The organism is Maricaulis sp. (genome assembly GCF_030149515.1).
Lineage (GTDB): Bacteria > Pseudomonadota > Alphaproteobacteria > Caulobacterales > Maricaulaceae > Maricaulis.
In genome coordinates, this window is record NZ_JASBRI010000015.1 from 112,406 (window position 1) to 161,058 (window position 48,653).

A 48,653-nucleotide genomic window follows, 5' to 3' on the forward strand; every position below is an offset into this window, starting at 1 on the left:
CCGGCGCCGGTGATCAGCACGTCCTCGCCGATCATGTCGAATTGCAATGCCGTGTGCACCGCATTGCCCAGCGGATCGAGGATGGCCCCCATCTCGTCGCTGACTTCTCCGGGCAGCGGCACCACGTTGAACGCGGGCAGTTTCATGTATTCGGCGAAGGCGCCCGGGATATTCACCCCGACGCCGCGCGTATCGGGATCGAGGTGGAAACGCCCGGCCCGCGCCGCCCGCGAGGTCGCGCCCACGACATGACCCTCGCCGGAGACGCGCTGGCCCGCCTTCACGCGGGTGACATTGGCGCCGACATCGACGATCTCGCCGGAATATTCATGCCCGACGACCATCGGCGTGGGCACATTCTTGGCGGCCCAGTCGTCCCAGTTGAAGATATGGATATCGGTCCCGCAGATGGCGGTCTTGCGGATGCGGATCAGGACCTCGTCCGGGCCGATCTTCGGCTCGGGCACGTCCTCCATCCAGATCCCTTCCTCCGGCTTGGCCTTGACCAGCGCTTTCATGGGTTTCCCTCGACCTGTGGCTTGCGGGCGCGCGTCTTGCGGCGGCCCTTGGGTGTGACGAGAAAATACATCACAGCCGCCACGGGAAAAGTGAGCATGAAGGGAATGAGCAGCAGCGCCATGATTTCCGCGGCCAAGCCGTTCGAACCGCTGACCCGGAGCGCCAGCAGCGACAGGGTGGCCAGGGCCGGCGGGATGGCCAGGAAACGCCAGCGGCCGAACCACATCAACAGCGCCATCAGGCTCGCATAACCCCCGATCAGCCCCCATTTGATCCAGGTGTCCTCGCGCAGGAATTCCACCTTCACCGGGATAAAACTGTCCAGCGCGTAGGAGGCGAGATCCAGTGCGGGCGAAGCATTGGCGAAGGCGCTCTCGGGCAGGCAGTCGCGCAGCACGACATCGCCGTCCTCCCGCGCCGGCCGGACATCCGCGGAGCAATAGGGCGTGTCCATTTCCGCCAGGATCGCATTCATGGTCGTGTTTTCCTGCCAGTCCGCGAGGATCGTCCCGAGCGCAAGCGGAATACCGATCAGGGCAAGGAAATTTCCCCGCAGGGCAAGGCCCAGGAAAAACGCCACGGCCATGCCGGCATAGGCGGCGGGGAAGAACCAGTCGAGAAACTGGACATGGTGCATGTGCGCCCGCATCTCTGCGCCCGCCTCGCCCTCCAGGAAGGCGAGATGCTCGGCCCGGGTAGCGAATTCGAAGGCCAGGATGGGCGTGCGGAAACCGTCATGCAGCGGCGCCGCCGGTTCGGGCGGCTGACCGAACAGGGCCAGCGGGAAGGCCATGGTCACCAGGGCGAGAAGCACACTCAGGGCAAAGGCCCAGCGCGACGGTGTCATGGTCATGTCCGGCTCCCCGTACCGCGGCCCGATCCCCTGCCGGGATCAGGCCGCAAGCGGCAGGGCGCGTCAAGCCGTCAGCCGACCAGGCCGTTGGCCGGCGGGAAAATCCGTGCCAGCGGGCCGCCCGACGGCAGCGGCGCCAGCAGGATGCGCCGCACCGGGTTCCAGGCTGCGCCCAGCAAAACGACGGCCCCGCCCAGAAGCAGCAGGGTCAGGGCGATGACCGCGCCGGTATCCAGCCCCACGGAATTGACGATCACGCCGATCGAGATACCCGCCGTCAGCAGGCCCGACACGATCAGCGCCCGCCGGTTGATCAGCAGCGAGAGCAGGGCAAAGATCCCGATCACCACCAGTGCGGTGGCCGCCAGGCGCGTGGCATTGCCGTCATCCGCGCCCAGCGCCATCAGCAGATTGGTCTGTTCGGGATTGGCGAAATCCGCCTCGCTCAGCGTCCAGCCGATCTGGGTGACGTTGAGCACGGCGGTCAGCAGCACCGGGGCGGCAAAGAAATGCAGCCAGAACGCCGTGCCCGACAGCCGGGTCTGGCGCTCCGGATCGCGCATGTCGAAAACGATCCCCGCGAACAGAAGCGCCGCACCGGCCGCGACGCTCACCGACGGCATGTAGACGATCGTCGTATAGGGATCGAGCGTGAAGAGCGTGGCCACAGCCAGTCCGACAAGGCCCACACCGGCCAGCCCGCCGGCAAAGGGCAGGCGGAAATTGAGGTAATAGGCCGCCACGGGCAGAAGGCAGGCCAGCGCGAAGACCACCGGCAGGACGCGCACCGGCAGCGGCAGTCCGCCGGCCACCTGCATCACGGCATCGCGGCCGAATTCCATATTGTCTTCCAGCGCATCGAACGGTGTCTCGATCATGGTCTCGTCGACACCGATGCCGTGGATCAGGAATTGGGCATAGCCCCAGATCAGCACGACCGCCGCAGCCACAGCAAAGGCGCCGCTCAGCACGATGCCCGGCAGGATGCGCCTTTGCCGCCCGACCAGAAGGCTCGAGAGCAGCCAGACGATCACGGCGATCCCGCCGATCAGGCCCATCAGCACGGCCTGCCAGCCCTGCTCGCCCTCGGCGAGATCGAGCATGGCCATCACCTGCCCTGTTCCGACGGCCAGGCCGCCCAGCAGGATCAACACGCCGATCGTGGTGAAAATGTCGTGGAAGTTGTTGAGAAACGGCAGCATTTCGTCCTGTGGACGCGCTGCGCCAATGCTCTGGGATGTGTCCGTCATAGCTCCCCTCCGCTCGGGTTACCGTTGTGATGCCCCCAAACGATCAAACGGATGCAATTTCGCCCGGCAGACGAAACCCCTTCTCGTGAGAAGCGTACGGGATTCCGGCGCGAAGGTCACCGGAAAAGGCCCCGGCCGCGTCCCTCATCGGGCCGGCGGCGAGGCCTTACCGGCCGTCCGCCAGCATGCCGGCCACATGCTCGCCGATGGCCAGCGAGCCGGTCAGGCCGGGGCTTTCGATGCCGAAGAGGGTGACCAGGCCTTTCAGCCCGTGCCGGTCGGCACCGTCGATACGCCAGTCCGGGTGCGGCTCGCCGGGACCGTGCAGCTTGGGACGGATGCCGGCATAGTCCGGCACCAGCGCGCCGGCGGGCAGGTCCGGCCAGAAGCGGCGGATGGTGGCGTAGAAAGCCTCCCCTCGCGCCGGATCGACGCTGTAGTCCTCTGCATCGACGAATTCCAGGTCCGGGCCGAAGCGGGCCTGCCCGCCCAGATCGCGGCGGTAATGCGTGCCCAGCGCGCCGGGAATGGGCAGCGGATAGACAAGGCGGGAAAACGGCGCCCGGCCCGTCATGGTGAAATAGACGCCCTTGCCCAGATGCAGAGGCGGGATCGCCTCGGCCGGATAGGTCCCGATCGTGCCGGCCACTGCCTGCGCGCCCAGCCCTGCAGCGATCACCAGATGGCGCGCCGTCACCTCGGTGGCGTGGTCTCCGCCCGTTCGGATGGCGAACCCGCCGCCCTTGAGCGGCCTTGCTCCGGCGAACGGGGTGTTGACGGCAATCGCCCCGCCGTGCGCGGAAATCTCGCCGGCCAGCGCGTCCATATAGCCGTGGGCGTCCATCACCCCGCTTTCCGGCGAGAGCAGCGCCGCCTCGGCCCGCAGGCCCGGCTCCAGCGACCGCGCCTCGGCGCCGGAAAGGCGCTGCATGCCCTCCACGCCATTGGCCCGGGCCCGGTCGAGGATAGCGTCCAGCCGCTCGATCTCGTGCGGCTCGGTCGCCACGACCAGCTTGCCGCATTTGGCGTGCCCGATATTGCGGCGTTCCAGAAAGGCGTAGAGCTGGCGCCGCCCCTCCACGCACAGCCGGGCCTTCAGCGAGCCCGTGGGATAGTAGAGCCCGCCATGGATCACCTCGGAATTGCGCGAGGAGACGCCCTGCCCGATCGCTTTTTCCTTTTCCAGCACGATGGTCTCGAACCCGCGCTGGACGAGGGCAAAGGCGCAAGCGAGACCGACAGCGCCTGCGCCGATGACGATGGCGTCGGTGTCGTGGGTCATGTCACCGCGTCTCCTTTCTTCCCCGCGCAAGTGGGGAAGTGGGCCGATGCGCAGCAACGGGTCGAAGGGGCCTCCGGAGCCGAAGGCGGAGGAGGAAGGCGGCGGAGCCTGGCTCGGACATTCCGCCGCTGACTCGGCGGCCCCTCCCCGCTTCGCGGGTCCCCCTCCCCCCTATCGTGGGGAGGAAACTCACACCACGCCCATTTCCTTGCCCACCTTGGTGAAGGCCGCCACGGCGCGGTCGATCATGTCCGGCGTGTGGGCGGCGGACATCTGGGTGCGGATGCGCGCCTTGCCCTTGGGCACGACGGGATAGAAGAAGCCGATCACATAGACGCCCTCATCCATCAGTTTCGACGCCATTTCCTGGGCCAGTTTCGCATCGCCCAGCATGACCGGGATGATCGGATGCTCGCCGGGCAGAAGGTCGAACCCGGCCTCGCTCATGCCCTTGCGGAAGCGCCGCGCATTGTCGAACAGGCGGGCGCGCAGATCGTCGCCCGCGGCCACCATGTCCAGCGCCTTGAGCGAGGCGCCGACGATGGACGGCGCCAGCGAGTTGGAGAAGAGATAGGGCCGCGAACGCTGGCGCAGCATGTCGACGATTTCCCTGCGCGCGGCGGTGAACCCGCCCATCGCGCCGCCCAGCGCCTTGCCCAGCGTGCCGGTGATGATGTCGATCTCGCCGAGCACACCGCAATGCTCCGGTGTGCCGCGGCCTTTCGCGCCCATGAAGCCGTGGGCGTGGCAATCGTCCACCATGGTCAGCGCGTCATACTGTTTCGCCAGCCGCACGATCTCCGGCAGGTTGGCGATATAGCCGTCCATGGAGAAGACACCGTCGGTGACCACGATGATGTGGCGCGCGCCGTCGGCGCGGGCCTGTTTCAGCTGGGTCTCCAGATCGTCCATGTCCGAATTGGCGTAGCGATAGCGCTTCGCCTTGCACAATCGCACCCCGTCGATGATGGAGGCATGGTTGAGCGCGTCGGAAACGATCGCATCCTTGGGCCCCAGCAGCGGTTCGAACACGCCGCCATTGGCGTCGAAGGCGGCGGCATAGAGGATGGCATCCTCGCAGCCGGTGAAAGCCGCGATCTTCGCTTCCAGCGCTTTATGCAGGTCCTGGGTGCCGCAGATGAAACGCACCGAGGCGACGCCGAAACCGTGGCTGTCCAGTGTCTCCTTCGCCGCCTCGATCAGTTCGGGCCGGTTGGCCAGGCCGAGATAGTTGTTGGCGCAGAAATTGATGACGTGACCGGAATGCCCGTCCGTCTTCACGTCGATCTCGGAAAACTGCTGCGAGGTGATGATCCGCTCGCGCTTGTAGAGCCCGTCGGCCTCGATCTGGGCGAGCTCGGACTTGAGATCGGCGAAAAAGGCGTCGGACATGGCGGGGGCTCCTGATGGGGATTCGTCCCGCCACTTCTATTAAGCCGGCAAGCGCTTGTCATCCCGGCCCCACCTCTCCCCGGCCGGGGAGAGGTCCGAGCGCAGCGAGGGGTGAGGGGCGCGTCCGGCACGGACGCCAGCAAAGACACTTTGCCTGGCCGCTGACGCGGCCGCCCCTCATCCGGCCCTACGGGCCACCTTCTCCCCGGTCGGGGAGAAGGAGTTACACGCTTGGCAGATCCAGGCCCTGCTCGCGCGCGCAGTCCTTGGCGATCTCGTACCCCGCGTCGGCATGACGCATCACGCCGGTGCCCGGATCGTTCCAGAGCACACGCTCCACGCGCCGGGCCGCCTCCGGCGTGCCGTCAGCCATCACCACCTGACCGGAATGCATGGAATAGCCCATGCCCACGCCACCGCCATGGTGCAGGGACACCCAGGTGGCGCCGGAGGCGGTGTTCAGCAAGGCGTTCAAAAGCGGCCAGTCGGCGACGGCGTCGGATCCGTCCATCATACCCTCGGTCTCGCGGTTGGGGCTGGCGACGGAGCCTGAGTCGAGGTGATCGCGGCCGATCACGACGGGGGCTTTCAGCTCGCCCTTCGCCACCATCTCGTTGAAGGCCAGGCCCAGCCTGTGGCGTTCGCCCAGGCCGACCCAGCAGATGCGTGCGGGCAGGCCCTGGAACTGTATCCGCTCGCGCGCCATGTCGAGCCAGCGGTGCAGGTGCGGATTGTCCGGGATGAGTTCCTTCACCTTGGCGTCGGTCCTGTAGATATCCTCCGGATCGCCCGACAGCGCCGCCCAGCGGAAGGGGCCGATGCCCTTGCAGAACAAGGGACGGATATAGGCCGGCACGAAGCCGGGGAAGTCGAAGGCGTTCTCCACACCCTCGTCGAAGGCGACCTGGCGGATATTGTTGCCGTAGTCGACCGTGGGAATGCCCTGCGCATGGAAGTCGAGCATGGCCTTCACATGCACCGCCATGGATTTTTTCGCGGCGGCGGCGACGGCGTCGGGATCGCTTTCGCGCCGGGTTTCCCAGTCCTCCAGGGACCAGCCGGCGGGCAGATAGCCATTGACCGGATCGTGCGCCGAGGTCTGGTCGGTGACGAGATCGGGCTTCACGCCACGGCGCACCAGTTCGGGCAGCACTTCCGCCGCATTGCCCAGCAAGCCGACAGAGACCGCCTCGCCCCTGGCGCAGGCCTCCCCGATAACCGCCAGCGCCTCGTCGAGATCGCCGGCCTGCCGGTCGAGATAGCCCGTGCGCAAACGCATCTCGATGCGGCTGGGCTGGCATTCCACGGCGAGCATCGAGGCGCCGGCCATCGTCGCGGCCAGCGGCTGGGCCCCGCCCATGCCGCCCAGTCCGGCGGTGAGGATCCACCTGCCGGAAAGGTCGCCGCCGAAATGCTGGCGGCCCGCCTCGACAAAGGTCTCGTACGTGCCCTGCACGATGCCCTGGGAGCCGATATAGATCCACGAGCCGGCCGTCATCTGGCCGTACATCATCAGCCCCTTCTTATCGAGCTCGCGGAAATGCTCCCAGGTGGCCCAATGGGGCACGAGATTGGAATTGGCGATCAGCACGCGCGGGGCGTCGGCATGGGTGCGGAACACCCCGACCGGCTTGCCGGACTGGACCAGCAGGGTCTCGTCCTCATTCAGGCGTTTCAGGGTCGCCACGATGCGGTCGAAACTCTCCCAGTCGCGCGCGGCCCGGCCGATCCCGCCATAGACGACCAGCTCTTCCGGTTTTTCGGCAACTTCGGGATCGAGATTGTTCATCAGCATGCGCAGCGGTGCCTCGGCGGCCCAGTGGGTGGCATCGAGTTCGCTGCCGTGCCTGGCGCGGATGGTGCGGGAATTGTCGCGGCGGGTCTGGGTCACTTACTTCACCTCTCCGGAATATAGCATGGCGGCGGCATCCAGCGCTGCCTTGATCGTGTCCTTCAGGGCGGCGCGCAGGGCCTCCGCCCGGGTCTCGTCGAAGGCCCAGGGCGGGCCTTCATGCATGTAGGCGGACTGGGCGAGTTCCATCTGCAGGGCGTGGACATTCTGGCCGGGCCGGCCATAGGCGCGGGTGATCCAGCCACCCCTGAACCGGCCATTGACGATGGCGGCGTAGTCATCGTGGTCCATCATCGCCTTCACCGCCCAGCGCTCGATCGAGCGGTCGCAGCTCTCCCCGCCATTCGTGCCCAGATTGAGGTCGGGCAGCGTGCCCTCGAACAGGCGCGGGACCTGGCTGGCGATGGAATGGGCATCCCACAACAGGGCATAGCCGTGCTCCATGCGTGTCTGCACGATCAGCTCGGTGAGCGCACGGTGATAGGGATCGTAATACTCGGTGCGGCGCTGTTCGGTCTCCTCGTCGTCCGGCGCCTCGCCCTCGCGATAGATCGGCGTGCCGTCGAACAGCGTGGTCGGAACCAGCTCCGTGGTCGCCTGCCCGGGATAGAGCGAGGTGCCGGTGGGATCGCGATTGAGGTCGATTACATAGCGCGAGTAGTTCGCCCTGATGATCGAGGCCTTGAACCCGCCCAGGAAATCGTAGAGCTGCGGCACGTGCCAGTCCGTATCCGGCAGGCCGCGCGCCGGATCGCTCAGCCGCGTTTCCAGGCCCGGGCTCAGCGCCGTGCCCGAATGCGGCATGGAGACAATCAGCGGCGATGTACCGCGATGCAGCTGGTAGATATCCATCAGGCGATTCCCGGCAGATCACCCGCCGCCACGGCCAGCGCCCCGCCCGCGACCAGGCGGCGGGCCTGGTCGATATCGGCAGCAAAATAGCGGTCGTCGGACAGGGCGGGAACCTTGTCGCGCAGGGTTTTCCGTGCCCGTTCCAGGCGCACCGACGAGGTCAGCCCGTCATGGAAATCCATGCCCTGCACCGCACTCATCGCCTCGATCCCGACCACGCAATGCAGGTTCTCCGCCATTTTCAGCAGCCGGAAGGCGCCGTGCGTGGCCATGGAGACATGGTCTTCCTGGTTGGCACTGGTGGGGATGCTGTCGACCGAGGCGGGCCAGGCCTTCTGCTTGTTCTCCGAGACCAGGGCCGCAGCGGTGACATGGGCGATCATGAAGCCGGAATTGATGCCGGGATTGGGAGTCAGGAAGGCCGGAAGGCCGGAGACAGCCGGATCCGTCAGCAACGCCACCCGGCGCTCGCAGATCGAGCCGATCTCGCAGGCCGCCATGGCGATCTGGTCGGCGGCGAAGGCGACCGGTTCGGCGTGGAAATTGCCGCCGGAGATCGCCTCGCCCGTATCGGTGAAGACCAGCGGATTGTCGGTGACGGCGTTGGCCTCGCGTTCCAGCACCGTGCCGGCCTGGTCCAGAAGGTCCATCACCGCGCCCATCACCTGGGGCTGGCAGCGCAGGCAGTAGGGATCCTGGATCTTTTCGCAATCGGCATGACTGGCCAGGATGGCCGAACCGTCCAGCAGGTCGCGCAGCGCGGCGGCCACGGCAATCTGGCCGGGATGGCCGCGCAGGGCGTGGATGCGCTTGTCGAAGGGCGCCACGGAGCCCTTGGCCGCTTCCACCGAGAAGGCGCCGGAGACCAGCGCCGTCTTGAACCCGGCCTCGACTTCGAACAGGCCGGCCAGCGCCAGCGCGGTGGAGGTCTGCGTGCCGTTAAGAAGGGCCAGACCTTCCTTGGGACCCAGCCGGACCGGCTCCAGGCCGGCCTTTGCCAGCGCATCGGCGGCCGGCATGCGCTCGCCCTTCCATGTCGCCTCGCCGGCCCCGATCAGGGCGGCGGACATGTGGGCCAGCGGCGCGAGATCGCCGGAGGCACCGACCGAGCCCTGCGACGGGATCACCGGCAGGACATCCCCGTCCAGCATCGCCTGGATCGCCTCGATCGTGGTCCAGCGTACGCCGGAGGCGCCGCGCCCGAGCGACGCCATTTTCAGCGCCAGGATCAGCCGCACGATCCGTTCGGGCAGCGCCTCGCCGACGCCGGCGGCATGGGAGAGCACCAGACGCTCCTGAAGCGTCGCCAGTTCGTCGTCGGCGATGCGCGTCTGGGCCAGCTTGCCGAACCCGGTATTGAGCCCGTAGACCGCCCGGCCCGAGGCGATGAGATCGTCCACCGTCTGTGCGGCGGCATCGACCGCCGCCTTCGCCCCGGCCCCGATCTTCGGCGCACCGCCGCGATAGATCGCGGCCCAGTCGGCCAGGCGCATGGCGCCGGGTGTCACGGTGATGGCACTCACAACCATTCTCCTCCCAGGACGCGGCCATGCAGGGGCCGCCGTCCGATCCACTGAACCAGTTCCGCGGGACGTTCGATGTCCCAGATCGCCAGATCCGCCCTCTTGCCCGCCTCCAGCGTGCCGATCTCGCCGCTCAGGCCCAGGGCGCGGGCGCCCTCCCGGGTGATACCGGCAAAGGCCTCCTCGACGGTGAGATGAAAGAGGGTGCAGGCCATGTTCGCCGCGGTCAGCAGCGAGACCAGGGGCGACGTGCCCGGATTGGCATCGGTCGCCACGGCCATGGGAACGCCCGCATCGCGCATCAACCCGATCGGCGGCAGGCGTTTTTCGCGCAGTGCATAGAAGGCGCCGGGCAGGAGCACGCCGACCGTGCCCGCCTTCGCCATCGCCGCCACGCCGTCGGCACGGGTGTACTCGATATGGTCCGCCGAGAGTCCGCCGAATTCCGCCACCAGTTTCGCACCGCCCGTATCGGACAACTGGTCGGCATGCAGCTTCACCGGCAGGCCTGCCGCCTTGGCAGCAATAAAGAGACGCCGCGTCTCCTCGGGCGAAAAGGCGATGGTCTCGCAATAGGCGTCCACGGCCTCGGCCAGGCCCGATTTCGCCACCTCCCGGACCAGCGGGATGCAGACTTCATCGATATAGGCGCCCGAACGCCCCTCATACTCCACCGGTATGGTGTGCGCGGCCAGCAGGGTGGGCACGATGCGCATGCCCGAGGCGAGGCCGACGCCGCGCGCCGCCTTGAGCTGGGTCAGCTCGCTCTCACGGGTCAGGCCATAGCCCGACTTGATCTCGATCGTGCCCACACCCTCGCTGGCAAAGGCATCCAGGCGGGAGAGCGCTCCGGCAGCCAGTTCCGCCGCCCCCGCCTTGCGGGTGGCCTCGACGGTCTTGCGGATGCCGCCGCCTTCCTTCGCGATGGCCTGATAGCTCTCGCCAGCCAGCTTGCGCTCATACTCGTCCGACCGGTCCCCGGCGAAGACGAGATGGGTATGGCAATCGACCAGCGCCGGCGTGACCCAGCGGCCTTCCAGGTTGTCGGTGATATCGGCCTCGCCCGGCAGGTCGGCCGCCGGCCCGACCCAGGCGATGCGCTCACCGGAAATCCCGATCGCCCCTGCCTCGATCGTACCGTAGGGCGTCTCGCCCGGCACCATCGTGGCCAGGCGGGCATCTGTCAGCACTCGGTCGAAACGCATCGGTGGGCCCTTTGCAAGCGGCTAATTGTCTATACAATAAAAGCGCGATTTTGAGTCTGTCCAGACGGGACGCGCCGCGATGACTGAATTTCATGCCGAGACCTGCCTTCTGCCAGCCGGATGGGCCAGCCGGGTCTCGATCCGTGTGGATGAGACCGGCAGCCTAGCGCAGATAACACCGGACAGCGATCCGGCACCCGGCGCGATCCGGCTGGGTACGGTGGTGCCGGGCATGGCCAATCTCCACTCGCACAGCTTCCAGCGCGCCATGGCCGGGCTGACGGAAGTCCGCGGCGCCGGAGAGGACAGTTTCTGGTCCTGGCGCCAGCTGATGTACGCCTTCAACGAGCGTCTCAGCCCCGACCATGTCGAGGTGATCGCCTCCATGGTGCAGATCGAGATGCTGGAGGCGGGCTTCACCAGTGTCGGCGAGTTCCACTATCTCCACCACGCGCCTGACGGTTCGGCCTATGACGATCCGGCGGAAATGGCCGGACGCATCTGCGCCGCCGCCGGCCGGACGGGGATCGCCCTCACCCTCCTGCCCGTCTTCTACCGCTGGTCCGGCTTCGGCCGGCAACAGCCCGGCGACGGCCAGCGCCGCTTTCTCAACGATCCCGACAGCTATGCCCGTCTGCTCGAGGCCGCGCTTGGGCACACGCGGCGGCTGCGGCATGCCCGGACCGGCATCGCCCCGCATTCGCTTCGCGCAGCGGACATGGACGACATCGCCGCGATTTTGCCGCTTGCCGACGGCGGGCCGGTCCATATTCACATCGCCGAACAGACCGCGGAAGTGGATGACTGCCTCGCCGCGACGGGCGTGCGGCCGGTGCGCCATCTCTTCAACCATCAGCCCGTGGACGATCGCTGGTGCCTGATCCACGCCACCCACATGGATGCCGGCGAGACACGCGATCTGGCCGTGTCAGGCGCCGTGGCCGGCCTGTGCCCCCTGACCGAAGCCAATCTGGGCGACGGCCTGTTTCCGGCCGCCGACTATCTCGCGGCGGGCGGACGGATCGGCATCGGCTCGGACAGTCATATCCGCATCGACCTGGCCGAAGAGCTGCGGCTTCTGGAATACGGCGCCCGTCTCACCGCACGCCGGCGCAATGTCCTTGCAGCACCCCGTGCCAGCACCGGACGCACCCTGTTCGACGCGGCCCTGGCCGGCGGCGCCCGGGCGCTGGGGCAGGCTTCCGGCGCGATTGCTCCCGGACAGCGCGCCGACCTTGTCGAGCTGGACACCGATCATCCCGTCCTGTCCGGGCGCAGGGGCGACAAGCTGCTGGACAGCTGGCTGTTCAGCGGCGACAGCCGCCTGGTGCGCTCGGTCCATGTCGGCGGCCGGGCCTGTGTGCACGGGGGACGTGCTCTTGCGCGCGACCCTGTGGTATCGGCCTGGCATCGCGTCCTGGCAGACATTCTGGAGCCGGCCTGATGAACCGCCAATGTGACGATATCCGGCTGGACGGACAGGGTCCGGTCTATGACCAGATCAAGCGCGCGATTTCGGGCCTGATCCGGTCGGGCAGCTGGAAGCCCGGCGACCGGCTGCCGTCGGAAGCCCAGCTGAGCGACTATCTTGAAACGGCCCGCATGACGATCAACCGCGCACTCAAGGAACTCACCGAAGAGGGTCTGCTGGTGCGCAAACGCCGGGCCGGCACATTCGTGGCGCAACCCGAGTCGCCCTCGGCCATTCTCAAGATCGTCGACATGGCCAGCGCCATCCCGGCCCGCGGCCAGGTCTATGGCTATCGCTGCGAGGTCAACGAGACCGTGCCGGCGCCCGACACCATCGCCAAGCGCATGCGCCTGGCACACGGGGCGCGACTGCAGCACGTACAGTGCCTGCACACGGCCGACGGCGAGATCGTCGAATACGAGGAACGCTGGATCAACCTGGCCCTGTTGCCGCAAGCCGGCAGGGCCGACTTTTCCGGGCAGAGCCCGAGCGGCTGGCTGCAGCGCGCCACACCCTGGACCGAGGCCGAACACACAGTCTCGGCCGTCAACGCCACACCCGAACAGGCCCGGCGCCTGGGCGTCGCACCGGGCGCGGCGCTCCTGGTGCTGGAAAGGCGCACCTTCCACAATGAAGACGTCGTCACCTATGCCCGTCTCACCCATCCCGGCACCCGCCATTCCATGACGGAACGCTTCGGGCCCGGTTAGCGCTGCCGCGCGTCCGGAGAACCGGGAAAATCTCCCTTATTCCACGGCCGCCATCAGGCGCCGGATGAATTCGCCGCGCTGGCCCGACTCGATCCAGCGGACCACGGCGACGATGCGGTTTTCGCGGTCGACATAGATCATGTTCGCCCCCGCACCCAGCCAGGCGAAACTGCCCGCCGGTGCCTCGTCCACGGAGATCGCGGCGCGTTCATCGCCCGGCGTGTTGAGGAAGAAATTCATGTAGCCGTAGGAGGGCATCACGCCGGTCGGTGTCTCGGCCGCGTCGTAGAAGCTTTCCGGCACCAATTGCTCGCCGCCCCAATCGCCGCGGCGCAGGCCCAGAAGGCCGAAACGTGCCTGGTCGTAGGCGGAAATCATCATCCCGCCACCCCAATGCCCGCCACCCGAGACCGACCACATATCCTCACCGCCGATCCGCACACGGCTGTTTTCATAGCCATGCCATTCCCACGTGCCGGACGACCCGATCGGATCCATGATGCGTTCGGCCAGCACGTCGGGCAGTTCCCGCTGCCAGACATGCAGCCCCGCCAGGGCCAGCGCATTCACGCGGACATCATTGTATTCCCAGGCCGACCCCGGTGCGGGCGGGCCGGCCACAAGGTCCCGCGCCGGATTGTCGCGCGCGGGCCGGTCGGCCCAGGCCGGCTTTCCGAACAGCGTGCCCCACCAGCCCGAGGTCTGGCGCAGCATCTGGTCCCAGGTGATCGGCGCATTGTGACCGGTGTGGAAGAGCGGATCGGCGACATCGCCGGACACGGTGTCGTGCACATCGCCGATCAGCCCGTCGGCGACGGCGAGGCCGATCGTGTGCGACAGGAATGTCTTGGAGATGGAGAACGTCATGTCGACCCGCTCCAGATCGCCCCATTCGGCCACGATATAACCGTCGCGCAGGATGATGCCGGCCGGGGCTCCGCGCGGGCGCAGCTCGCCCAACGGGCTGGAATGCGGTTCGAAGGCCCAGGTCAGCGGCACCATGAGCGAAAGATCGCGCGCATCGACCCCCTCCCAGCCCTCGGGCGGAGCGGTCTCATTGGCGATGGCGAAATCGACGGCATCCTGCAGGGCGGCCGGGTCCAGCCCCAGCTCGGCCGGATCGCGGCGTTCCCAGGCCGCATCGCCGCGCGGCGGGACATAATCCTGGGCGCAGGCCGCCGAGGCCAGCGCCACGGCAGCCATGGCCGTCAAGAACCGTGTCATGATCTGTCTCCCCAATTCAATCGCGCCAGCCTAGCAGGCCCGCGCTCACCGCGTCACGCGCACACCCAGCGACACGCCGCGCGGCTCGCCGGGGAAGTAGCGCGCATTGCCGAAAGCGTAATCGGCGCGTTCGGCATAGGTCTCGTCCGTCAGATTGCGTACAATCACATAGGCCTGCGCATTGTCGCCCAGGCGATAGCGGGCGCGCAGGTGCAGGAGATCATGGCCCTCATAGGCGTGATCGTTCGCCGCGTCGGTATAGTAGTCACCGACATGCTGCCATTCCAGATCCAGCGCGGCACGGCCGGCCGGAGTCCAGCCCAGACGCCCCGACCACAGCCAGCGCGGCGCCGTGTCGATGTCGTCGCCATCGGCAATACCCTCCGAGGCCGTGCCCACCGGCCGGTCGAAATCATAGGTGTGACGGGCATGCGTTCCGGTCAGGCCCAGTTCCAGCGTTTCGGTGACGGGCCAGGCGAAGTCGAACTCGATCCCGGCATGGCGGGTGGCGCCGTCGGTGACGTTGAAACCGTCGGCATCGCGAAAGAAGACATGGCGCTTGCGCATCGCGTAGGCGACAAGCTCGAGGCTGGCCCCGCCGACCGCGCGGCGCCAGCCCAGCTCGGCGCTGTCGAGGGTTTCCGGCTGGATGCCGGCGATCGTCTGACCGGGCTGGAGACGATAGAGTTCGGCGGTTTGCGGGGCCCTTGCCCCGCGTGCGATACGACCGAAAACATCCGCATTTTCTGCAACTTGCCAGACAAATCCGATGTTCGGCGTGAAGGTCTCGAAATCGTCGGACCGGTCGGGCAGGCGCAAATACCGCCCCGCCACACCGTCCGGCAGGCGGTTGTCGTAGTCGAACCGGGTCTGTTCCCAGCGCGCGCCAGCCTGCAGGTTCAGCACCGGAAGCAGCTGCCAGCGCGCCTGGGCGTAAAGCGCCGCCACCGCGGCATCGACCGTGTAGTCGTAGTGGTCGCCCTGGACGAAGGAGAATACCGTTGGCGCCTCCTGGGTCTCGCGCAGCCAGCCCTGTGTCGCTTCGGCATCCGCGCCGAGGGTCACGCGCACCGCTCCGGTGTCGCGCACCAGCGCGGCGTTCAGCCCGGCCGAGGAGTGCCCGCTTTCCTCCAGTGGATCGCCGGGGAAGAAATGCATGCGGAAATCCATTGCGTTGGATCGCCAATAGGGCGTCAGCGACCATGACCAGTGCGCCGCCGCCTCGCCTTCCAGGCGCAGGCTCATGCGGGCAGCAACGGCATCGCGGAAGGCTTCCGGATCGCCATTGGCGCGCGCCACGGCACGATCGCGATAGTCCGGGACATAGCCGGCGGTTTCCTGGCCAAGCTGAACCAGGCTGGCCGTGAAACGCCAGTCCACGCCCGCTGACGCCCCGTCGGCGCGCACCAGCGCCCGGACATGGTCGAGCCCGGCATCCTCGCGCCAGCCATCCTCGTGGCGGCCGGACAGGGCCATCAGGGCCGCAACATCCTCGCCGGCCCGCGCGTGCAGGATCTCGCCGCGATAGCGTCCGAAACTGCCGGCCTCGGCGACCAGGCGCGACGGCGTTGCGGCCGGATCGGGCGTGCGCGTATTGACCAGCCCGTGCAGGGCGTTCGATCCGTAGAGCGCCGGTCCGGGACCGCGCAGCACTTCCACCGCGCCGGCCAGCGGGCCGATATCCTCGAACAGTCCGTTCACATTGGCAAAGCCGGCCGCACGCAGCGGAATACCGTCCTCCAGATAGAGGAAGGAGCCGGCGCCCGCCCCGCCGGTGAGGACCGGCGAGCGAATGGCCGTGAGGTGTTCCGCGCCATTGCCGCGATTGAGGAAGACGCCGGGTTCGCGATTGAGGAGTTCGGCGGGATGCTGGGGTGCGACGGCTGCGATTTCCGCGGCATCGATGACGGAGACCGGCAGGGCGGTCCCGGCCCGCGCCTCGCCCGCCCGGTCGCCGGTGATCACGATCACATCCTGGGCTGCGGCACCTGCGGCCGACAGGACCACACCAAGCACTGCCCACGGAAACCGCATAGACCTTCCCCTAAACGCCTTCACTCCAAGTCCTGTCCCTGCGCGGAGAGGCGGCCCGTCCGGAACCGTCAGCTCCGCGCGCTCTTGGCCGCGCGCACCGCATGGCGCCGGCGCAGAACCGTGACGACATCGTCCAGGCTCAAATCACGCGATTCCAGAAGCACCATCAGATGGAAGAGCAGATCGGCCGCCTCTGTCTTCAGCGCCGCCTTCGATTCGGAGACGGCGGCCATGGCAACCTCGACCCCCTCCTCGCCAACCTTCTGGGCCGGACGCTTCGGTGCCCGCGCCATCAGTCCGCCGACATAGGACCCCTTGGGCTTGTCCTTCTTGCGCTTGCGGATAATCGTGCGCAGATGCGCCAGAAAGCCGAGGCCGGGGCCCGGATCGTCGCCGAAACAGCTCACCGTCTCCTTGTGGCAGGCCGGCCCCTTCGGCTTGACCTCCACCAGAAGCGCATCGCTGTCACAGTCGGCCGCAATATTCACCAGCTTGAAGGTGTTGCCCGACGTCTCGCCCTTCTTCCACAGCGCCTGTTTCGAGCGCGAGTAGAAATGCACCTTGCCGGTGCCGACCGTCCGGGCCAGCGCCTCTTCATTCATGTAGCCCAGCATCAGTACCTGACGCGTGGCATGGTCCTGGACAATGGCCGGAATGAGCCCGTCGGACTTGTTCCAGTCCAGGCTTGTCGCATCGATCATGATCTGACCCTGATCCCCTCGGCACCAAGATAGGCCTTTAACTCGCCTATCTCCATGACCCTCTTGTGAAATACACTGGCCGCCAGCGCACCGTCGACATTGGCCAATTCGAAGGCGGATTTGAAGTGCTCTTTCCGCCCGGCCCCGCCCGAAGCGATCAAAGGCGTTGAACAGGCCGCCCGCGCCGCGGCCAGTTGCTCGATATCGTATCCGTCGCGCACCCCGTCCATGTCCATGCAGTTCAGCACGACCTCGCCCGCGCCGCGATCGATGCCCTCGGCGATCCAGTCCAGCGTGCGGCGTTCGACCGTGCGCGTCTTGTCGGGGTCGCCGGTGAACTGGTGCACCCGCCATTGGCCGGCTATGAGCCGGCTATCGACGCCGAGGACCACACACTGACACCCGAATTCACGCGCCAGGGCGTCGATCAGGCCCGGATTTTCCAGCGCCGGGGAGTTCACCGAAATCTTGTCCGCCCCCGCAAACAGCCGCGCCCGGGCATCGTCGACGGAGCGGATACCGCCGGCCACGCAGAAGGGAATATCGATCTCCCGGGCCACCGCACTGACCCATTCCGGCTCCACCGTGGCACCGCGTGCCGACGCCGTTATGTCATAGAAAACAAGCTCATCCGCGCCCTCACGGGCGTAGCGCCGGGCCAGTTCCACAATGCCGCCGACATCCTCGTGATTGCGGAATTTCACACCCTTCACCACGCGGCCGTCGCGCACGTCGAGGCAGGGAATTATGCGTCTTGCGAGCATTCCAGCGCCTCCTCCAGCGTGAAACGGCCCTCATAGAGCGCCTTGCCCGAAATCGCCCCCGCCACCCCGGTTCCACGCACCGCCTCGATATCCTCCAGCGAGGCAATACCGCCGGAGGCCTGCCAGGCCACATCCGGGAACCGTTCGGTCAAACCCTTGTAAAGCAAGAGGTTGGGACCCGAGAGATCGCCATCGCGGCCGATATCTGTGACCAGGGCATGGGCCAGACCCGAACCGTCATAGGCTTTCATGACATCGTCCAGCGTGGTCATCATCAGATCGGTCCAGCCCGACAGGGCCGGCCGGTACTGCCCCGCAACCCGGCGCACATCCAGCGCCAGCGTGATACGGTCGGCCCCGTAGCGGCCGATCCATTCGCCGACGCGTTCCGGATCCGTCACGGCAAGCGAGCCGACGATCACCCGTTCGACATCCATCGCCAGCAGGCTCTCGACATCCTCGGCCGAGCGGACGCCGCCCCCGGTCTGCACGCGCAGCCCCGTCCGGCACAGGGCCCGGATGGTGTCGCTCTGCCTGCGCTGGCCGTCGCGGGCGCCGGACAGGTCGACGACATGGATCCAGCTCGCCCCAGCCTCGCCGAAACGTTCAGCCACGGCGACCGGGTCGTCGCCATAATCGGTGACGGCATCGAACTCGCCCTTGTGCAGGCGCACGACACGGCCGTCCAGAAGATCGATTGCCGGGTATAGTATCACGCTAAATGCTCGCAAAATTTGAGAGAATTCTCGCCCCGGCCAAGCCGGAGCGCTCCGGGTGAAACTGGCAGCCGGACACGTGCTCCCGGCGCACAATGGCCGAAATGGCGGCACCGTAATCGCACTGCGCCCGGGTCACCGCTCCTGCCGGCACATAGAATCCGTGGACGAAATAGACATGTGTGCCGGCGGGAATGCCCCGCAGCAGCGGCTCGTCGGCGGCCGGCGCCTCCAGCGTATTCCAGCCCATGTGCGGCCAGACCAGACCGTCCGTCCGCGGCAATTGCCGCACCTGGCCCGGCAGCAGTTCGAGACAGGCCGCATTGCCCTCGTCCGAGGTTTCAAACAATAATTGCATGCCCAAACAGATGCCCAGCAGCGGCCGGCCGTCGATGCGCAGCGAAACGTCCCATCCCCGCGCGCGCAGACGGTCCATGGCCGGACCGGCCGCCCCGACGCCCGGCAGTATCAGCCGGTCGCAATCGCCGGTCTCGTCGGCATCGCGCACGACAACATGGTTGAGTCCGGCCCGCTCCAGCGCGAACCGCACGGACGCAATATTGGCGCAGCCCGTATCGATCAGACCGATGGTCATGCCAGGACACCCTTGGTGGACGGCAAGGCCTCGCCCTCGATCCGCACGGCCGAACGCAACGCCCGTCCGAAAGCCTTGAAGCAGCTTTCCACCATGTGATGAGCATTCTCGCCCTCCACCTTCACGTGAATGGCCGCGCCCAGGCTCTCCGCGATGGAGCGGAAGGCATGGCCTGTCATCTCGACCGGAAATTCACCGACGCTGTCGCCCGGGATCTCGCCCTCGAAACGGGCGAAGGGCCGTCCGGACAAATCGATCCACACCGCCGCCCGGCTTTCGTCCATGGGCAGTTCGAAACCGAAACGGGCAATCCCGCGCTTGTCGCCCAGCGCCTCGCGCAAGGCTTCGCCGAAGGTCAGGCAGACATCCTCGATCGTATGGTGGGCGTCGATGTGGAGATCGCCCTCCACCGCAACGTCCAGCGCGATCCCGCCGTGCCTGGCCACCTGTTCGAGCATGTGGTTGAAATAACCCACGCCCGTTGCAATACGGTTCGGGCCGTCCCGGTCGAGATTGACGGTCACGGTGACATCGGTCTCGGCGGTCTTGCGGCGCTTCGTGCCGGCGCGGGGGCGGCCGTCAGCCGTATCCGGTTTGAGGGCTTCGGCCCGTTCGCGGCGCAGGCGCATGGCGGTCGCGTGCGCGTCCAGGCCTTCCAGCGCCGCCAGCCGCTCGACCGCCGGTGCCATCGCGGCCGCGCCCTGAGGACTGGCACGCAGGATGGTGGTCGTCTTCTGGAACGCTTCGACCGTGACCCCGCCATAGGCCCGGCCCGCCCCGCCGGTGGGCAGGGTGTGGTTGGGACCGGCGGCGTAATCGCCGGCTGCTTCGGGCGTCCAGGACCCGACGAAAATCGAGCCGGCATGACGCACCAGCCCGACCAGGCGTTCGGCATTGTCGGTCTGCAGGATCAGGTGTTCCGGAGCGTAGGTATTGGCTACCTCAGCCGCGTCTTCGGGCGTGTCGCACACGACCGCGCGCGACTGTGCCAGCGCTGCGCGCGCGATGCCGGCGCGGGGCAGTCGCCCGAGCTGAGCCTCGACCGCGGCGATGACACGCTCGCGGGTCAGCTCTTCGTAGCAGACCAGGATCACCTGGGCGGCCGGGTCGTGCTCGGCCTGACTCAACAGATCGCTGGCGACGAGCTCCGGATCGGCCCCGTTATCCGCGATCACCATAACCTCGCTGGGACCGGCCGGCAGATCGATGGCGGGACCGCCCGGCAAACCGGCCACATAGGCCTTGGCTGCGGCTACATAGGCATTGCCGGGACCGAATATCTTGTCGGCGCGCGGCAGGCCGGCCGAACCCGTGGCCAGCGCGGCAATCGCCTGGGCGCCGCCAATGGCATAGACCTCGTCGATACCCAGCAGGCCGGCCGTCGCGAGGAGCGCCGGATTCACGCCACCCTCGCCGGCAGGCGGCGCGACGACGACGATGCGCGGTACACCGGCCAGCTGGGCCGGGACTGCCAGCATCACAAGTGTGGACACCAGCGGCGCGCTGCCGGCCGGAACGTAGAGTGCCGCAACATCGACAGGCGTGGTACGCCGGGACGCCGTGACACCTGGCCAAGTCTCGACCGAATAGCCGGAATAGCCCTGTTTGACGTGGAAACGCCGCACCGCATCCGCAGCCGCCTTTATGGCCTCGGCATCGGCGGGTTCCATCGCTGCACGCGCCGTTGCGATTGCTTCAACCGACACACGAAAGTCTTCCGGCGCATAGCCGTCCAATCGTGCGGCATAAGCCCGTACCGCCTCGTCGCCACGCCCGCGCACGGCGTCGACGATCTCACGCGCCGCCGCATCGGCCGTACCTGTCTCCGCCGGACGGGCCAGTGCCCGGCGCCGCGCCTGCGGGGTCGCTTCGTTCCAGATCACTTTGTCCAGCATAACAGCCTCAGGCGAGCATTTTCTCGATCGGAAGGACGAGGATGGCGCGTGCGCCCTCCTTTTCCAGAGCTTCGAGCGTTTCCCAGAAAACCCGTTCGCGGCAGACGGCGTGCATCGCCACCACGTCGTCGCGGCCGGCGACCCGGGCAATTGTGGGCGCGTCGGCGCCCGGTAGGAGACCGCGGATCGCATCGAGCCGGTCCGTCGGCGCGTTCAGCATGATGTACTTGGTCTGGGCACAGGCGATCACGCCTTCGGCCCGGCGCATCAACACATCGGCGACGGCATCGGTCTCGGCGTCGCGGCCCGAGCTGCGCCGGATCAGCACCGCCTCGCTTTCAAGCACGGTCTCGAAGGCTTCCAGCCCATTGGCCTGAAGCGTCGCACCCGAAGACACAAGGTCACAGATCGCGTCCGCGATCCGCAGGCGCGGCGCAACCTCCACCGATCCCCGCATTTCCACGATCTCGGCATCGATACCACGCTCTGCCAGATATCGCGCCGTCAGCGCCGGATAGGATGTCGCGATGGCCTTGCCAGCGAGATCGGCGACCGATTGTACAGGCCCGCCGTGAGGCGCGGCCAGTTTGAGCGTGCAGCCGGCAAACCCGAGGCGCAACGCCACGTCCAGCTCCCGCGCACGCCCGCCGGATGCCTGTTCCTCGCGCAGCACATTCTCGCCGACAATGCCGTAGTCGCAGGCTCCGGAGCCGACAAAATTCGGAATATCGTCATCCCGCACCAGCATCAGGTCGACCGCCATGTTCTCGGCGCGCTGATGCAGCTTGTCGCGGCCATAGGCAAAGCGAAGCCCGCAGCGCTTCAACAGGTCCATTCCGCCTTCGGCGAGGCGGCCCTTGCTCTGGACGGCAATTCTGAGACGCTTACTCACTGGCCTGCTCCTTCAGCCGGTCGAGGATGATGCGATAGCCCTGCCAGGGCTCTTGGGAGAGGAAGCGGGAGACACGGGTGACCGTTGTGGTCGATGCGCCGGTCATCTCGGCGATCTCACGATAGGAAAACCCGCCCTTGTCCAGAAGCCTGGCGACACGCCAGCGTTCGACAAGCGTGCGTACTTCCCCGGGCGTCAGCAGGTCGCGCAGAAAGCGCTCGGCCTCGCGGGCATCACGCAGCGCCAGCAGCGCCTCGCACAGGGGCTGAATGTCCGGCGCCGGCGTACGCGCATCTTCCACTTGATCGTCCATGCATGTCACTCCTTGTGCGCCGATATAGCGTATTAGCGCGCTAATACAATAGGCGATGTCAGGAAGAACGCATCTCCGTCCTCCTGACTGCAGTCGGGCGATACCCCGCTTGTTCCGACTGCAATCCCCTTTATCTTGTTAATTGCGAATCTACGGATGTATTGGATGCGCTATGCCCCTGGAGGACATGAAGCCGCTGGCCGACGATATGGCAGAGCTGATGAAGACCCTCGCCCATGCCAACCGCCTGCTCGCCCTTTGTGCGATCATGGACAATGAACGTTCGGTCGGTAAGCTGGCCGAGGACCTCGGCATGCGCACTCAGGCGATGTCGCAGCAATTGGCCATCCTTCGCAACAAGGGCCTGGTGAAGACGCGCCGCGATGGCCAGACCATCTACTACAGCCTCGCTGACGACCGGCTGCACCGTCTGATATCCACCCTCTACGACACCTATTGCCGTCCGGCCGCTTGAGCTACACAGACCCGGCCTGCGACCGCCCGCCGCACAACCTCATATTTGCATGACTATGCACATAAACTATATCCAGGGTCGAGAAACGCATTCGGAGTAGCCTTCAGATCATGTCCAAGCCTGCCGTTCAGTCCTTCTTCGACCCCGACACGTTCACCGTGAGCTACATCGTTTCCGATCCGGAAACGGCGCGCGCGGCGATCGTGGACTCCGTGCTCGATTTCGACCAGGCGTCCGGCCGGACCTCGACCCGATCCGCAGACCGGATCGTCGACCAGGTCCGCAAATCCGGTTTCACCGTCGAGTGGATTCTGGAGACACATGTCCATGCCGACCATCTGTCCGCCGCGCCCTTCCTGCAGAAGGAACTGGGTGGCACGATCGGGATCGGCGGCCACGTGACCGATGTGCAGAAGGTTTTCGGCGACCTGTTCGACGCCGGCCCGGGGTTCGCCCGCGACGGCTCACAGTTCGGCCATCTCTTCCAGGACGGAGAGACGTTCAGGATCGGCAATATCGAGGCCGAGGCAATCTGGACCCCGGGGCACACGCCGGCCTGCATGGTCTATCATATCGGCGACGCAGCCTTTGTCGGTGACACGCTCTTCATGCCGGACTTCGGGACCGCCCGCTGCGACTTCCCCGGCGGCGATGCGCGGGAGCTGTATCGCTCGGTGCAGAAAATCTATGCCCTGCCCGACGAGACGCGCCTCTTCATGTGCCACGACTACAAGGCGCCCGGGCGGGACTATTTCGCCTGGGAAACAACGGTCGCGGAGGAGAAGGCACACAATATCCATCTCGATGCCGAGACGACCGAGGAGGCCTTTGTGAAGATGCGCACGGAGCGGGACGCAACGCTGGACATGCCGCGCCTGATCCTGCCCTCGGTGCAGATCAACATGCGCGCGGGAAACCTGCCGGACCCGGCGGACAACGGGCTGCGCTATCTCAAACTTCCGATCGATGCGGTCTGAAGCGCCGCTCGACCGCGCAGCCCGCCTCCTGCCGGGACTCGGCTGGCTGAAAGGGTATGACCGCGCCTCGCTCGGCGCGGATGCCCTGGCAAGCCTGGTCACCGCCATCCTGCTGGTGCCGCAGAGCCTGGCCTATGCCCTCCTTGCGGGCCTGCCGGCCCAGGCCGGACTTTATGCCTCCATCGCCCCGCTGTTCGCCTACGCCCTGTTCGGGTCCAGCCGTGTTCTGGCGGTCGGACCGGTTGCCGTGATCTCGCTGATGACCGCCGCTGCCATCGGCTCCCTGGAGCTGACCGACCCGGGCGAAAAAATGGCCGCGGCGGGCGCACTGGCACTGCTCTCCAGCGCCTTCCTGCTCCTGTTCGGCCTGTTCCGGCTGGGCAGTGTGGCCAACTTTCTCAGCCGGCCGGTAGTTCACGCCTTCATCACCGCCTCGACCGTGCTGATCATCGCCAGCCAGCTGCGCCATGTCCTCGGCATCGACATGCATGGCGCCACCCTGCCGGAGCTGACCCTGTCCTTTCTGACAGGCATGCCCGGCGTGCAGCTGACCGCAATCGTGGTGGGGCTGGCCAGTCTCGGCTTTCTGCTGGCGGCCCGCTCCGCCCTGCCCGGCCTGCTGGCCCGCGCCGGCACACCGGCCGCCCTGGCCGACGGTCTCGTCCGCGCCGCGCCGGCCATACTCGTGGCGGTGGTCACGCTCATCGCGTGGCGCTTCGATCTCAACGCTGCAACCGGCCTCTCCATCGTCGGCGAACTCCCCTCCGGCCTGCCGCCTTTCGCCGTCCCGGTCGTCGAGCTGGAAACATGGCGGGCCCTGATCGGGCCCGCCGCGCTGATTTCCCTGATCGGTTTCGTCGAGAGCGTGTCGGTCGGCCAGTCACTGGCCGCCAAACACCGCGAACACATCCTGCCCAATCGCGAACTCGTCGGCCTGGGTGCGGCGAATGCCGCGGCCGCACTCACCGGCGGCTATCCCGTCACCGGCGGTTTTGCACGCTCTGTCGTCAACGATACCGCCGGAGCGCGAACGCCCATTGCCGGCGTCTTTACCGCGATCCTGATCCTGGGCGTCGCCGCCTTTCTTACCCCCGCCTTCTACCACCTGCCCAAGGCCACGCTGGCCGCGACCATCCTGGCCGCGATCTGGAAGCTCGCCGACATCAAGGAAACCTGGGCCGCCTGGCGCTATGCAAGGTCGGACGGGGCCGCCGCATTTCTTACCCTTTTCGGCGTTCTCTTCCTGGGGGTAGAACTCGGCCTGACACTGGGCGTTGCCGTTTCGGTGGGAATGATCCTGCAGCGCACGATGCAACCGCACTGGGCCCGGCTGGGACAGGTGCCGGGCACGCATCATTTCCGCAATATCGACCGGCATGACGTGATCGTGTCCCCACACGTCTACTCCCTGCGCGTGGACAGTGCGCTCTATTTCGCCAATGCGCGGTTCCTCGAAGATCTGGTTTCACGCATCGCCGCGCAGCATCCCGAGACCACGGACATTGTGCTCATGTTCCCGGCCGTGAATTTTGTAGATGCCAGCGCTCTGGGCTCGCTGCGCGAGATCAATGCGCGGCTGGCTGAGGCCGGTATTCGGCTTCACCTGTCCGAGGTGAAGGGACCGGTTGCCGACGGGCTGATCCAGGCTGGTCTGTTCGACGAATTGTCCGGCAATGTCTTCCTCTCGCACTACGCGGCCCTGCGCACGCTCGACCCCAAAACGACGCTTCGGGCCGAGGGTGTAGCGTCCAGCTAGACACCGTCCCGGACGCTCGACGCCCTGCCCCGGCCGATGGCAGAATTGGTCCTGTTCCCCAGGGGCGAAACTGTCGCTAACGTGCGCAACCGATTTTCAAATTTCGGAGCCATCCCCGATGCCGCATCACGACCCGAACGAGATTTTTCCCGTCCACGCGGATCGCGCCGCCTCCGCCCTTGTCGACAAGGCGGGGTATGAGGAAAAATACCGGCAGTCGATCGAGGACCCGGATACGTTCTGGCGCGAGGAAGCCAAGCGGATCGACTGGATCACGCCCTTCACCGAGATCTCGGACGTCAGCTGGGACAAGGACGATCTGCATATCCGCTGGTTCGGCGATGGCCGCCTGAACGCCTCGGCGAACTGTATCGACCGGCACCTGCCCGGCCGGGCCAATAACACGGCGATCATCTGGGAAGGCGACAATCCGGATGTTTCAAGAACCATCACCTATGGCGACTTGCACGAACAGGTCTGCCGCCTCGCCAACGGCCTGAAATCACTGGGCGTTCAGAAGGGTGACCGGGTCACGATCTACATGCCGATGATCCCCGAGGCGGCCTATGCCATGCTGGCCTGTGCCCGCATCGGAGCAATCCACTCCGTGGTCTTCGGTGGTTTCTCGCCGGACGCGCTGGCCGGACGTATTGCCGATTGTGAAAGCCGCTTCGTGATCACGGCGGACGAGGGTGTGCGCGGCGGCAAATCGGTTCCCCTGAAGGCCAATGTCGACAAGGCGCTGGAACATGCCGGCGACGTCGATCGTGTCGTTGTGGTCAAGCGCACGGGCAATGAGGTGCCCTGGACCGATACACGGGACGTCGACTACGCGGACCTCGTTGCGGAGCAGGCAGCCGACTGTCCGCCCGAACCGATGAATGCGGAAGACCCGCTCTTCATCCTCTACACCTCCGGCTCGACCGGGAAGCCCAAGGGCGTCCTTCACACGACCGGCGGCTATATGGTCTGGGCGTCGATGACACACGAATACGTCTTCGACTACAGGCCCGGCGATATCTACTGGTGCACGGCCGATGTCGGCTGGGTCACCGGCCACACCTATATCGTCTACGGACCGCTGGCGAACGGCGCGACGACGCTGATGTTCGAGGGCGTGCCGACCTGGCCGGGGCCGGACCGTTTCTGGCAGGTTGTCGACAAGCACAAGGTCAACACGTTCTACACTGCCCCGACCGCCATCCGCGCGCTCATGCGCGAAGGGGACGGCCCGGTGAGGAAGCATTCACGCGCGTCGCTGCGCCTGCTCGGGACGGTCGGGGAGCCGATCAATCCGGAGGCCTGGACCTGGTACTACAAGACCGTCGGCGACGAACGCTGCCCCATTGTCGATACCTGGTGGCAGACGGAGACAGGCGGTGCCCTGATCACCCCCCTGCCCGGCGCAACGGACATGAAGCCGGGCTCGGCTACCAAACCCTTCTTCGGCGTTGCACCGGCCCTGGTCGATGCGGAAGGGCACCGGCTGCCGGACGCCGGAGCAGCAGAGGGCAATCTGATCATCACACGGTCATGGCCGGGCCAGATGCGCACCGTCTATGGCGATCACCAGCGCTTTTTCGAGACCTATTTCTCGACCTATCCGGGCCATTACTTCACCGGCGACGGCGCCCGGCGCGATGCGGACGGATACTGGTGGATCACAGGCCGGGTCGACGATGTGCTCAACGTGTCCGGCCACCGGCTGGGCACGGCGGAAATCGAGAGCGCACTCGTTGCCCACGACGATGTCGCCGAGGCTGCGGTGGTGGGCTATCCCCACGATGTGAAGGGCCAGGGCATCTATTGCTATGTCACCCTGATGGGCGGACGCGATCCGGCCGAGGAGGACGTCGATGCGCTGAAAAAATGGGTGCGTCAGGAGATTGGCCCGGTCGCCACGCCGGACCTGATCCAGTTTGCCCCCAGCCTGCCCAAGACGCGTTCCGGCAAGATCATGCGGCGAATTCTGCGCAAGATCGCGGAAAACGATTTCGGCAATCTGGGCGATACATCGACACTGGCCGATCCGGGCGTGGTCGACGACCTGATCGCGAACCGGAAAAACCGTTGATCAGTCCGCGGCGGACCCGATCCAGATCACCGCATCCCCGGCACTGAACCCGAAGCCTCGCACAGCAAGATAGCCTGGCACTGCCGTGCCGGAGGTCACGCGATAGCTGGGGTTCAGACTGAAAATACCGTTTTGCTGCTCGCTGTCGTCGATCGTGTCGATGACCCCACCATTGGCATCGTAAAGACGCATCACCGGATCGAAGTCGTCGCCGCCGCGCACCTCGATCCGCACACCTTCGCCCATCCCGTCCAGCTCGACCAGGAACCACTCTCCGGCCTGAATGCTGATCGGGGATCGGGTCTGTCCGCTTCCGGCATGGTCAACAGTCCGGCGGGGTCGTCCCAATGCATCCAGGGAGGGGGCCCAGTCGTCTTCCGAGTAGCTCAGCGCTGTGCCGTAATAGGCTTGCAGGTCCGGCTGCAGATGGCCCGACGCCCGCGCCGCTGAAAGTCCGTCGTCAATGCAGCGGCGCTGCTGAGCCTCCTGATCCGCCCGGTCCGCTTGCGCAACTGGTAGTGTGTGGGCTGCGGCAAGTTGCGGATCCTTGCTGAGATTCAGTTCGGCCTGACAGGGCAGCTCCTCGCCGCTTCTCAGGCGGCGGCGATATTCAAGCCGCAGGGATTCAAATTCCCACATCACGGCGCACCCTAGCCGGGTCACGGCAAATTCACCGCGTTGCTGCTCGGGATAGTCCAGCACACCCAAGGCCTTGAGGTCGTCCAGATTGCCGTCGATATCATCACGGTCCGGCGCCCGGAAATCGATTTCGTGAAATTCCTCCAGCAGGATGGTGCGATAGGTCTGGTAGAGCTCGGACGACCGCATCGACGACGCCACGCTGCGGGCCACGGCATCGTCCAGCACGCAGCCGATGAAGCCACGCAGGATGCTGTCCTCTATGGTGGCGATATTGCCGAACTTGCCGAGCCCCGCCGGACCGGCGGGAGTCCGTCCCTGCACCGTCAGCTCGCGATCGAATTCCTCGAGCATGGCATGCAGATCGAGCGCCACAGTGCGGGTATCGAACACGTTGAACCGATGAACATCGGCCTCGATATTCGACTCGTTCCTGGCCTCCTCCTGATTCTGCAGGCTGCGCGCCAGGCGCAGGATATCGTCCGGCGAGATGATCAGGGCCGCTATCAGCATCATGCCGAGGAAGCGCATCACCCCGTCGTTCGACTTCAGCGCAAAGGCAAATATCAGCGCGGCACCGGCCAGAGCTATGACGGTTTCAAAAACCCGGTTGAAGGGAAACCCATTGGCGGCATAGACAAACGCAAACACCAGGATGACGCCGAAAGCGACCCAGAAGGCGCGCATGGCCAGACGCTCCAGCAGCGCTTCCCACTCTTCGCTTTCCCAGAACCGCCAGCGCATCAGCCCGCGCCGGCGCCGGGCAGGCCGGCTGCTCTCATTGTCCCGATCGGCGCCCGCCACATCCTGCCCGGACACTTCGTCGCCGGCATCTTCGGCGTCGCTCATCACCCCCTCCGTACGCAACCCGCACGCACACTACACCGCAATCCCACTGTAGCGCGAATCGAACCGCGCGGCCCTGCCACGCCAAGCCCTCGACCCGCCGCACGAAAGCCGCTATCGCTTTTCCCGCAACGGTTCACGGAGTTCCTTCATGCGCAAGATCGCGACCGGATTGATCGCCACCCTTACCCTGTCGGCCTGCGCCACCGAGACCGTACCGGTTTGCCGCGCACCCGCAGCCCATGAAATGGCGGCTTTCTCCGCGATCGTCAGCCACAACCAGGCCGCTCTCGCCGACGCCACGGCGGCCGGTCCACTTCGCAATGCGCTGACCAGCGGCGACCCGGCCGTACGCAGCCATCTCTGGGGCTCACAAGGCATCACCCAGGGCACGGTCATCGGCATGCTCTCGCGTCCGCCCTTGTGCATCCTGGACGACCCGGCCGCCGAGGCGAACGATGCCACGCGTCAAGTCCTGGTCTATCCGCAGCACAATTTCGACAGGGTCGCGCCGGCGCCAGGAACCCCGCTGGCCGAGGCTCCACCGCCATACGGCGTTTCCCGGCGCGACTACATGACCTGCCGCTTCGAACAGACCGCCGCGGGATGGAAGCTGTCGGATCTGTGCGGCTATACGCGTCCGGTCACGTCACCGGCAACGGGGGCCCGCTGAGACAACAAAAACGGGGCCCTGACGGCCCCGTTTTCCTCTGCGGCACCAGATGTTTCCGCACGTCTCAGTCCTCGAACTCCATCAGCTTCATCGGAGCCTTGAGCTCCCGGGTGATGCGGTCATACGCCGGCAGGGTCAGGAATTCGGCGAAGCCGTTCTTCAGGACAAGATCCGCCAGAATGTCCGCGGCCGCCTGGATGCGTTCCGTGAGCTCCGTCTGACCGGGCACCTCGTCCTGGATCGCAGCGCAGATATCGGCAATCTTGTTTTCCAAGAAGGGCGCTGTTATCGCAGTGCCTTCAACCGTCGATTTCCCGAAACTCCGCCATTGCCACAACTGTGCCCGGGCGATTTCGGCAGTCGCGGCGTCCTCCATCAGATTGCGGATCGGCACGGCCCCGCGCCCGCCCAGCCAGGCGGCGATATAGCGGATGGCAACATCGATATTGTCGGCAACACCGTGATCGGTGATATCGCCCTGAAGCGGCTCCAGTAAATGTCTGGCGGCCACCGGCAATTCGTGCGGATCGGCCGGCCGGTCGATCTGGTTCGGCCCCGGCATGTGCTCGTCGAACACGGCCTTGGCAACCGGGACGAGATCCGGGTGAGCCACCCAGGTTCCGTCATGCCCGTTGGTAACCTCGCGCAACTTGTCCTGGCGCACCTGTTCGGTGGCTGCGGCATTGGCAGCCTCGTCCCCCTTCACCGGGATGAAGGCCGACATGCCACCCATGGCGTGGGCGCCGCGGCGGTGACAGACCGCGATCACGCGCCGGGAATATGCCGCCATGAAGGGCACGGTCATGGTCACCGCCGAACGGTCCGGCAGGACGTGGTCCGGGCGTGATTTCAGCCGTTTGATATAACTGAAGATATAGTCCCAGCGGCCGCAATTGAGGCCGACGATATGATCCTTCAGCTCGTAGAGTATCTCGTCCAGTTCGAAGGCCGCCGGCAGGGTCTCGATCAGCACCGTGGCGCGCAGCGTGCCGCGTGCCAGGCCGAGCTCGTCCTCGGCGTGCTGGAAAACCAGACTCCACAGGCGGGCTTCCAGCCGGCTCTCGATCTTGGGCAGGTAGAAATACGGCGCCGTACCGCGCTCCCCGAGCGCTGCGTGATTGTGGAAGACATAGAGACCGAAATCGAACAGCGAGCCGGACATGGCCTGGCCGTTGATATGAATGTGGCGCTCGTCCAAATGCCAGCCGCGCGGACGGACGATCAGCACTGCAGCGTCCTCATTGACCTGATAGCGCTTGCCGGACTTCTCGTCGGTGAAATCGATCTCGCGGCGGATCGCGTCGCGCAGATTGATCTGGCCGTCAATCAGGTTCGCCCACAGCGGCGAGGTCGCGTCCTCGAAATCGGCCATAAAGCATTTGGCGCCGGAATTGAGCGCGTTGACCACCATCTTGCGGTCGACCGGACCGGTGATCTCGACACGGCGGTCCTGCAGGTCGGCCGGCGCAGGACGGACCGTCCACTCGCCTGCGCGGATGTCGGCGGTTTCGTGCGGGAAGGTCAGCAGCGCGCCCTGGTCGAGTTCGGCCTGGCGTTCCTTGCGATAGCGCAGCAGCGACTGGCGGCGCTTTTCGAAACGGCGGTGCAGACCTGCCAGGAAGGTCAGCGCCTCGTGGGAGAGGATGTCGCGATAGCCGGGCTCGAGATGGCCCAGGACTTCGACACCGGAGGGAGCAATCAGGGTCATGGAGCAAGCTCCTTGGGGTTGGAGGCAAACCCGGGGTGCGCCTTGGGGAGACGCACCCCGGTGCGGGCTAAGACAGGGCCCGCGGAGTTATTCAGCCGCGACGAATTGCGCGGTTTCGGTGGATTCGCCCATGGCAGTCGTGGAGGACGTGCCGCCGGTGATGGCGAGGTTCACCTTGTCGAAATAGCCGGTCCCCACTTCGCGCTGGTGGCGGGTAGCGGTGTAACCGTCGGCCTCGGAGGCGAATTCCGCCTGCTGCAGCTCGGAATAGGCACCCATACCGCGATCCTTGTAGCCGCGCGCCAGTTCGAACATGGAATGGTTGAGGCTGTGGAAGCCGGCCAGGGTAACGAACTGGAACTTGTAGCCCATGGCGCCCAGCTCGCGCTGGTAGGTCTCGATCGTTGCCTTGTCGAGATTGGCTTCCCAGTTGAACGAGGGCGAACAATTATAGGCCATCATCTTGCCCGGGAATTCCTTCTGGATCGCCTCGGCAAAGCGCCGGGCTTCATCCAGGTTCGGCTTGGAAGTCTCCCACCACAGAAGGTCGGCGACTTTCGCATAGGCCAGGCCGCGCTTGATGCAGTGGTCCACGCCCACGCCCTTCTTCAGGCGATAAAAGCCTTCCGGCGTGCGGCCGGTGTCGAAATCGATGAATTCATGGTCGCGTTCATCGATGTCCGAATTGATCAGCGTCGCGGACTCGGCGTCGGTGCGTGCGACGGTGATCGTGGGCACGCCCATCACATCGGCCGCCAGGCGCGCTGCGGCGAGATTGCGCTCGTGCTGGCTCGTGGGGATCAGAACCTTGCCGCCCAGGTGTCCGCACTTCTTTTCGGCGGCAACCTGGTCTTCGAAGTGAACGCCGGCGGCGCCCGCCTCGATGAAGGCCTTCATGATCTCGAAACAGTTCAGCGTGCCGCCAAATCCGGCTTCCGCATCTGCCACGATGGGGGCGAACCAGTCGCGGCTGGCCTGACCGTTTTCGGAAACCTCGACCTGGTCGGCACGCTGAAGGGTGCGATTGATCTTCCGGGCCAACTCCGGCGCCGAATTGGCCGGGTAGAGGGACTGGTCCGGATACATCGCACCGGCGGTGTTGGCGTCGGCGGCGACCTGCCAGCCGGACAGATAGATTGCCTTGAGGCCGGCCCGCACCATCTGCATGGCCTGGTTTCCCGACAGGGCGCCCAGCGCATTGATATAGGGCTCGTTCTTCAGCAACTCCCACAGCTTCACAGCGCCGCGTTCAGCCAGCGTGTGCTGGATCTGCACCGAGCCGCGCAGCTTGATCACGTCTTCAGGGGTGTAAGGGCGTTCGATCCCGTCGAAACGGCCGTTCGGGGTGGCGGGAACCAGATCCGTGAAACTCGTCATTTTTATCTCCCTGTCGGGTTTGGCAATGATGCGTGTTGCGTTGCATCAACGCTGTCAAACGGCAGGGATGATGTCGATATGGCATTTCCTATAAAGAGGATACAGTGTAGTATAATTACATTGTGCGTATGTCAGTTTGTAAATTTGGCTACAAAACATGAGTGATTCACAGGGTCTCGAGAAGATTTTCGCTGGGGCACGCCTGCGCCGGCTCCGGCGTGAGCGCGGGCTGACCCAGGCCGAGGCCGCCGAAGCCCTGGGCCTGTCCTCGAGCTATCTCAACCTGCTCGAACGCAATCAGCGGCCGGTGACGGCCCGGGTCCTCCTCGCCCTCGCCGATGCATTCGATGTGGACGTGCGCGCCTTTGCCAATGAGAGTGACCGGCAGTTGATTGCCGACCTGCAGGAGGCTGCGGCCGATCCGGTGTTGTCGGGCCTGGAGCTCGACCGCATGGAATTGTCCGAATTCGCCGATGCCCAGCCGCGTGCCGCCGAAGCCTTCGCACGGCTCTATCACGCGTTCCGGGAAACCTCGGCGGCAACAGCCGATCTTGCCACGCGCATGTCCGGCCCCGGCGCAGCCACAGGCGGGCCCGGCGCCATACTCGAAAGTGTGCGCGATGCGCTCGACGCACGGCAAAACCACTTCCCCGAACTGGAAGAGGCGGCCGAAACCCTGATCGGGCGGACCGGCCTTCGGCCGCGCAACCGCGAAAGAACGCTCTCGGATTATCTCCAGGACCAGTACGGTTTCACCGTGCGCATTCTGGACGAGGAGGTCATGGCCGGCGCACGGCGGCGGCTGGACTTTCACGGCCGCCGGCTCCTGCTGTCCGAACTGTTGTCCCCCGGGTCGCGCGCCTTTCATATCGCTGTCGTGCTGGCCACGCTGGAGCTCGGCGACACGCTCGACAGGCTCTGCGACGATGCGGACATGCCGACACCGGAGGGCCGCAAACTCTACAGGGCCGGCCTGGCAAATTATTTCGCCGGCGCATTGCACATGCCCTATGCCGCGTTTCACAAACATGCCGAGACAACACGCTACGATATCGACCGCTTGCAACGGCGTTTCGAAGTGAGTTTCGAACAGATCTGCCATCGCCTGACCACGCTGCAGCGCCCCGGCGCGCGCGGTCTGCCCTTTTTCATGATACGGGTCGATGCAGCGGGGAATGTCTCCAAACGCTTCGGCGGCGGCATCATGCCGTTTGCGCGTTCCGGCGGCGGGTGTCCGAAATGGTCGCTTTACGATGCCTTGAGAACGCCAGAACGCCTCATCGCACAGGCCATCGAACTGCCCGACGGCACGACCATGCTCTCGCTCGCCCGCGGCCAGATCGCGCCCGGTCCTGCCGGGCATCCCCCGGTTGTCCACGCCATCGCTCTGGGCTGTGCCTGGGAGCACGCCGCCAGGGTCGCCCACGCCGATCCGATCGCAAGTACTGTCCCGGCCGAGGTGGGGATTGCCTGCCGCCTGTGCGACCGCGAGGATTGTGCCCAGCGCGCCTTCCCGCCGATGAACCGCAAACTTGTGCTGGACACCCACATGCTGCGGGCCTCGCCCTATTCCTTCAATGAGGACTGAGCGGCCCACGCACTCCGTTCCAGCCGCATGACCAGGCAATCGTCCTCGCCAAAACGCCGGGTCCCGACATCCTCGAAACCCAGCCGGCGATAAAATACCTGGGCCCGCACATTGCTCATCAGCGGATCGATCAGGATGGCCCTCACCTCCGCCGGAGCGAAGCAGCGTCCTATCGCCTGCCCCATCATCAGCGTGCCCAGACCGCGGCCGAGATCGGCCTCCTCGCCGATCCAGATGTCGATGGCCCTGAGACCCGGCCCGCAATCGCCCCAGTAATGCGTCGGCTCCTCGGCCGGATCGATGATCTGGACGACACCGACAGGCCGGCCACCCACCTCCCCGATCAGGCATTCATACCAGGGGCCGACCTGTTCCAGCTCCCCCGCCCAGTCGGGCGCATCGTCAGCGCCGGTACAGGCGATGACGTGGGCTTTGGTGTCCCAGCGCTCAAGCGTGGGGATGTCGGCGGGCGTTGCGGGGCGCAGTTTCATGATGGGTAGGTGCGCGTCACCGGCTGAACAGGCAAGTCCAAAAATAAAAGGGCTCCACAACGCGGAGCCCCAGTCTGGGAACTGACGTGCGGGCACAGGCGAGTATGCCCGCTCCGTCCCCCTGTCTATTCGGCCGCGCCCGCGACCGCGTTGACATAGGCCGTGCGCACGTCCTGGTGCCTGACCGTGTCCAGCTCCCGGGCGACTTCCTCGTCCTGCCTGGCCAGGAGATCGAGATCCTGGTCGGCATAGTGCAGCACGCCCATATCGGCATAGGCGGCCTGGATCTTCGGCCCCCAAAGCCCGATATCCTTCACCACCGGCACAATGCGCTGGAAAAGCAGCGTGCGGAAGAGCTGGTTCATCTCCGACTTCTCGGACCACTCGACGCATTCCTCGACGGGCAACCCCATCACCTCATAGACCTCACGGGCCTGGAAGCGGTTGCGCATGTGATAGCAGGCCTCGACCAGGAAATCTTCGCGCTCGGCGCGTTCCGCGTCGGTGAGCTGGGGATAGTAGTCGCGCAGGGAGAGCCGGCCGAAGGCGACGTGGCGCGCCTCGTCCTCCATGACATAGGCATTGACCATCTTGGCCAACGGGTTTTGGGCCAGATCGCGGATCGTGCCGAAGGCGGCCAGGGCAAGGCCCTCGATGACGACCTGCATGGCGAGATAGGTGAAGTCCCAGCGGCTGTCGCGCAATGCCTCGTCGACCAATTGCCGAAGAGGTTCCGTCATCGGATAGGCGACGCCGAATTTCTGCATCAGTTTCTTGTAGGCCTCGACGTGACGGGCTTCGTCCATCACCTGGGTCGCAGCATAGAATTTGGCGTCCAGATCGGGCACGGACTCGACGATCTTGGCCGCGCAGATCAGCGCCGCCTGCTCGCCCTGCATGAATTGGGAGATATTCCAGGCCTGGGCGTGACGGCGGAATTCGATCCGCTCCTTCTTCGTCATCTTGTCCCATATCGGGGACCCGTGGAGCGCAATCCCCTCGTCGGGCAGTTGCATCGGGTTCTCGAAGTCCAGTTCGAGCGTCCAGTCGATCCGGTTGACCGCATCCCACTGCATGTCCTTGCCCTTCTGGTACAAGTGCATGAGCGTGGACCGGCCTTCGTCGTATTCGAAATCGAAGGTGGCGTCGAATTGCTGCGGAACCGACCAGTGCTTGTCGATATCCGGCATGGGATAGAGATCGCGAAGCGATGCCATGGTGCTGTTCCTCCCCAGGAGCGACCAACCATTGTTTTGGTGAACAATGTTCACAACACCAACGTGATTCAATTTTATGCACTTGGCAAGGGGGTGGAAAAAAAGTGATCGGCCGGCGCACTTGATCCTCAGAGGCGTCCTCCGGGATGGGGCAAGGCATGCTCGGCGAGCTGGGTCGTGATATAGCTGAACGCGTCATCGACGCTGTCGGTCCGGTAGACCAGGTCAAGATCGGACTTGTTGATCGTGCCGAACTCCACCATGGCCTCCAGATTCATCACCCGGTCCCAGTATTCGCTGCCGAACAGGACAATCGGCACGCGCTTCTTGATCTTGCGGGTCTGCAGCAGGGTCAGGGTTTCAAATAACTCGTCCATGGTGCCGAACCCGCCCGGCATCAGCACCAAAGCCTTGGCCAGGTAGAGAAACCAGAACTTTCGGGTGAAGAAATAGTGGAATTCGAAGCCCAGGGCGTGCGTGACCCAGGGATTATTGCCCTGCTCGAACGGCAGCGAGATGCCCAGGCCGACATTCTCGCCCTGGGCTTCGGACGCCCCGCGATTGGCCGCCTCCATGATGCCCGGGCCGCCGCCCGTGCAAATCACAAAGCGCCGCCCGCTCTTGTCACGCAAACTCTTCGACCACTTGGTCAACCGCCCCGCCAGCTCCCGCGTGGCCTCGTAGTAGGCTGAGAGTTTCAACTTGTGCTGCGCCGGCGCCTCATCGTCACCAGCGGCCCGCAGGGCCCTGATTTCGGTTTCCGCCTCCTCCCGCGAGACAATCCGGGCGGAACCGAAAAACAGGATCGTGTCCTGGATATTCTGCTCGGCAAAACGGGCCTTGGGTTCGAGATATTCCGCCAGGATCCGCACAGGCCGGGCGTCGGGCGAGCTGATGAAGGCTTCGTCCCTGTAGGCCTTGGGCGGGAACTGGTTTGGCTTGCGGGAAGTCATGGGCGCGTCCTTCAAAATCAAGGCGGCCGGGCATGATGCGCCTTCGGGATGCAAGTTGCAACGAGTTGAACCGCCGGCCTTTTCCGCTTCTGCACCGGCACACCAAAGGCTGATACGCTACAATGGCCAGAAGGTGAGCACCGCCGGGACACCGACAGCCACGATCAGGATTTCCAGGGGCAGGCCCATGCGCCAGTAATCGCCGAACCTGTATCCACCCGGCCCCATGATGATGGTGTTGTTCTTGTGACCGATCGGGGTGAGAAATGCGCAGGAGGCCGCAACCGCCACGCCCATCAGGAACGGATCGGGATTGACGTCCAGCGCCCGGGCGATGTCGAGCCCGACCGGCGCAGCGATGAGTGCGGTGGCGACATTGTTGAGAAAGTCCGACAATGTCATCGTCACCATCATCAGGATCGCCAGGATGGCCCAGACGGGCAGCGTGCCGGTGAGTGACAGAATACCCTCGGCAATCAGCTGGGTCCCGCCTGTCTCCTCCAGCGCCAGACCGAGCGGTATCAGGGAGCCCAGCAGGACGATGACGGGCCATTCGACAGACTCATAGACTTCGCTCGGCCCGATCACGTTGAACAGCGCGTAGACTGCAACGGTGCCGGCAAGTGCGACGGCCAGGGGCAGGACACCGGCGACCGCCAGCGCGACGGAAGCGGCGAAGACGCCGATGGTGAACAGCGCCTTGGATCGCTGGATGACCGTGTGACGGCGTTCCGCAAGCGGCAGAACACCCAGCCACTCTGCTGCGTCCCTCACCCGGTTCTCGGGCCCCAGCAGCAAAATCAGATCGCCCGGCCGGATCGGCAGTTTGCGCACCCGCTCACGAAATCGGCGGCCCTGACGCGACACGCCCAGCAATGTCACGCCGCGCCGGTAAAGCAGCCGCAGATCCAGTGCCGTCCTGCCGACCATGCGGGCATTGCTGGGCACGATGGCCTCGACCAGGCTCAGCGACTGTCCGGTCAGGCCGTCATGGGCGTCGGCGCCGGCCGGACTCAGCTCGGCCGCTCCGATGAAGGCCTCGATCGAGGCCGGATCGCCTTCCAGGACAAGATGATCGCTCTTGTGAATCTCCTCTCCGGCCGCGAAGCCGCGCAACCGGCGGCCGCGGCGTACCAGGCCAAGAACGGTCACATCGTGGGCGTCGGCCAGCGGGTAGAGATCGGCGACCGTCTGCCCGATCGACCGGGACTCGTTTCTCACCCCGGCTTCGGCCACGAACAAGCCGCCCCCCACACCTTTGCCGGCCACCTCTCGATCGTCGCGCTGCGGGATCAGGCGCCAGCCGATCAGGGTCACAAAGGCAATGCCCAGCACGGCACAGACAAGGCCGACCGGCGAGAAATCGAACATGCCAAAGGGTTCACCGAGGGCCCGGCCACGGAACTGCGCCACGACGATATTGGGCGGCGTGCCGATAAGCGTGATCATGCCGCCGAGAATCGTGGCGAACGACAGCGGCATCAGTGTGCGCGCCACCGAACGCTTTGCCTTGCGGGCGGCCTCGATGTCCAGGGACATCAGCATGACCAGGGCCGCCACATTGTTGATCACAGCCGACAGCGCGGCTCCGATCACCGAAATCAGTCCGATATGCGTGGGCAGCGCCCGCGTTGAGGACAGGACAAAGCGCGCGACGAGTTCGACGGCCCCGGCATTTGTCATCGCCCGCGATACGATCAGGACGAGCGCAATGATGATAACGGCCTCGTGTCCGAAACCGGCAAAGGCCTCGTGCGCCGGAACGACGCCTCCGGCGACGGCGACCACCAGCGCCGCGAAAGCCACCAGATCGTAGCGGAGGCGGCCCCAGACCAACAGGCCGAAGACCACGGCCAGAAGACAGAACAGGAAGATCTGATCGTAGTTCATCGCTGGGTGTCCGCTCGTCGGCCGGAGAGAGCCGCCCCACTTCTACGGGGCAGGCTGCGGGCGCTCACGCCACTATTCCGCCGCTTCGGGGGCAGTACGCCGCTCGGTCTGCCTGGCCTGCCACTTCGCCAGGATCTGTTTCGACGTGCCGCGGGACCCGTCGGGGGACCAGCCCGGCGGAGCGAGGAGATACATCGCAGCCTCCTTCACGGACTTGGCGCCCGCGATGTCCTTCACAATACCCCACCATTCGTGCAGGCAGATTTTGAGGGGATTGTAGGTGCCGAGATTCTTGACGATGCCGTAGCGGCACTTCTCTTCCTCCAGCTCCGGCTGGAACGTCCCGAACATTCTGTCCCAGACGATGAACACGCCGGCATAGTTCCTGTCGAGATAGATCGGGTTGGTGGCGTGATGGACGCGGTGATGCGAGGGCGTGTTCATCACTGCCTCGAACCAGGCCGGCATCTTCCCGATCGCCTCGGTATGGATCCAGAACTGGTAGATCAGGTTCAAGGAACCGACAAAGGCGATCATTGCCGGATGGAAACCGATCAGGATCAGGGCCGATCCCAGCCACAGGAATTTCAGCGTGAACGGGCTCAGCCAGGGCTGACGCAGCGCCGTGGTGAGATTGTAGTGCTGGGAGGAATGGTGCACGACGTGATCGGCCCAGAACCAGCGCACAGTGTGGGCAAAGCGGTGGGACCAGTAGTAGACGAAATCGTCCAGCACGAAGGCGACGATCCAGGCCCACCAGGCAAATCCGATATCGAAGACCCGGTGTTCGTAGACGAACAGCGACCAGACACCCAGCACGCTGCCGAAAACCACCCCCGAGACCGTGTTTCCCAACCCCATCACCAGGCTCGCCGCGCTGTCCCGCGCCTCGAAGCGGGCCCTGCCGGTTGCCCGTGCGAAAAACATTTCGACGAAAACCGACACGGTGAAGAGCGGGATGGCGATCCAGATCGGGTCGAAATTCTGGACGAAGGCGGGGACGGTCATGGATCAGTCCTGCAAAGCGTCGAGTTTGTCCGCCCAATAGCGCGCGGCTTGCGGCGTATCCAAATTCAGCCGCGCCGGCGCGAAGGCGAAATCGTTGAGCCTGACGGTCAGCGTCCCGTCGCCGGCGACCTCGACCGCGCCGACACTGCCCTTGTCGAGATAACGGATCACAAAATCACTGCCACGCGCAACCAGCATGGCAATGATGTCGCCTGCTGCCGACATGACAAGCGCACTCCGGCCATCCGGCGCGACCGTGCCCTCTGCGGCATCGAAGCCGGCCGCGTCAGCCTCCAGGCGCTGCACGGCATCATCGAGTCCGGACAGGCGTGCCGGCTGGGACAGGCCGAGCCAGGCATTCAGCGCCACCATGGCGGAGATGCCCAAAACCGATCCGACAAGGACCCAGACGATCAGCATGTTCGGCTCCGAACAATAAAGAACGGGCGAAGGCTAACCAGCCTTCGCCCGTCTTCAAAGTCATTTTTGAACGATGTTCACTAACCGCGGACGCGGAAGGTCACCCCGTAGGTCTGCGGGTCGCCCGGATAGGCGTTATAGCTCGTGCCGAGGTAACCGACCGACGGGAAGCCGCCCTTGGTGTAATCCTCATCCGTGAGGTTCCGGGTCCAGATCTGCAGCGCCCAGCTTTCGTCCTCGCTGCCGATCGTGGCCGACGCATTGAACAGCGTGAAAGCGTCCTGCATGGCGAAGGGCCGCGGATCCTGCGAAGTCGTGTGCAGGAACTCCGAGACATAAGTCGCTTCACCGCGCCAGTCGATTTCCCAGCCATTGGAGAGCGGCGTGGTCAGGGTCGCCGTCAGCGATCCGACCAGTTCAGAATTGCCGCGATCGCGGCCGGTCAGATCGTTGAACAGGGCGGTCACACCGGCATCATTGGTGCGCTCATTGCCGATTTCGCAGAGTGCGTAGTCCGGATCGCCGGCATCCCACACACCGACACCACCGAACCTGTCCGGACACGGCGCGAACTCGTAATCGCCGTAAACGCTCTCGAACAGATATGTGAAGCCGCCGGTGAACAGGAGATTTTCCGTCGGTGCCCACTGGCCTTCGAATTCCAGGCCGGACACCTCGATTGAACCGGCATTCTCGAGCGCGAACCCGTTGCCGACGAAGTTGTTGGTCTGGAAGTCCTCGATAGTCTGGTCGAAATAGGCGACCGCGTAGACAAACCGGTTGCCGAAGAGCGAGCCCTTGGCGCCGATTTCATAGGACTCGGAGGTTTCTTCCTCGAACTCGAACACACCGGTGAAGGCTGCATTCGTCGAGACGTTGAAGCCGCCCGGCTTGAAGCCCGTCGCATAGCTCGCATACACGTTCAGCGTATCGGACACGTCATAAGAGAAGATGATGTTGCCCGAGAAGTTCGTGTCGTTGCGCGAGGTCGGGAAATTCCCGGCATTGACCGGCGGGAAGTTCTGGAAGGCGGTAAAGCCGAGCAGCGGGTTGAGCGCCGTTCCGGCAAAGATCGCCGGCAGCGGAGCCGCCGGATTGATCGGCGTACCGTCCGGATAATGGGTCAGGCCCTGGCCAAGCAGGAGCGAGGGCACCAGGAAGGCGCAGGCATCCCCGCCGACCACCGGGAACAGGCCCGGATCGCACGTGCCCGGCGAGACCAGGCGCAGATCCTGGCCCAGATCGACAAAGGAAAAGGCCGACAGCGGATCCGGCTGATCGATGACCGTTTCCATGTTCTTGCTCTCGTCGGAATAGCGGCCGCCGAGTGTTACCGTGAACTGGTCCGTCAGGTGGAAGTCGAGCTGCCCGAAGACCGACCACGCATCGGTGTCGTACTCGTAGTCTTCGAGAATGAGGCCGTGGCTGGTTGCGACAAAGCCCTCGGACGGCGTTGTCGGAAGACCTGCATTGCCTGACGGAAGCGGCACGAAATTACCCACGCCCGCCGCCTGGTTCATGTTCAGGAAGATTTCGAGCAGCGAGACGCCACCCGTTCCCGCCGGAAGGCCGAGCCCTGCAACGATCGGCGCGACACTCGGCGCAGATGCCGCGTCGAAGAAGGCGCGTGCGTCCGAACCGTAGGGTGTCGTGTTCTCGAAGTTCAGCTCGTTGCGGTAGTAGAACGCACCGGCCATCCAGTCGACGAAATTGTCGCCGGTCGAAGTGATGCGGAATTCCTGGGTAAAACTGTCATATTCGTTGCGGATATTCCGCAGGCTGACCAGGTCGAGATCGGAGAAGTCGGCGTCGAAGCGCTGGTCTTCGTTGTAGTTGCGGTAGGCGGTGATGCTCGTCAGCGTGAAGTGTTCGAAATCATGGTTGATCTCGGCCGATATGCCTTGCGTGGTCAGCTCGGTGTTGAGATCGCCATCGATTGCGATCCTGTCGCCGCCTTCCGGATCGGCGGGCACCGCCGTGCCGCCAAGACCGACCAGGGCCGCCTGGTCGATCGGATCGTAGAAGGCAAACGGCGCTGCGCAGCAATTCTCGTCGATCGTGCCGTAATCGCCGATGATCCGGATCTCGGTGTTGTCGCCCGGATTCCACAACAGCTGGCCACGGAAGTTCTGGCGGTTGCGATTGTTGATCTCGCGTCCGTCGACTGCTTCGATATAACCGTCATTGAAGTGCGTGGTCGCATCCAGGCGGAACGCCATCGTGTCGTCAATCGGCCCGGTGAAGGAGCCACGCGCCTGCATCATGCCGTAATTGCCGAAGGTCACGTCGGCGACATAGCCCGGCTCGTATTCCGGCGCCTGGGTGATGATCGAGACAACGCCGGCCGGTGTGTTGCGGCCGAACAGGGTCGACTGCGGCCCGCGGATCACTTCGACCCGTTCAACCGAGAGGAAGTCGTTGATCGCCGAACCGGAACGCGGCCGGTAGACGCCGTCGATGAAGATACCGACCGACGGCTCGAGGCCCGGGTTGAAGCTGGACGTACCGATGCCGCGAAGATTGAATTCCGTATTGGTCGAGGTCGCGAACTCGGCGACGCGCAGCGAAGGGATCAGGGTCTGCAGGTCCGCGGCATCGCGAATCTGAGTCTGTTCGATCTGCTCGCCCGTCACAGCCGCCACGGAGACCGGCGTATCCTGCAAGGTCTGTTCGCGCTTTTGCGCCGTGACAGTGATCACATCGATCTGTGCCAGAGCGCCCGAGGCCCCGATCAGGCCCGCGAGGATAGCGGTCGTGCCCAGAACGGCCGCCTTGTTGAACTTGGTCATGGATTAACTCCCCTCTTCACGCGGTATATTCTGCCAACCGATCCGCGTTCATGCCCGTTATATGAACACTGCTCACGGCGGATGTCAGCCGCTTTATCCGATTTCCGCAAAATCCTGCGCCGATTGATGCACGCAATCCTCACCCGGAAATTCGAAGGACCGGTCCGCTCTCGCTCTTTTCAAGCGTTGGAACTCTGCTAGGCTGCGTAGTGAACAGCGTTCAATAAGCTGTCGTTGGGGAGAGAAATGAAGAAAGTAATCATAGGCTTGGCTGCGGTCGTTGTTTCGGGCGTGGTCGCGGGAGCCGGTTGGTATTATCGCCCCTGGTCCGAATACTCGCCGGCCGAAATCCAGGCAGCCACGCATCCGGACCGGCTTGCCGCAACCTTTCGCGACATGGGCGAAGTATTCCCGTATCGCGAGATTCGACCCGCCGATTCGGCCCGCCCCCTTCCCCGAAACGATGCCCGGACGACCGTTTCCTACACGTTCGAAGGTGAGCTCCGCACGGTCGATGACTGGCTTGAAGACTCCGATGCGACGGGCCTGATGGTGCTGCACGATGGTCAGGTCGTGCACGAGCAATACTTGCTCGGCTCCGCCCCCGAGACCCGCCATACCTCCTGGTCAGTGGGCAAGAGTTATGTTGCCACGCTGATCGCGATAGCAATGCAGGAGGGCCGCATTGCCAATCTAGACCAGACTGCCGAAATGTTCGCACCGCAGTTTGCCGGCACGGACTATGGTGACACGACGCTGCGTCACCTGTTGATGATGTCGGCCGGTGTCGATTTCGAGGAAGACTATTCCGCGCCCGATTCGGATATTCGGCGCCTCTTCTTTGGAACCAATATTTTCGGACGCAATGTCGACAGTATGGTTGCCCAAGTCGAGCGCAATCGCTCCCCGGGCGAAGACTTGCACTATGTCTCCGCCAATACGCAGGTTCTCTCGGCCGTTGCGCGCGGTGTCTGGCGCGCGCCGCTGGCCAGTATAGTCGAAGAAAAGATCTGGCGGCCGCTGGGCATGACCGGTGAAGCCTACTGGAATCAGAATGTTGCCGGAGACAAAGGAATAGCGATCGGTTATTGCTGCCTCAATGCAACGCTGGAAGATTATGCCCGCTTCGGCCAGTTCTACCTGCAGGACGGGGTCTGGAACGGCGAACGCCTCCTCCCGGAAAGCTGGGTCCGCCGGGCCACCCGCCCGAATGCAGGTTTCCAGGAGGCGGGGCCGGACGCAGTCTACCCCCATCGCGGTTACGGCCTGCACTTCTGGGTTCCTGAAAACCATGACGGCGAATACTTCATGGCCGGCGTCTACGGCCAATATGTCTGGGTGGATGAGCGCCGCAATATTGTCATTGCCCGCACTGCGGCCGACACGCAGTGGAGCGCCCGGACCGCTGAATCCCTGGCCGCCATGCGTGCACTGGCGGCCCATTACGGCGCCCCCGTGATGCATAACGCTGCCGGTACGATGCCGGAGGCCGGCGATGAGTGACACCGAGTTCGACTATATCGTCTGCGGGGCCGGTTCGGCCGGCTGCACGGTCGCCGAACGCCTCTCGCGCGACCCCGGCGTCACCGTTCTGGTGCTCGAGGCCGGCGGCTCCGACAACAGCCCGGTCATCCGCACGCCGATGCTGCTGCAATACGCCGTCACCGGCGAACAGTTCAACTGGGGCTACTGGACCGAGCCGCAAGAGCATCTGAACGGCCGCAAACTGCTCTGGCCGCGCGGCAAGACGCTGGGCGGTTCGTCCTCGATCAATGCCATGCACTACATGCGCGGCGCCCCGGAGAACTATGACGAATGGGAGCGCGAATACGGCGCCGAGGGCTGGAATTGGGCCAATGCCCTGCCCGCGTTCAAGGAGGTCCAGCACCAGACCCGCGGAGAAAGCGAACTGCACGGAACGGGCGGCCCGCTCTGGGTCTCCGACATCAAGCCGCTGCACACGCTGACCGAGGATTTCCTCAAGGCTGCCGACCAGCTGCAGTACAGGCGCAACGACGATTTCAACGGCCCGGACCAGGAAGGCTTCGGGCCCTATCAGGTCACGCAGAAGAAGCACAAGCGCTGCTCCGCTGCGGACGCCTTCCTGCGCCCCGCGCTTGAGCGCGACAACTGTTCCGTGAAGACCCGGGCGATGGTGCGCCGGGTCCTTCTGGAAGGCGGCCGTGCCAGCGGCGTCGAGGTCGATCTCGACGGCGAGACAACGGTATTGACGGCCCGCAAGGAGGTCATCCTGTCCGGCGGGGCGATCAATTCGCCCCAGACCCTGCTGCTCTCGGGCATCGGGCCGGCCGGCGAGCTGCGCGCCGCCGGTGTCGGGGTGGAGCACGACCTGCCCGGTGTCGGCAAGAACCTGCAGGACCATCTCGACGTCACCGCACAGGTCTGGACCAGGTCTGCCAGTTCGATCGGCCGCTCGCTGCGCTCCCTGCCCCACCACATGTATATGGTGGCGCGCTGGGCGCTGATGGGCGACGGTCCGTTCACGGTGAACCCGGTCCAGGGCGGCGCCTTCATCAAATCGGCCTATGCCGGCGACCTGCCCGATCTGCAGCTGGTCTTTATCCCGGCCATCTCCAACGATCACGGCAAGGAGAAGATCAACGGCCATGGCATCACGCTGCATGTCTGCCAGCTCTATCCCAGGAGCCGGGGCGAGATCACGCTGAAATCGGCCGATCCATACGACCACCCCGCCATCCAGCCGAATTACGGCGCGGAGGAGTGGGATCTCGACGTGCTCACCGACGGCCTTTCCAGGGTGCGCGACATTCTCAACGCCCCGGCCTTCGACCATGACCGCAAGGCCGAGCGCTTCCCGGGCCCGGATGTATCCACTCTGGCCGAGCTCAAGGATGATGTGAGACAACGGGCGCAGACGCTCTATCATCCCACCTCCACCTGCGCGATGGGATCGGGCGAGCTCGCCGTCACCGACAGCCGCTGCCGGGTGAAGGGGATAGACGGTCTGCGCGTCGTCGACGCCTCGGTCATGCCGCGCCTCGTCGGCGGCAACACGAATGCACCCACGATCATGATCGCCACCCGCGCCGCGGCGATGATCGCCGAAGACAACGCCTGAAGGAGGTTTCCATGAGCGAAGCCGAAGCCCGCCAGATCGAACGCATGAAAGCCCTGCTGGAGGCCCAGAAAACGGCCTTCAGGGGCGAACGCCACCGGCCCGTCGACAAGCGCAAGGCCGATCTCGACCGCATCGCGCAAATGTGCCGCAAGAATGCCGATGCGATCGCCGATGCGATCAGCCGGGATTTCGGCAATCGAGCGCGCCAGGAAAGCATTATCGCCGAGATCGCCTTCGTCATTCAGGACGTGGCCCATACCAGGAAACACCTGGCCAAATGGATGAAGACCCGGCGCGTCGGCGTGCCGATGACGCTGCAGCCCGGACGGGCCGAGATCCGCCGCGAGCCCAAGGGGGTCGTCGGCATTATCGCGCCCTGGAACTATCCTTTCCAGCTGGCGATTGCCCCGCTCGTCGCCGCCCTGGCGGCGGGCTGCCGCGCGATGATCAAACCGTCGGAATACACGCCCGCCACGGCGGAGCTGATGAAGTCATTGCTGGCCGATGCTTTCGAGGACGATCATGTCACGGTGATCACCGGCGGCCCGGCGGTCGGCGAAGCCTTCACCAAGCTGAAATGGGACCATCTCTTCTATACCGGCTCCACCCAGATCGGGCGGCTGGTCGCCCTTGCGGCCGCCGACAATCTCGTGCCGGTGACGCTGGAACTGGGCGGAAAGTCCCCCGCCATCGTCACGCCGGGCTATCCGCAGGATGCCGCGGCGAAATCCATCGCCTGGGGCAAGTTCTTCAATGCCGGTCAGACCTGTGTCGCACCGGACTATGTGATGGCACCCCGCGGGACGGAACGCGATCTCGGCGAAGCGATCATCCATGTCGCCGCCGCCCAGTTTCCCGATGCCTCCTCGGACGATGCCTATACGGCCATCGTCTCGGACCGGCACTATGAGCGCCTGACCGGGCTGCTCGACGAAGCACGCCAGGGCGGTGCCGAGATCCTGCAGCCCGAGCATGACGCCCAGGCGGCCCAGGCCGCACGGAAAATACCGCCGACCGTCGTTCTCAACCCGCCCGCCGGCGCGCGCATCATGCAGGAGGAGATTTTCGGCCCGCTCCTGCCCGTCATCGGTTACAGCGAGCTCGATGCGGCGACCGGTTATGTCGGCGAACGCGACCACCCGCTGGCGCTCTATGTCTACTCCACCGACAGGACGAAGGCCGAGCGCGTGCTGGACGAAACCATGTCGGGCGGTGCGGGCGTCAATACCAACATCCTTCACCTCTCCGTGCCCGACCTGCCCTTCGGCGGTATCGGCGCGTCCGGCCAGGGCGCCTATCACGGCGAGGCCGGATTTCTGACGTTCACCCACGAGCGCTCGGTCTTTTCCACCGGCAAGTGGCATCCCTCCCGCCTGCTCGCCCCGCCCTACGGCACAATGTTCAAGACGGTGGCCAAGCGCCAGATGAAGTAGGTGTCCTCCTCAGCCGCAGGCGCGGGGGCGGCGGACCGCGGCCCCGACGCAAGACGGATAGACCGCCGCGGGGGAGTGCAGCGGACCGACCGGGCTCGACGCCCCCTTTCCTCCTCCGGGTGGGCAGAAAGCGCGTCGGCGCACGCCCCACCTTGGCCCTGCCCGCGACTTGCGCTAGCACGCTGGGTCCACACTCACGCACAGGACCCGCCCCATGTCCCTCCCGCTTGCCGGAAAACGCGCCCTCATCACCGGATCCAGCCATGGCGTCGGCCTGGCGACGGCGCACCTCTTTGCCGCCCAGGGCGCAGACGTCGTGCTGCACGGCAATGCCAATATGGCCGATGCGGATCATGCCGTGCAGGCGATCGGGCCGAAGGCGCTGGGCGCCGTGCAGGCCGACCTGTCCCGGCCGGGCGCCGGGCGCGAACTCTATGACGCCGCCCTGCACCTCGCCTCGGGCCGGCTGGATATCGTGGTCAACAATGCCGGTATTCACTGGGCCAGCCCGCTGGACAGTTCCGATGCCGAATGGGAGCGCAACTGGGCCGTGACGCTGCAGGTCAATCTGATGGCCGTCGCGGATATCTGCCGGGCCGCGATTCCGGAAATGGCCGGCAATGGCGGCGGGGCCATCGTCAATATCGCGAGCCGCGCCGGCTATCGCGGCGAGGACCGCAATCATATGGCCTACGGCGCCTCCAAGGGCGCCCTCCTCTCGCTGACCAAGACCATTGCCCGGCAATGGGGCAGCGAGGGTATTCTCGCCTATGCGCTGGCCCCCGGCTGGATCGACACCCGCATGGGCCCGCAGGCCGACGAGGACCGGCGCACGGCCGAAGCGGAAATTCCCATCGGCCGGATGGCATCGGCCGGGGAGATCGCCGCCATGGCCGCCTTCCTGGCCTCCGGAGCCTGTGCCAGCGCGACCGGCAGCTGTATCGACATCAATGGCGCAAGCTATGTGAGATAGCCTTCGTCCCCACGGCATGCGGGGAAGCGGGCGACGCCCGGCATCGGGGCGAAGGGCGGCCGGGCCTGCCCGCCTGGCAGAACTGGGCGTGGCGCGTATCAGCCACGGGCCCTCCCCCTACACCGCCCTGATGGAACAGCTCAAGGCTGCGGCCGCCGGCGCCCCGGAGCAGGGTCAGCCGGACTAGCCGGTCTCGCTGCCGGGAATGGAATCGGGGTCCAGC

At 65.2% G+C, this 48,653-nt stretch carries 40 protein-coding genes (1 of these 40 cut by a window edge); 12 read left to right on the top strand and 28 right to left on the bottom strand.

All coding sequences use genetic code 11. From position 1 onward, the window contains the following. From tdh to hutI, 9 genes are all read right to left on the bottom strand, one after another. Positions 1-518: the 5' portion of an L-threonine 3-dehydrogenase gene (gene tdh, locus Q1U94_RS07045; protein WP_300542976.1), read on the bottom strand. The gene continues 517 nt to the left of window position 1, outside the view; the window shows 518 of its 1,035 coding nt (coding positions 1-518); the start codon lies at positions 516-518; its stop codon lies off the left edge, out of view. Further along, positions 515-1,372: a hypothetical protein gene (locus Q1U94_RS07050; RefSeq protein ID WP_300542978.1), complete on the bottom strand. Its 858-nt coding sequence runs from the start codon at positions 1,370-1,372 to the stop codon at positions 515-517. The genes tdh and Q1U94_RS07050 overlap by 4 nt, the downstream gene beginning before the upstream one ends. 71 nt (positions 1,373-1,443) lie before the next feature. Further along, positions 1,444-2,622, bottom strand: coding sequence for a hypothetical protein (locus tag Q1U94_RS07055; RefSeq protein ID WP_300542980.1), 1,179 nt, complete (start codon positions 2,620-2,622; stop codon positions 1,444-1,446). 166 nt (positions 2,623-2,788) lie between these two features. Then, a complete protein-coding gene (locus tag Q1U94_RS07060) occupies positions 2,789-3,904 on the bottom strand; it encodes an NAD(P)/FAD-dependent oxidoreductase (RefSeq protein WP_300542981.1) in 1,116 nt (371 codons plus the stop codon). Between the two features lie 189 nt (positions 3,905-4,093). Then, the gene (locus Q1U94_RS07065) at positions 4,094-5,296 is read right to left on the bottom strand and encodes a glycine C-acetyltransferase (protein ID WP_300542982.1); all 1,203 of its coding nucleotides are present in this window, start codon (positions 5,294-5,296) and stop codon (positions 4,094-4,096) included. A gap of 223 nt (positions 5,297-5,519) precedes the next feature. Then, positions 5,520-7,187: a urocanate hydratase gene (hutU, locus tag Q1U94_RS07070; RefSeq protein WP_300542984.1), complete on the bottom strand. Its 1,668-nt coding sequence runs from the start codon at positions 7,185-7,187 to the stop codon at positions 5,520-5,522. Then, entirely contained in the window at positions 7,188-8,000 is an 813-nt protein-coding gene (gene hutG, locus Q1U94_RS07075) for an N-formylglutamate deformylase (protein ID WP_300542985.1), read from the bottom strand. After that, complete coding sequence (gene hutH / locus Q1U94_RS07080; RefSeq protein ID WP_300542987.1) at positions 8,000-9,523, bottom strand: histidine ammonia-lyase; 1,524 nt, start codon at positions 9,521-9,523, stop codon at positions 8,000-8,002. Before hutH ends, hutG begins: the two co-directional genes overlap by 1 nt. After that, positions 9,520-10,728, bottom strand: a complete 1,209-nt coding sequence (gene hutI / locus Q1U94_RS07085) for an imidazolonepropionase (protein ID WP_300542988.1) — start codon at positions 10,726-10,728, stop codon at positions 9,520-9,522. The genes hutH and hutI overlap by 4 nt, the downstream gene beginning before the upstream one ends. A gap of 79 nt (positions 10,729-10,807) precedes the next feature. Here hutI and Q1U94_RS07090 point away from each other — a divergent pair, with 79 nt between their 5' ends. Together Q1U94_RS07090 and Q1U94_RS07095 are read left to right on the top strand one after the other, a co-directional pair. Next, positions 10,808-12,172: a formimidoylglutamate deiminase gene (locus tag Q1U94_RS07090; RefSeq protein WP_300542990.1), complete on the top strand. Its 1,365-nt coding sequence runs from the start codon at positions 10,808-10,810 to the stop codon at positions 12,170-12,172. Continuing rightward, positions 12,172-12,909: a UTRA domain-containing protein gene (locus Q1U94_RS07095; protein ID WP_300542992.1), complete on the top strand. Its 738-nt coding sequence runs from the start codon at positions 12,172-12,174 to the stop codon at positions 12,907-12,909. The genes Q1U94_RS07090 and Q1U94_RS07095 overlap by 1 nt, the downstream gene beginning before the upstream one ends. A gap of 36 nt (positions 12,910-12,945) precedes the next feature. On the opposite strand, the gene Q1U94_RS07100 is transcribed toward Q1U94_RS07095, so the two are convergent. The 9 genes from Q1U94_RS07100 to Q1U94_RS07140 all read right to left on the bottom strand — a co-directional run bounded on the left by Q1U94_RS07100 (position 12,946) and on the right by Q1U94_RS07140 (position 22,043). Beyond that, positions 12,946-14,133 (bottom strand): serine hydrolase, encoded by a 1,188-nt coding sequence (locus tag Q1U94_RS07100; RefSeq protein ID WP_300542993.1) that lies wholly within the window; start codon positions 14,131-14,133, stop codon positions 12,946-12,948. 45 nt (positions 14,134-14,178) lie between these two features. Continuing rightward, positions 14,179-16,167, bottom strand: coding sequence for a TonB-dependent receptor (locus tag Q1U94_RS07105; RefSeq protein ID WP_300542994.1), 1,989 nt, complete (start codon positions 16,165-16,167; stop codon positions 14,179-14,181). A gap of 68 nt (positions 16,168-16,235) precedes the next feature. Next, positions 16,236-16,868, bottom strand: a complete 633-nt coding sequence (gene hisIE / locus Q1U94_RS07110) for a bifunctional phosphoribosyl-AMP cyclohydrolase/phosphoribosyl-ATP diphosphatase HisIE (protein ID WP_300542995.1) — start codon at positions 16,866-16,868, stop codon at positions 16,236-16,238. Further along, positions 16,865-17,632, bottom strand: a complete 768-nt coding sequence (hisF, locus tag Q1U94_RS07115; protein ID WP_300542996.1) for an imidazole glycerol phosphate synthase subunit HisF — start codon at positions 17,630-17,632, stop codon at positions 16,865-16,867. The genes hisIE and hisF overlap by 4 nt, the downstream gene beginning before the upstream one ends. Continuing rightward, a complete protein-coding gene (gene hisA / locus Q1U94_RS07120) occupies positions 17,614-18,348 on the bottom strand; it encodes a 1-(5-phosphoribosyl)-5-[(5-phosphoribosylamino)methylideneamino]imidazole-4-carboxamide isomerase (protein WP_300542997.1) in 735 nt (244 codons plus the stop codon). Before hisA ends, hisF begins: the two co-directional genes overlap by 19 nt. Position 18,349: 1 nt before the next feature. Then, a complete protein-coding gene (hisH, locus tag Q1U94_RS07125; protein ID WP_300542999.1) occupies positions 18,350-18,943 on the bottom strand; it encodes an imidazole glycerol phosphate synthase subunit HisH in 594 nt (197 codons plus the stop codon). Beyond that, a complete protein-coding gene (gene hisD / locus Q1U94_RS07130; protein ID WP_300543000.1) occupies positions 18,940-20,838 on the bottom strand; it encodes a histidinol dehydrogenase in 1,899 nt (632 codons plus the stop codon). The genes hisH and hisD overlap by 4 nt, the downstream gene beginning before the upstream one ends. A gap of 7 nt (positions 20,839-20,845) precedes the next feature. After that, positions 20,846-21,730, bottom strand: a complete 885-nt coding sequence (hisG, locus tag Q1U94_RS07135) for an ATP phosphoribosyltransferase (protein ID WP_300543001.1) — start codon at positions 21,728-21,730, stop codon at positions 20,846-20,848. Further along, positions 21,723-22,043 (bottom strand): YerC/YecD family TrpR-related protein, encoded by a 321-nt coding sequence (locus Q1U94_RS07140; protein ID WP_300543003.1) that lies wholly within the window; start codon positions 22,041-22,043, stop codon positions 21,723-21,725. The genes hisG and Q1U94_RS07140 overlap by 8 nt, the downstream gene beginning before the upstream one ends. 172 nt (positions 22,044-22,215) lie before the next feature. Here Q1U94_RS07140 and Q1U94_RS07145 point away from each other — a divergent pair, with 172 nt between their 5' ends. From Q1U94_RS07145 to acs, 4 genes are all read left to right on the top strand, one after another. Beyond that, complete coding sequence (locus tag Q1U94_RS07145) at positions 22,216-22,518, top strand: metalloregulator ArsR/SmtB family transcription factor (RefSeq protein WP_300543004.1); 303 nt, start codon at positions 22,216-22,218, stop codon at positions 22,516-22,518. 110 nt (positions 22,519-22,628) lie between these two features. Next, positions 22,629-23,495 (top strand): MBL fold metallo-hydrolase, encoded by an 867-nt coding sequence (locus tag Q1U94_RS07150; RefSeq protein ID WP_300543005.1) that lies wholly within the window; start codon positions 22,629-22,631, stop codon positions 23,493-23,495. Beyond that, on the top strand, positions 23,485-25,251 hold the full coding sequence (gene sulP, locus Q1U94_RS07155) for a SulP family inorganic anion transporter (RefSeq protein WP_300543007.1): 1,767 nt from the start codon (positions 23,485-23,487) through the stop codon (positions 25,249-25,251). Before Q1U94_RS07150 ends, sulP begins: the two co-directional genes overlap by 11 nt. Before the next feature lie 118 nt (positions 25,252-25,369). Continuing rightward, a complete protein-coding gene (gene acs, locus Q1U94_RS07160) occupies positions 25,370-27,325 on the top strand; it encodes an acetate--CoA ligase (RefSeq protein WP_300543008.1) in 1,956 nt (651 codons plus the stop codon). On the opposite strand, the gene Q1U94_RS07165 is transcribed toward acs, so the two are convergent. Further along, the gene (locus tag Q1U94_RS07165; protein ID WP_300543010.1) at positions 27,326-28,813 is read right to left on the bottom strand and encodes a hypothetical protein; all 1,488 of its coding nucleotides are present in this window, start codon (positions 28,811-28,813) and stop codon (positions 27,326-27,328) included. It lies immediately after the preceding gene. 148 nt (positions 28,814-28,961) lie between these two features. Between Q1U94_RS07165 and Q1U94_RS07170 the strand changes: the two genes are divergently transcribed. Then, positions 28,962-29,483, top strand: a complete 522-nt coding sequence (locus Q1U94_RS07170) for a hypothetical protein (RefSeq protein WP_300543011.1) — start codon at positions 28,962-28,964, stop codon at positions 29,481-29,483. A gap of 64 nt (positions 29,484-29,547) precedes the next feature. Here Q1U94_RS07170 and aceB read toward each other — a convergent pair whose 3' ends face one another. Beyond that, complete coding sequence (gene aceB, locus Q1U94_RS07175) at positions 29,548-31,191, bottom strand: malate synthase A (protein WP_300543012.1); 1,644 nt, start codon at positions 31,189-31,191, stop codon at positions 29,548-29,550. A gap of 87 nt (positions 31,192-31,278) precedes the next feature. After that, positions 31,279-32,568: an isocitrate lyase gene (gene aceA / locus Q1U94_RS07180; RefSeq protein WP_300543013.1), complete on the bottom strand. Its 1,290-nt coding sequence runs from the start codon at positions 32,566-32,568 to the stop codon at positions 31,279-31,281. 157 nt (positions 32,569-32,725) lie between these two features. Here aceA and Q1U94_RS07185 point away from each other — a divergent pair, with 157 nt between their 5' ends. After that, entirely contained in the window at positions 32,726-34,156 is a 1,431-nt protein-coding gene (locus tag Q1U94_RS07185) for a short-chain fatty acyl-CoA regulator family protein (protein ID WP_300543015.1), read from the top strand. On the opposite strand, the gene Q1U94_RS07190 is transcribed toward Q1U94_RS07185, so the two are convergent. The 7 genes from Q1U94_RS07190 to Q1U94_RS07220 all read right to left on the bottom strand — a co-directional run bounded on the left by Q1U94_RS07190 (position 34,135) and on the right by Q1U94_RS07220 (position 42,924). After that, on the bottom strand, positions 34,135-34,647 hold the full coding sequence (locus Q1U94_RS07190; RefSeq protein WP_300543017.1) for a GNAT family N-acetyltransferase: 513 nt from the start codon (positions 34,645-34,647) through the stop codon (positions 34,135-34,137). The two genes, Q1U94_RS07185 and Q1U94_RS07190, sit on opposite strands and share 22 nt — an antisense overlap. Positions 34,648-34,772: 125 nt before the next feature. Further along, a complete protein-coding gene (locus tag Q1U94_RS07195; RefSeq protein WP_300543018.1) occupies positions 34,773-35,864 on the bottom strand; it encodes a ferritin-like domain-containing protein in 1,092 nt (363 codons plus the stop codon). Positions 35,865-35,992: 128 nt separating this feature from the next. Beyond that, positions 35,993-36,817 carry an LOG family protein gene (locus tag Q1U94_RS07200; protein WP_300543019.1) on the bottom strand — a complete coding sequence of 275 codons (825 nt, stop codon included), beginning with the start codon at positions 36,815-36,817 and terminating at the stop codon, positions 35,993-35,995. A gap of 117 nt (positions 36,818-36,934) precedes the next feature. Beyond that, complete coding sequence (locus Q1U94_RS07205; protein WP_300543021.1) at positions 36,935-38,707, bottom strand: SLC13 family permease; 1,773 nt, start codon at positions 38,705-38,707, stop codon at positions 36,935-36,937. A 72-nt stretch (positions 38,708-38,779) separates the two neighbouring features. Continuing rightward, positions 38,780-39,715: a sterol desaturase family protein gene (locus Q1U94_RS07210; RefSeq protein ID WP_300543022.1), complete on the bottom strand. Its 936-nt coding sequence runs from the start codon at positions 39,713-39,715 to the stop codon at positions 38,780-38,782. A gap of 3 nt (positions 39,716-39,718) precedes the next feature. Continuing rightward, the gene (locus Q1U94_RS07215; protein ID WP_300543024.1) at positions 39,719-40,135 is read right to left on the bottom strand and encodes a hypothetical protein; all 417 of its coding nucleotides are present in this window, start codon (positions 40,133-40,135) and stop codon (positions 39,719-39,721) included. 80 nt (positions 40,136-40,215) lie between these two features. Next, positions 40,216-42,924, bottom strand: coding sequence for a TonB-dependent receptor (locus tag Q1U94_RS07220; protein ID WP_300543026.1), 2,709 nt, complete (start codon positions 42,922-42,924; stop codon positions 40,216-40,218). 246 nt (positions 42,925-43,170) lie between these two features. Between Q1U94_RS07220 and Q1U94_RS07225 the strand changes: the two genes are divergently transcribed. The 4 genes from Q1U94_RS07225 to Q1U94_RS07240 all read left to right on the top strand — a co-directional run bounded on the left by Q1U94_RS07225 (position 43,171) and on the right by Q1U94_RS07240 (position 48,430). After that, positions 43,171-44,427: a serine hydrolase gene (locus Q1U94_RS07225; protein WP_300543027.1), complete on the top strand. Its 1,257-nt coding sequence runs from the start codon at positions 43,171-43,173 to the stop codon at positions 44,425-44,427. Beyond that, positions 44,420-46,024 carry a GMC family oxidoreductase N-terminal domain-containing protein gene (locus Q1U94_RS07230; RefSeq protein ID WP_300543028.1) on the top strand — a complete coding sequence of 535 codons (1,605 nt, stop codon included), beginning with the start codon at positions 44,420-44,422 and terminating at the stop codon, positions 46,022-46,024. Before Q1U94_RS07225 ends, Q1U94_RS07230 begins: the two co-directional genes overlap by 8 nt. An 11-nt stretch (positions 46,025-46,035) precedes the next feature. Then, positions 46,036-47,457: a coniferyl aldehyde dehydrogenase gene (locus Q1U94_RS07235; RefSeq protein WP_300543029.1), complete on the top strand. Its 1,422-nt coding sequence runs from the start codon at positions 46,036-46,038 to the stop codon at positions 47,455-47,457. Positions 47,458-47,671: 214 nt separating this feature from the next. After that, entirely contained in the window at positions 47,672-48,430 is a 759-nt protein-coding gene (locus Q1U94_RS07240) for an SDR family oxidoreductase (protein ID WP_300543030.1), read from the top strand. The last annotated feature ends 223 nt before the right edge of the window (positions 48,431-48,653 follow it).

What these genes read in the sequence shown, in the direction of transcription:
- Q1U94_RS07240 (WP_300543030.1), top strand. Translation starts at nt 47,672, where the DNA reads ATGTCCCTCCCGCTTGCCGGAAAACGCGCCCTCATCACCGGATCCAGC.
- Q1U94_RS07205 (WP_300543021.1), bottom strand. Translation starts at nt 38,707, where the DNA reads ATGAACTACGATCAGATCTTCCTGTTCTGTCTTCTGGCCGTGGTCTTC.
- Q1U94_RS07230 (WP_300543028.1), top strand. Translation starts at nt 44,420, where the DNA reads ATGAGTGACACCGAGTTCGACTATATCGTCTGCGGGGCCGGTTCGGCC.
- Q1U94_RS07095 (WP_300542992.1), top strand. Translation starts at nt 12,172, where the DNA reads ATGAACCGCCAATGTGACGATATCCGGCTGGACGGACAGGGTCCGGTC.
- Q1U94_RS07215 (WP_300543024.1), bottom strand. Translation starts at nt 40,135, where the DNA reads ATGCTGATCGTCTGGGTCCTTGTCGGATCGGTTTTGGGCATCTCCGCC.
- aceA (WP_300543013.1), bottom strand. Translation starts at nt 32,568, where the DNA reads ATGACGAGTTTCACGGATCTGGTTCCCGCCACCCCGAACGGCCGTTTC.
- hisIE (WP_300542995.1), bottom strand. Translation starts at nt 16,868, where the DNA reads ATGATCGATGCGACAAGCCTGGACTGGAACAAGTCCGACGGGCTCATT.
- Q1U94_RS07210 (WP_300543022.1), bottom strand. Translation starts at nt 39,715, where the DNA reads ATGACCGTCCCCGCCTTCGTCCAGAATTTCGACCCGATCTGGATCGCC.
- hutG (WP_300542985.1), bottom strand. Translation starts at nt 8,000, where the DNA reads ATGGATATCTACCAGCTGCATCGCGGTACATCGCCGCTGATTGTCTCC.
- hisH (WP_300542999.1), bottom strand. Translation starts at nt 18,943, where the DNA reads ATGACCATCGGTCTGATCGATACGGGCTGCGCCAATATTGCGTCCGTG.
- Q1U94_RS07170 (WP_300543011.1), top strand. Translation starts at nt 28,962, where the DNA reads ATGCGCAAGATCGCGACCGGATTGATCGCCACCCTTACCCTGTCGGCC.
- Q1U94_RS07190 (WP_300543017.1), bottom strand. Translation starts at nt 34,647, where the DNA reads ATGAAACTGCGCCCCGCAACGCCCGCCGACATCCCCACGCTTGAGCGC.
- Q1U94_RS07225 (WP_300543027.1), top strand. Translation starts at nt 43,171, where the DNA reads ATGAAGAAAGTAATCATAGGCTTGGCTGCGGTCGTTGTTTCGGGCGTG.
- Q1U94_RS07105 (WP_300542994.1), bottom strand. Translation starts at nt 16,167, where the DNA reads ATGCGGTTTCCGTGGGCAGTGCTTGGTGTGGTCCTGTCGGCCGCAGGT.
- Q1U94_RS07195 (WP_300543018.1), bottom strand. Translation starts at nt 35,864, where the DNA reads ATGGCATCGCTTCGCGATCTCTATCCCATGCCGGATATCGACAAGCAC.
- aceB (WP_300543012.1), bottom strand. Translation starts at nt 31,191, where the DNA reads ATGACCCTGATTGCTCCCTCCGGTGTCGAAGTCCTGGGCCATCTCGAG.
- Q1U94_RS07200 (WP_300543019.1), bottom strand. Translation starts at nt 36,817, where the DNA reads ATGACTTCCCGCAAGCCAAACCAGTTCCCGCCCAAGGCCTACAGGGAC.
- Q1U94_RS07185 (WP_300543015.1), top strand. Translation starts at nt 32,726, where the DNA reads ATGAGTGATTCACAGGGTCTCGAGAAGATTTTCGCTGGGGCACGCCTG.
- Q1U94_RS07140 (WP_300543003.1), bottom strand. Translation starts at nt 22,043, where the DNA reads ATGGACGATCAAGTGGAAGATGCGCGTACGCCGGCGCCGGACATTCAG.
- Q1U94_RS07055 (WP_300542980.1), bottom strand. Translation starts at nt 2,622, where the DNA reads ATGACGGACACATCCCAGAGCATTGGCGCAGCGCGTCCACAGGACGAA.
- Q1U94_RS07060 (WP_300542981.1), bottom strand. Translation starts at nt 3,904, where the DNA reads ATGACCCACGACACCGACGCCATCGTCATCGGCGCAGGCGCTGTCGGT.
- hutI (WP_300542988.1), bottom strand. Translation starts at nt 10,728, where the DNA reads ATGCGTTTCGACCGAGTGCTGACAGATGCCCGCCTGGCCACGATGGTG.
- Q1U94_RS07165 (WP_300543010.1), bottom strand. Translation starts at nt 28,813, where the DNA reads ATGAGCGACGCCGAAGATGCCGGCGACGAAGTGTCCGGGCAGGATGTG.
- Q1U94_RS07050 (WP_300542978.1), bottom strand. Translation starts at nt 1,372, where the DNA reads ATGACCATGACACCGTCGCGCTGGGCCTTTGCCCTGAGTGTGCTTCTC.
- Q1U94_RS07100 (WP_300542993.1), bottom strand. Translation starts at nt 14,133, where the DNA reads ATGACACGGTTCTTGACGGCCATGGCTGCCGTGGCGCTGGCCTCGGCG.
- Q1U94_RS07065 (WP_300542982.1), bottom strand. Translation starts at nt 5,296, where the DNA reads ATGTCCGACGCCTTTTTCGCCGATCTCAAGTCCGAGCTCGCCCAGATC.
- acs (WP_300543008.1), top strand. Translation starts at nt 25,370, where the DNA reads ATGCCGCATCACGACCCGAACGAGATTTTTCCCGTCCACGCGGATCGC.
- Q1U94_RS07090 (WP_300542990.1), top strand. Translation starts at nt 10,808, where the DNA reads ATGACTGAATTTCATGCCGAGACCTGCCTTCTGCCAGCCGGATGGGCC.
- sulP (WP_300543007.1), top strand. Translation starts at nt 23,485, where the DNA reads ATGCGGTCTGAAGCGCCGCTCGACCGCGCAGCCCGCCTCCTGCCGGGA.
- Q1U94_RS07220 (WP_300543026.1), bottom strand. Translation starts at nt 42,924, where the DNA reads ATGACCAAGTTCAACAAGGCGGCCGTTCTGGGCACGACCGCTATCCTC.
- hisF (WP_300542996.1), bottom strand. Translation starts at nt 17,632, where the DNA reads ATGCTCGCAAGACGCATAATTCCCTGCCTCGACGTGCGCGACGGCCGC.
- Q1U94_RS07235 (WP_300543029.1), top strand. Translation starts at nt 46,036, where the DNA reads ATGAGCGAAGCCGAAGCCCGCCAGATCGAACGCATGAAAGCCCTGCTG.
- Q1U94_RS07150 (WP_300543005.1), top strand. Translation starts at nt 22,629, where the DNA reads ATGTCCAAGCCTGCCGTTCAGTCCTTCTTCGACCCCGACACGTTCACC.
- Q1U94_RS07145 (WP_300543004.1), top strand. Translation starts at nt 22,216, where the DNA reads ATGCCCCTGGAGGACATGAAGCCGCTGGCCGACGATATGGCAGAGCTG.
- hisD (WP_300543000.1), bottom strand. Translation starts at nt 20,838, where the DNA reads ATGCTGGACAAAGTGATCTGGAACGAAGCGACCCCGCAGGCGCGGCGC.